This window comes from Lysobacter gummosus, assembly GCF_001442805.1.
GTDB classification, from domain to species: domain Bacteria; phylum Pseudomonadota; class Gammaproteobacteria; order Xanthomonadales; family Xanthomonadaceae; genus Lysobacter; species Lysobacter gummosus.
Genome location: NZ_CP011131.1, coordinates 1,148,052 through 1,205,722, shown reverse-complemented (window position 1 = coordinate 1,205,722; position 57,671 = coordinate 1,148,052). Strand labels below are relative to the sequence as shown.

46 protein-coding genes, 1 tRNA gene, 1 pseudogene and 1 riboswitch (1 of these 49 only partly in view) are annotated in these 57,671 nt (G+C 65.8%); of the genes and pseudogenes, 23 read left to right on the top strand and 25 right to left on the bottom strand.

The window, feature by feature from the left end; all coding sequences use genetic code 11:
- Positions 1 to 120 carry the 3' end of a YegP family protein gene (locus LG3211_RS04870; RefSeq protein ID WP_248844382.1) on the top strand. The gene continues 225 nt to the left of window position 1, outside the view, so only the last 120 of its 345 coding nucleotides appear in the window; its start codon lies beyond the left edge, outside the window; it ends in the stop codon at positions 118 to 120.
- Positions 121 to 279: 159 nt separating this feature from the next.
- A complete protein-coding gene (gene dusB / locus LG3211_RS04865) occupies positions 280 to 1,278 on the top strand; it encodes a tRNA dihydrouridine synthase DusB (protein ID WP_057941836.1) in 999 nt (332 codons plus the stop codon).
- A 30-nt stretch (positions 1,279 to 1,308) separates the two neighbouring features.
- Here the strand turns inward: dusB and LG3211_RS04860 are convergent, their stop codons facing one another.
- Together LG3211_RS04860 and LG3211_RS04855 are read right to left on the bottom strand one after the other, a co-directional pair.
- Positions 1,309 to 1,797 carry a PEGA domain-containing protein gene (locus LG3211_RS04860; RefSeq protein ID WP_083512317.1) on the bottom strand — a complete coding sequence of 163 codons (489 nt, stop codon included), beginning with the start codon at positions 1,795 to 1,797 and terminating at the stop codon, positions 1,309 to 1,311.
- A gap of 208 nt (positions 1,798 to 2,005) precedes the next feature.
- Positions 2,006 to 3,097 carry a metal-dependent hydrolase gene (locus tag LG3211_RS04855; RefSeq protein WP_057941835.1) on the bottom strand — a complete coding sequence of 364 codons (1,092 nt, stop codon included), beginning with the start codon at positions 3,095 to 3,097 and terminating at the stop codon, positions 2,006 to 2,008.
- A gap of 221 nt (positions 3,098 to 3,318) precedes the next feature.
- On the opposite strand from LG3211_RS04855, the gene LG3211_RS04850 reads away from it, so the two are divergent.
- Positions 3,319 to 4,020 (top strand): aspartate/glutamate racemase family protein, encoded by a 702-nt coding sequence (locus LG3211_RS04850; RefSeq protein WP_057941834.1) that lies wholly within the window; start codon positions 3,319 to 3,321, stop codon positions 4,018 to 4,020.
- A 298-nt stretch (positions 4,021 to 4,318) separates the two neighbouring features.
- Here the strand turns inward: LG3211_RS04850 and LG3211_RS04845 are convergent, their stop codons facing one another.
- Positions 4,319 to 5,146 carry a UDP-2,3-diacylglucosamine diphosphatase gene (locus LG3211_RS04845; protein WP_057941833.1) on the bottom strand — a complete coding sequence of 276 codons (828 nt, stop codon included), beginning with the start codon at positions 5,144 to 5,146 and terminating at the stop codon, positions 4,319 to 4,321.
- 24 nt (positions 5,147 to 5,170) lie between these two features.
- Complete coding sequence (gene olsF, locus LG3211_RS04840) at positions 5,171 to 6,913, bottom strand: bifunctional ornithine lipid synthase OlsF (RefSeq protein WP_187313182.1); 1,743 nt, start codon at positions 6,911 to 6,913, stop codon at positions 5,171 to 5,173.
- A 338-nt stretch (positions 6,914 to 7,251) separates the two neighbouring features.
- Between olsF and metK the strand changes: the two genes are divergently transcribed.
- Positions 7,252 to 8,475: a methionine adenosyltransferase gene (metK, locus tag LG3211_RS04835; RefSeq protein WP_057941832.1), complete on the top strand. Its 1,224-nt coding sequence runs from the start codon at positions 7,252 to 7,254 to the stop codon at positions 8,473 to 8,475.
- 106 nt (positions 8,476 to 8,581) lie between these two features.
- Here the strand turns inward: metK and LG3211_RS04830 are convergent, their stop codons facing one another.
- On the bottom strand, positions 8,582 to 9,550 hold the full coding sequence (locus LG3211_RS04830) for an XVIPCD domain-containing protein (protein ID WP_057941831.1): 969 nt from the start codon (positions 9,548 to 9,550) through the stop codon (positions 8,582 to 8,584).
- Positions 9,551 to 9,709: 159 nt separating this feature from the next.
- The gene (locus tag LG3211_RS04825) at positions 9,710 to 11,392 is read right to left on the bottom strand and encodes a LysM peptidoglycan-binding domain-containing protein (protein ID WP_057941830.1); all 1,683 of its coding nucleotides are present in this window, start codon (positions 11,390 to 11,392) and stop codon (positions 9,710 to 9,712) included.
- Positions 11,393 to 11,699: 307 nt separating this feature from the next.
- Between LG3211_RS04825 and LG3211_RS26735 the strand changes: the two genes are divergently transcribed.
- Positions 11,700 to 12,074: a DUF3955 domain-containing protein gene (locus LG3211_RS26735; protein WP_222837577.1), complete on the top strand. Its 375-nt coding sequence runs from the start codon at positions 11,700 to 11,702 to the stop codon at positions 12,072 to 12,074.
- Positions 12,075 to 12,141: 67 nt separating this feature from the next.
- Here LG3211_RS26735 and LG3211_RS04815 read toward each other — a convergent pair whose 3' ends face one another.
- Positions 12,142 to 14,724, bottom strand: coding sequence for an alpha/beta hydrolase family protein (locus LG3211_RS04815; protein ID WP_057941829.1), 2,583 nt, complete (start codon positions 14,722 to 14,724; stop codon positions 12,142 to 12,144).
- Between the two features lie 320 nt (positions 14,725 to 15,044).
- Positions 15,045 to 15,121, top strand: a riboswitch (S-adenosyl-L-homocysteine riboswitch).
- A 76-nt stretch (positions 15,122 to 15,197) separates the two neighbouring features.
- Between LG3211_RS04815 and ahcY the strand changes: the two genes are divergently transcribed.
- The gene (gene ahcY / locus LG3211_RS04810; RefSeq protein ID WP_057941828.1) at positions 15,198 to 16,643 is read left to right on the top strand and encodes an adenosylhomocysteinase; all 1,446 of its coding nucleotides are present in this window, start codon (positions 15,198 to 15,200) and stop codon (positions 16,641 to 16,643) included.
- A 251-nt stretch (positions 16,644 to 16,894) separates the two neighbouring features.
- Here the strand turns inward: ahcY and LG3211_RS25430 are convergent, their stop codons facing one another.
- The 6 genes and pseudogenes from LG3211_RS25430 to LG3211_RS04800 all read right to left on the bottom strand — a co-directional run bounded on the left by LG3211_RS25430 (position 16,895) and on the right by LG3211_RS04800 (position 24,332).
- Complete coding sequence (locus LG3211_RS25430) at positions 16,895 to 17,125, bottom strand: hypothetical protein (RefSeq protein WP_148648751.1); 231 nt, start codon at positions 17,123 to 17,125, stop codon at positions 16,895 to 16,897.
- Between the two features lie 323 nt (positions 17,126 to 17,448).
- Positions 17,449 to 17,763 (bottom strand): hypothetical protein, encoded by a 315-nt coding sequence (locus LG3211_RS25425; protein WP_148648750.1) that lies wholly within the window; start codon positions 17,761 to 17,763, stop codon positions 17,449 to 17,451.
- A gap of 437 nt (positions 17,764 to 18,200) precedes the next feature.
- Positions 18,201 to 18,536, bottom strand: a complete 336-nt coding sequence (locus LG3211_RS25420) for a hypothetical protein (RefSeq protein WP_148648749.1) — start codon at positions 18,534 to 18,536, stop codon at positions 18,201 to 18,203.
- 9 nt (positions 18,537 to 18,545) lie between these two features.
- The gene (locus LG3211_RS04805) at positions 18,546 to 23,048 is read right to left on the bottom strand and encodes an RHS repeat-associated core domain-containing protein (RefSeq protein WP_148648748.1); all 4,503 of its coding nucleotides are present in this window, start codon (positions 23,046 to 23,048) and stop codon (positions 18,546 to 18,548) included.
- A gap of 271 nt (positions 23,049 to 23,319) precedes the next feature.
- Positions 23,320 to 23,443 (bottom strand): annotated as a pseudogene (locus LG3211_RS25415) (IS5/IS1182 family transposase); the annotation flags it as partial.
- 205 nt (positions 23,444 to 23,648) lie between these two features.
- The gene (locus LG3211_RS04800) at positions 23,649 to 24,332 is read right to left on the bottom strand and encodes a GNAT family N-acetyltransferase (RefSeq protein ID WP_057941826.1); all 684 of its coding nucleotides are present in this window, start codon (positions 24,330 to 24,332) and stop codon (positions 23,649 to 23,651) included.
- A gap of 311 nt (positions 24,333 to 24,643) precedes the next feature.
- On the opposite strand from LG3211_RS04800, the gene metF reads away from it, so the two are divergent.
- The 5 genes from metF (at position 24,644) to LG3211_RS04770 (ending at position 29,973) form a co-directional block, all read left to right on the top strand.
- Positions 24,644 to 25,468, top strand: coding sequence for a methylenetetrahydrofolate reductase [NAD(P)H] (metF, locus tag LG3211_RS04795; RefSeq protein ID WP_057941825.1), 825 nt, complete (start codon positions 24,644 to 24,646; stop codon positions 25,466 to 25,468).
- A gap of 283 nt (positions 25,469 to 25,751) precedes the next feature.
- On the top strand, positions 25,752 to 27,026 hold the full coding sequence (locus LG3211_RS04790) for a M12 family metallo-peptidase (protein ID WP_148648747.1): 1,275 nt from the start codon (positions 25,752 to 25,754) through the stop codon (positions 27,024 to 27,026).
- Positions 27,027 to 27,412: 386 nt separating this feature from the next.
- Entirely contained in the window at positions 27,413 to 28,126 is a 714-nt protein-coding gene (locus LG3211_RS04780; RefSeq protein ID WP_057941822.1) for a hypothetical protein, read from the top strand.
- A gap of 109 nt (positions 28,127 to 28,235) precedes the next feature.
- Positions 28,236 to 29,150 (top strand): branched-chain amino acid transaminase, encoded by a 915-nt coding sequence (locus LG3211_RS04775; RefSeq protein WP_057941821.1) that lies wholly within the window; start codon positions 28,236 to 28,238, stop codon positions 29,148 to 29,150.
- A gap of 214 nt (positions 29,151 to 29,364) precedes the next feature.
- The gene (locus tag LG3211_RS04770) at positions 29,365 to 29,973 is read left to right on the top strand and encodes a hypothetical protein (protein WP_148648746.1); all 609 of its coding nucleotides are present in this window, start codon (positions 29,365 to 29,367) and stop codon (positions 29,971 to 29,973) included.
- Between the two features lie 470 nt (positions 29,974 to 30,443).
- Here LG3211_RS04770 and LG3211_RS04760 read toward each other — a convergent pair whose 3' ends face one another.
- From LG3211_RS04760 to LG3211_RS04740, 5 genes are all read right to left on the bottom strand, one after another.
- Positions 30,444 to 31,787 carry a sensor histidine kinase gene (locus LG3211_RS04760; RefSeq protein WP_057941818.1) on the bottom strand — a complete coding sequence of 448 codons (1,344 nt, stop codon included), beginning with the start codon at positions 31,785 to 31,787 and terminating at the stop codon, positions 30,444 to 30,446.
- Positions 31,788 to 31,791: 4 nt separating this feature from the next.
- Positions 31,792 to 32,475, bottom strand: a complete 684-nt coding sequence (locus LG3211_RS04755; RefSeq protein WP_036106879.1) for a response regulator transcription factor — start codon at positions 32,473 to 32,475, stop codon at positions 31,792 to 31,794.
- 604 nt (positions 32,476 to 33,079) lie between these two features.
- Positions 33,080 to 33,988, bottom strand: a complete 909-nt coding sequence (rimK, locus tag LG3211_RS04750; protein WP_057941817.1) for a 30S ribosomal protein S6--L-glutamate ligase — start codon at positions 33,986 to 33,988, stop codon at positions 33,080 to 33,082.
- Between the two features lie 58 nt (positions 33,989 to 34,046).
- Positions 34,047 to 34,496, bottom strand: coding sequence for an ATP-dependent zinc protease family protein (locus tag LG3211_RS04745; RefSeq protein WP_057941816.1), 450 nt, complete (start codon positions 34,494 to 34,496; stop codon positions 34,047 to 34,049).
- A 370-nt stretch (positions 34,497 to 34,866) separates the two neighbouring features.
- Positions 34,867 to 35,448, bottom strand: coding sequence for a hypothetical protein (locus LG3211_RS04740; RefSeq protein ID WP_057941815.1), 582 nt, complete (start codon positions 35,446 to 35,448; stop codon positions 34,867 to 34,869).
- Between the two features lie 488 nt (positions 35,449 to 35,936).
- On the opposite strand from LG3211_RS04740, the gene LG3211_RS04735 reads away from it, so the two are divergent.
- On the top strand, positions 35,937 to 37,595 hold the full coding sequence (locus LG3211_RS04735; protein WP_148648745.1) for an Eco57I restriction-modification methylase domain-containing protein: 1,659 nt from the start codon (positions 35,937 to 35,939) through the stop codon (positions 37,593 to 37,595).
- Positions 37,596 to 37,627: 32 nt separating this feature from the next.
- Entirely contained in the window at positions 37,628 to 38,512 is an 885-nt protein-coding gene (locus LG3211_RS04730; RefSeq protein ID WP_187313134.1) for a XamI family restriction endonuclease, read from the top strand.
- A gap of 199 nt (positions 38,513 to 38,711) precedes the next feature.
- On the opposite strand, the gene LG3211_RS04725 is transcribed toward LG3211_RS04730, so the two are convergent.
- A tRNA-Gly gene (locus tag LG3211_RS04725) sits at positions 38,712 to 38,785 on the bottom strand.
- A gap of 246 nt (positions 38,786 to 39,031) precedes the next feature.
- Between LG3211_RS04725 and LG3211_RS04720 the strand changes: the two genes are divergently transcribed.
- Entirely contained in the window at positions 39,032 to 41,227 is a 2,196-nt protein-coding gene (locus tag LG3211_RS04720) for a prolyl oligopeptidase family serine peptidase (protein WP_057941813.1), read from the top strand.
- 224 nt (positions 41,228 to 41,451) lie between these two features.
- On the opposite strand, the gene LG3211_RS04715 is transcribed toward LG3211_RS04720, so the two are convergent.
- The gene (locus LG3211_RS04715; protein ID WP_425479936.1) at positions 41,452 to 43,269 is read right to left on the bottom strand and encodes an autotransporter outer membrane beta-barrel domain-containing protein; all 1,818 of its coding nucleotides are present in this window, start codon (positions 43,267 to 43,269) and stop codon (positions 41,452 to 41,454) included.
- 496 nt (positions 43,270 to 43,765) lie between these two features.
- On the opposite strand from LG3211_RS04715, the gene thiS reads away from it, so the two are divergent.
- Entirely contained in the window at positions 43,766 to 43,966 is a 201-nt protein-coding gene (gene thiS / locus LG3211_RS04710) for a sulfur carrier protein ThiS (RefSeq protein ID WP_057945277.1), read from the top strand.
- Here the strand turns inward: thiS and LG3211_RS27400 are convergent.
- From LG3211_RS27400 to LG3211_RS04695, 4 genes are all read right to left on the bottom strand, one after another.
- Positions 43,963 to 44,067 carry a DUF6053 domain-containing protein gene (locus LG3211_RS27400; RefSeq protein WP_222837575.1) on the bottom strand — a complete coding sequence of 35 codons (105 nt, stop codon included), beginning with the start codon at positions 44,065 to 44,067 and terminating at the stop codon, positions 43,963 to 43,965. The genes thiS and LG3211_RS27400 overlap by 4 nt on opposite strands.
- 77 nt (positions 44,068 to 44,144) lie before the next feature.
- Positions 44,145 to 45,662, bottom strand: coding sequence for a CehA/McbA family metallohydrolase (locus tag LG3211_RS04705; RefSeq protein WP_237049832.1), 1,518 nt, complete (start codon positions 45,660 to 45,662; stop codon positions 44,145 to 44,147).
- 362 nt (positions 45,663 to 46,024) lie between these two features.
- A complete protein-coding gene (locus LG3211_RS04700) occupies positions 46,025 to 47,242 on the bottom strand; it encodes a phosphatidylinositol-specific phospholipase C1-like protein (RefSeq protein WP_083512314.1) in 1,218 nt (405 codons plus the stop codon).
- Between the two features lie 35 nt (positions 47,243 to 47,277).
- A complete protein-coding gene (locus LG3211_RS04695; RefSeq protein WP_083512313.1) occupies positions 47,278 to 49,911 on the bottom strand; it encodes a TonB-dependent receptor in 2,634 nt (877 codons plus the stop codon).
- 308 nt (positions 49,912 to 50,219) lie between these two features.
- Between LG3211_RS04695 and LG3211_RS04690 the strand changes: the two genes are divergently transcribed.
- The 3 genes from LG3211_RS04690 (at position 50,220) to LG3211_RS04680 (ending at position 53,739) form a co-directional block, all read left to right on the top strand.
- On the top strand, positions 50,220 to 51,014 hold the full coding sequence (locus LG3211_RS04690) for a thiazole synthase (protein WP_057941811.1): 795 nt from the start codon (positions 50,220 to 50,222) through the stop codon (positions 51,012 to 51,014).
- A 1-nt stretch (position 51,015) separates the two neighbouring features.
- The gene (gene trmB, locus LG3211_RS04685; protein WP_057941810.1) at positions 51,016 to 51,756 is read left to right on the top strand and encodes a tRNA (guanosine(46)-N7)-methyltransferase TrmB; all 741 of its coding nucleotides are present in this window, start codon (positions 51,016 to 51,018) and stop codon (positions 51,754 to 51,756) included.
- Between the two features lie 135 nt (positions 51,757 to 51,891).
- Positions 51,892 to 53,739, top strand: a complete 1,848-nt coding sequence (locus LG3211_RS04680; protein ID WP_057941809.1) for an SLC13 family permease — start codon at positions 51,892 to 51,894, stop codon at positions 53,737 to 53,739.
- Between the two features lie 136 nt (positions 53,740 to 53,875).
- On the opposite strand, the gene LG3211_RS04675 is transcribed toward LG3211_RS04680, so the two are convergent.
- A complete protein-coding gene (locus LG3211_RS04675; protein WP_057941808.1) occupies positions 53,876 to 54,193 on the bottom strand; it encodes a Rieske (2Fe-2S) protein in 318 nt (105 codons plus the stop codon).
- A 119-nt stretch (positions 54,194 to 54,312) separates the two neighbouring features.
- Between LG3211_RS04675 and LG3211_RS04670 the strand changes: the two genes are divergently transcribed.
- From LG3211_RS04670 to LG3211_RS04655, 5 genes are all read left to right on the top strand, one after another.
- A complete protein-coding gene (locus LG3211_RS04670) occupies positions 54,313 to 54,645 on the top strand; it encodes a hypothetical protein (protein ID WP_057941807.1) in 333 nt (110 codons plus the stop codon).
- 4 nt (positions 54,646 to 54,649) lie between these two features.
- Positions 54,650 to 55,366 (top strand): fumarylacetoacetate hydrolase family protein, encoded by a 717-nt coding sequence (locus LG3211_RS04665; protein WP_057941806.1) that lies wholly within the window; start codon positions 54,650 to 54,652, stop codon positions 55,364 to 55,366.
- Positions 55,367 to 55,452: 86 nt separating this feature from the next.
- On the top strand, positions 55,453 to 55,860 hold the full coding sequence (gene mscL / locus LG3211_RS04660; RefSeq protein WP_057941805.1) for a large-conductance mechanosensitive channel protein MscL: 408 nt from the start codon (positions 55,453 to 55,455) through the stop codon (positions 55,858 to 55,860).
- A 109-nt stretch (positions 55,861 to 55,969) separates the two neighbouring features.
- Positions 55,970 to 56,098, top strand: coding sequence for a DUF6053 domain-containing protein (locus LG3211_RS27395; protein WP_222837574.1), 129 nt, complete (start codon positions 55,970 to 55,972; stop codon positions 56,096 to 56,098).
- 130 nt (positions 56,099 to 56,228) lie between these two features.
- Positions 56,229 to 57,659 (top strand): M28 family peptidase, encoded by a 1,431-nt coding sequence (locus LG3211_RS04655; protein ID WP_057941804.1) that lies wholly within the window; start codon positions 56,229 to 56,231, stop codon positions 57,657 to 57,659.
- Positions 57,660 to 57,671: the final 12 nt, after the last annotated feature.

The following is a 57,671-nucleotide window of genomic DNA, read 5'->3' as shown; positions in this document are numbered from 1 at the left end:
AACCACCAGGTCATCGGCACCAGCGAGATGTACAACAGCGAAGCGGCCCGCGACGGCGGCATCGCGTCGGTGAAGCTGAACGGTCCGAGCGCTACCGTCGAAGACAAGAGCGGCGGCTGAGTTTGCCGGCGCGGCCGCGGACGGGTTCCGCGGTCGCGCCGTCCGATACCTCGGGGCTCAGCGTTCCGATCGACATCTGAATACCCGAGCGGATACGGCCCGGGCCCGGCTTGCTGTCGCCCGAAAACCGCCCGCCGCGGCGTGGCTTACAATGCCGCCATGCGCATCGGCCCTTATTCCCTCGCCCCGCGCGTGATCCTCGCGCCCATGGCCGGGGTCACCGACAAGCCGTTCCGGGTGCTGTGCAAGCGCCTGGGCGCCGGGCTGTGCGTATCGGAGATGACCACCAGCGATCCGCGCTTCTGGAGCACGGCCAAGTCGCGCCACCGCATGGACCACGACGGCGAGCCGGACCCGGTCAGCGTGCAGATCGCCGGCACGGTGCCGCAGATCATGGCCGACGCGGCGCGCTACAACGTCGATCACGGCGCGCAGATCATCGACATCAACATGGGCTGCCCGGCGAAGAAAGTCTGCAATGCCTGGGCCGGTTCGGCGCTGATGCGCGACGAAGGCCTGGTCGCGCGCATCCTGGAAGCGGTGGTCAAGGCGGTCGAGGTTCCGGTCACCTTGAAGATCCGCACCGGCTGGGATCACGACCAGCGCAACGCGCCCCTCATCGCCCGCATCGCCCAGGACGCCGGCATCCAGGCGCTGGCGGTGCACGGCCGCACCCGCGACCAGCAATACACCGGCACCGCCGAGTACGACACCATCGCCGCGATCAAGGCGCAACTGTCGATTCCGGTGATCGCCAACGGCGACGTGGACGGCCCGCGCAAGGCCGCCTTCGTGCTCGCCCAGACCGGTTGCGATGCGGTCATGGTCGGGCGCGCGGCGCAGGGCCGGCCGTGGATTTTCCGCGAGATCGCGCATTTCCTGGCCCACGGCGAAGAGCTGCCGCCGCCATCGCTGAGCGAGGTGCGCGACATCCTGCTGGGCCACCTGCAGCATCTGCACGCGTTCTACGGCGAACTGTCGGGCGTGCGCATCGCGCGCAAGCACCTGGGCTGGTACGCGAAGGATCGCCCCGAGAACGCGGCGTTCCGCGCGGTGGTCAATCGCGCCGATTCGGCGGAATTGCAACTGCGATTGACGCGCGATTACTTCGACGCGCTGGTCGCCGGGGTGACGCCGGAGCTGTCGGCCGCGGCCTGAGTTGCGAGCGGCGGCCTTGGGCGCCCTCGCTTATTTCTTGTGCTTGCTCTTCTCTTTGGCGTACTCGTCCGGCGTCTGCCCGTGCTCGGGCACAGCCGGAAACTGCGGCACCCTGCAGCCGGGCGCCTCTTCGAGCAACAACACGGCGACCACGTTGGGATTCAGATCCTTGGCCGCGCCGGTGGCCGCGTCAACGCCAGCACCGACCAATCCGCCGATCAGCAGATTGCCGGCCAGCCCGGCCGCGCCGCCGCTGCCCACTTTGCTGCGCACCTGCGCCGTCGCCTGCCGGTAACCGGGCTTGCACAGCTCCACCGCCACAGGATGCTTGCGCTTGAGTTTGAGCGTGCACGGCGTCGAGCAGCGCTCGCCGTTGGACAGCGACACGGTCGCCCCACCCGGCAGGCTGTCGATGGTCAGGGCCTGGGTGGAGCCGCGCGCGAAGGTCGCGCAACCGCCGCCGGCCAGCGCCGCGACCAGGATCGCGGCCAGCGCGAGCCGGTGCAGAAGGTGATGCATGGTGTACCTCGGAAGTCTCTGACGTGCGTTGCCGCGACGCCCCGCCGCTGCGCAGGCATCAGGCCATAGCCTGTTTGCGCGCGCAATGCCGCAGCGTTCGGATTATGCAATTTTGAATCCCCGCCGATAGCACGAGCCGCTAGGCGGATGCATGCAGGCCGTGCCCGATCCGAACGGCCGAACGAGGCGCTGAACAACGCGGCTCAGCTCACTTCAACGCATCGCTGTGAGCCGGCGCGCGCATCGCGGTCGCATGCTGCAGCCGATGCGCGTCCATGGCGGTATCGGCGGCGATCGCCGGCTCGCTCCAGATCCGCGTCCACATCGCCGGCAGCTTGTCCGCCGCTTCCCAGGGCCACTGCAGTTGCTCCGGCTCGATCTCGCGCCAGGATTCGCCGTCGCGCTCGGCCACAGCGAAGCGGAAGCTGTAGTCGGGTTCCGCGCCCATGCGCAGATCGCTGAGCAGCAGGCGCCCGCCCTGTTCTTCGGCTTTCATGAAGCCGTGGTTGAACCACTGCAACCGGTGCACGGCGGGATATCCGCTGACCTGGCTGTAGGCCGGCGCGTCGGAGGCATAGACGCGGAACTGCATCGGCCCGCGATCGGCGACCAGAGAACGCTCGCCCTCGACGAAGCCGCCCGGCGTCATCGCCACCACCCGCCACAACAAGGTGTTGAACGGCATCGGCGTGGAGAAACGCGGCGCGTTCTCCAGGCCCAGCCTGGCCAGCGCCTGTTCGGCGTCGTGCTCTACCCGGTGCTTGGCCCACAGCGAGCCGCCCATGTACAGCGAGCTCAAGGCCAGCCCGAGCACCAGCGCCGGCTGCGCCGAGCGGCGCTCGCGCGCGAACCAGGCCCAGATGCAGGCGATCAGCAACCACACCGTGTACAGCGGATCGATGATGAAGATGCTCGACCACATCACCGGCTTGAGCGGCAACGGCCACAGCAACTGGGTGCCGTAGACGGTGAACGCGTCGAGCACCGGATGCGTCAGCAGCGCCGCCTGCATCGCCCAGAACCAGCGCGTCGGCGATTGCGCGACACGCCCGCCGCGCGCGCGGCACCAGCCCCAGATCGCCCAGGCCACGAACGGCAGCACCAGCAGCGAATGGCTGAGGCTGCGATGCCAGGTCATGCGCGCGACCGGATCGTCGGTCAGCAGGTTGACGGGGATGACGTCGAGATCGGGCAAGGTGCCCAGCGCCGCCCCCGCGAGCAGGGCCGCGCGGCGATGTCCGGCAGGGGCGATGGCGGCGCTCAGCGCGGCGCCGAGCACGATCTGGGTCAGTGAATCCATCCGCGAATGCTACCGGGGCGGCTCGAAACGGGCGTTTGTTTTTCGTTTTTCGCGGCGATTCCCTTGATTTCCTTCGTGTCGGAACGGCGCAAGCCGCGACAGCGACATCGCAGCGGCCGCGTAAACGAGCCCCCGCGGTCGCGACTTGTGCCGCCTCCCACGAAGGATTTCGGCAAAATGGCCGTGCACGCGAATCCACGTTCCCACTTTCAGGAGCCCCCATGTCCGATCCCGCTTCCATCGGCATCGTCGCCTGTTCGGCCGAAGGCGCCGCCTTGTGTTATCGGACCATCTGCAGCGAAGGCGCGCGTCTGCTCGGGCCGCATGCGCATCCGCAGATCGCGCTGCATACGCATTCGCTGGCCGACTACGTGGTGTGCCTGGATCGCGGCGATATCGACGGCGTCGGCGAGTTGATGCTGTCTTCGGCGCGCAAGCTCGCCGCGGCCGGCGCGCAGTTCCTGATCTGTCCGGACAACACCATTCATCAGGCCATGGACTACGTGCTGCCGCGCTCGCCGCTGCCGTGGCTGCATATCGCCGAAGTGGTAGCGCAGGCGGCGGTGGAGCGCGGGTTTCGCCGCATCGGCCTCACCGGCACGCAATGGCTGGTCGACAGCGCGGTGTATCCGGACAAGCTCGGCGCGCGCGGCCTGGAATTCGTGCGGCCGCCGGCGGAGCAGCGCGAGCGGATCGGGCGGCTGATCATGGACGAACTGGTGTACGGCGAGTTCAAGCCGGAGACGGTGGCGTACTTCCAGCAGGCGATCGACGGCCTGAAGGCGCAGGGCTGCGATGCGGTGGTGCTTGGGTGCACCGAGATTCCGTTGATCATCGACGATGCGAATTCGTCGCTGCCTACGCTGGATTCGACGCGGTTGCTGGCCAGGGCGGCGTTGCGGCGGGCGATTGGGGGCGGTTGAGTGGGGTGCGGGGTGCGGGGTGGTTGCAGGCCACTGATCGGTGCGGTTCGATGCGATCTGGTGTGGCGTGGTGCGAAGCGGTTCGGTGCCTCGCCTGAGTTTCACGTCGTCCAGAAAACCGCGGCCCTCCCCAGGCCGTCATTCCCGCGAAGGCGGGAATCCAGTGACTTCAAACGCTCTCGCACGAAAGGCACTGGATTCCCGCCTTCGCGGGAATGACGGCCTGGAGAGATGGCGCTGAAGACTTGAAGACGTCCAGGTCCCGCTTAGCTCAGCCGCAACGCCTTAGCCAACCCACTCAAGCCGCATGCGGCAACTCCGCCGCCGCCATCCGCAACGGCCGCGCCGGCAGCATCGCCAAGGTCTCGCCGGTATGCGCCAGAAGGCGCAAGGTGCCATCGGGATCTTCCGCCAGCGCCGTCAGGCTTTCGACCCAGTCGCCATCGTTGGCGTACACGCACCCGTCGCGTTCGAACAGCGCCGCGCGGTGGATATGGCCGCAGACGATGCCGTCCAGGCCGCGCTGCTTCGCATCGCTCAAGCCGGCCTGGACGAAACGCGAGATGTAGCGCTCGGCCGCGCCGCTCTGGCGTTTCAGGAAATCGGCCAGCGACCAGTAGCGCAAGCCGAAACGGCGGCGCACCCGGTTGGTCAGCTGGTTGCTGGTGAGGATGCGGTCGTACAGCCAGTCGCCGAACTTCTCCTGCATGCCGCCGAACTGGGTCACGGTGTCGTAGTCGTCGCCGTGGGTGACCAGCAGGCGGCGGCCGTCGGCGGTGAGGTGGATCGCGCGCCGGCGCACCTGCATGCGCGGCAGCACCAGGCCGCAGAAGCGGCGCACCGAGCGGTCGTGGTTGCCCGGCACGTAGATCAACTCGGTACCGGCGCGGACCAGCGCGTGCAGCGCCTCGACCACCCGGTACTGCGCCGCGCCCCAGGCCGCGCGCCGCTGCGCCATCCACCACAGATCGACGATGTCGCCGACCAAATACAAGCGATCGCAACGCAGATTCTGCAGAAAATCAGCAAACTCCGCAGCGTGGCAATGCTTGGACCCCAAATGCACATCCGAAACGAATACTGCTCGACGACGTACCGTTAACTGAGTGATCGAGGCAGGACTCATGACACGTTCTCGTTGGCGGCGGGGTCAGGTGTCTACGGCGGCGTCCGATTGCGCGTTGGCTTCGGCGCGCTGCGAGGCGGCGCTGAGATAGCGCTCGCGCTTCTTCGGGCGCAGCAACTGCAGGTCCACTTCGATCAGGCCATCGACCGCGTCGCTGAACGCCGGATCCACGCCGAAGGCGAGGAAGCGCGCACCGCCGGGTTCGCACAGGTCGGTGTACTGCTTGTAGAGCATCGGCACGCTGGTGCCGAGCGCATCGAGATTGTTCTTGAGCACGCGGAACGCGGTGGCGGCGTCGAGTTCGTCGAACTTCGGCGGCGCGGCGCGATACACGAACGGCTGCTTGGAGAACGCTTCCGAATCCAGGTTGCCGTAGTAGCGCGCGTAGTAGGCGACGATCTGCTCGCGCGCGTCCGGCGGCAGCGCGGCGCTGATCGACACCGGCCCGAACAGATAACGCACGCCCTGATTGCGCAGCAGATAGGCGCCGATGCCCTGCCACAGATAATCGATGCTGCGGCTGTTCCAGTATTCCGGCGCGACGAAGCTGCGGCCCAGTTCCATGCCCTGGGCCAGGCGCGGCACCGCGTCGTCGGCGTAGCGGAACAAGGACGCGGTGTAGAGCCCGGCCAGGCCGCGCTCGGCCAGCACGCGGTTGCCGCGGGCGATGCGGTAGGCGCCGGCGATCTTCTGCTCGGCCTCGTCCCACAGCACGATGTGCTCGTACCAGCTGTCGTAGATGTCCACGTCCAGGCGCTGGCCGGTGCCCTCGCCGACCGCGCGGAAAGTCAGCTCGCGCAGGCGGCCGATCTCGCGCAGCAGCGGCGCGCCCGGGCGCAGGGTGCCGACCCGGATCTGCTTGCCGTCGGTGGTCTGGCCCAACGATTCCATGGCCTCCACGCCGGCGCGGACCTGGACCGGATCGACCGGGTCGATCAGCGGCTCGGGCCCGACCGGCGCGGCGCGCTCGCGCGGCGTGCCGATCGCATGCAGCTCCGAGCGCACCTCGCGCAGCAACTGGTTGGGGTTGCCGTCGGCCGGCAGATGCAGCGGGCGGCCGATGCGCAGGGCGATGCGGCGCGCGCGGCGGGCGAACATCTCGCGCGCCAGCAAGGCCGTGCCGACCGGCTTGAACAGGGCCGAGGCGCCGTAGAACAGCGCCGAATTGCGCGCCTCGATCCGCACCGGCAGCACCGGCGCATCGGTGCGGCGGGCGAAGCGCAGGAAGCCGCGCTGCCAGCGCCCGTCGGTGACCCCGCGCAGGCCCAGGCGGGCGACTTCGCCGGCCGGGAACACGATCACGCATTGTTCTTCGTTGAGCGCCGCCTCGATGGCGTGCAGGCTCTCGGCGCTGGGCCGGCCGCCGAGGATGCGCACCGGCAGCAGCAGGCCCTGCAGCCCGTCCAGCGCCAGCAGCAGATCGTTGGCGACGATCTTGACGTCGCGGCGCACCTGCCCGACCGCGTCGAGCAGGGCCAGCGCATCGACCGCGCCGGAGGGATGATTGGCCACGATCAGCAGCCGGCCGCTGCGCGGAATGCGCTGCAGCTCGGCCGGCTCCACCAGGTAACGCGCCTGGACGAAGTCCAGCGAGGCGCTGACGAAGGCGAAATCCTTGAGGTGGGTGGTCTCGGCCAGGAATTGGTCGATGTGGTCGAATTTCGACCAACGCCCGATGGTCCGGATCAAGGGTCGGGTCAGCACGGCCCGGCGACCACGGAACCATTGGGGGAAGCGTTCTTCCAGTCGGCGTTCGAAGTGCAGCATCGGTGTCGTCGCATCAAGGGCGGCGGTATGCCGCGCAGCCTGAGCGGGCGCGGCGACAGCCACATGGCGGTTTCGGGTCAGTCCCATGACAGCCCTGACCCGGCCTGAACAACGCAGCCTGGAAGGACAAAAACGCCAATCGACGCGCCTTCCTGGCATGCCCGGACAGCTTCCCATGCGCCACCGCATCCAGCCTCCCCCCAAAGGCCCAATCCGGTCAGGCGTTCAGGGACCGCTTAACGCCCGGACAACCCCGAGGCACGGCACAATGCGCGCTCCCGGCCGAGCCTGTATCATAGGCGGCCATCTTTTTATCCGAATCGAAGGATATTCGACCGATGTCCAGCTACCTGTTCACTTCCGAGTCCGTATCCGAAGGCCATCCGGACAAGATCGCCGACCAGATTTCCGACGCCGTCCTCGACGCCATCCTGGCCCAGGACAAGCGCGCGCGCGTGGCCTGCGAAACCTTGGTCAAGACCGGCGCGGCCATCGTCGCCGGCGAAGTGACCACCAGCGCGTGGGTCGATATCGAAGGCCTGGCCCGCAAGGTCATCAACGAGATCGGCTACAACAATTCCAACGTCGGCTTCGACGGCCACACCTGCGCGATCATCAACATGCTCGGCAAGCAGTCGCCGGACATCGCCGCCGGCGTGGATCGCAAGAAGCCGGAAGAACAAGGCGCGGGCGACCAGGGCCTGATGTTCGGCTACGCCTGCAACGAAGCGCCGGAATACATGCCGGCGCCGATCTACTACTCGCACCGCCTGGTCGAGCAGCAGGCCAAGATCCGCAAGCAGAAGAACTCCAAGCTGCCCTGGCTGCGTCCGGACGCGAAGTCGCAGGTCACCCTGCGCTACGACGCCGAGCACAAGGTCGCCGGCCTCGACGCGGTGGTTCTGTCCACCCAGCACGATCCGGGCATCAAGCAGAAGGATCTGGTCGAGGGCGTGTACGAGCACATCCTCAAGCCGGTGCTGCCCAAGGCGTGGCTGGACAAGCTGCCCAAGAACAAGGTGCACATCAACCCGACCGGCATCTTCGTGATCGGCGGCCCGGTCGGCGACTGCGGCCTGACCGGCCGCAAGATCATCGTCGACAGCTACGGCGGCATGGCCCGTCACGGCGGCGGCGCGTTCTCGGGCAAGGATCCGTCCAAGGTCGATCGTTCGGCCGCTTACGCCGCGCGCTACGTGGCCAAGAACATCGTCGCCGCGGGCCTGGCCGACAAGTGCGAAGTGCAGGTCTCCTACGCCATCGGCGTGGCCGAGCCGACCTCGATCTCGGTCACCACCTTCGGCACCGGCAAGATCAGCGACGACAAGATCGAGAAGCTGATCCGCAAGCACTTCGACCTGCGCCCGTACGGCATCGTGAAGATGCTCGACCTGATCCACCCGGTGTACCAGCTGACCGCCGCCTACGGCCACTTCGGCCGCAAGCCGAAGGAAGTCAGCTACGTCGACGCCGCCGGCAAGAAGCACACGGCGACCGCGTTCTCGTGGGAAAAGACCGACAAGGCCGACGAGCTGCGCAAGGATGCCGGGCTGAAGAAGTAAGCCGCCCGGCTCTGCCCGATCGACGAAAACGGAGCGCTTCGGCGCTCCGTTTTCTTTTGCGGGGCGCGCGATGCGATATCGCGCCCGCCCGACAGCGTTCGTCCGCCTACATCGTCTTGCTCGAGGTCGCCACCTCCACGGTCGGTGTGAGCGTCGGCGTCTGCGCGGCCTGCTGCACCCGCTCGTTATGCAGCCGGAGGGCTTCGCCGCTCAGCGCGGCCATCGATTTGTCCAAGGTAGCGTTCAGATCGACGCTGACCTGGCGCATCAGCTCGGGCCGCTCGGCGCTGCCGTTGACGGCGAAGGCCCGGGTGTAGGCGCCTTCGCCCGAAAACGCCAGGCGATCCACCGAACCGATTCCATTGCGCACGCATTCCACCGTCAGCGCCGCGGCCAGGTTGCGGGCGTGTTCGGAATACTTCAGGTCTTCCGCGCTTTCTTCATTGACCCGTTCGGGCGGAATCTTGCTGAGTATCTGCTCGTACAACGCGTGCTGCGGATGCGCGGCCCGCTCGGCGGTAGGCGCGGCGTCCAGATTGGCGCCACGGTAGGCGAGGTCCACCGGCAACGGTTTCTTTTCGCCAGCGGGCATGGGGCTGATCAAACGACCGTCGTGCGACAACTCCACGCCCGGCGTCATCGAGTTCTGATAGCCGTAGCTATAGTCGTCGCCGTTCGCGTACTTCTTCAAGCCGCAGCCGGCCGCGGCGATGGAACAACCTGCGTCCTGGTGAACCTCCACATTCATGCCCTTGCTCTCGAGCCAAGCCTTGAGCTTGCCGGGCAAGAACGCTTCCTTACCGGTCGCGTCGCCGCCCTGCTTGCAGACCAACACCGCCGACTGTCCGCTCAACGTGCCCAGGCCCGAGGCCTCCAGCGCGCTGTCGAGCTTGGGCTTGTACTTCGCCCATTGCTCTTCGCTGTCGCAGTCCGAAGACACGTGCGACAGCGCGACCTTGCCGTTGCCCGCCAGCGCCACCGCGACACAACCGTTCAAACCATCGGTCATCAGGCTGACCCGACCCGCATCGCCCGCCAACCATTCGTCTATGCCGACCTTGACCTTGTTGGTCATCCTGCCCTCGTGTGTTGAAGTGGAATTCGCAACGCGATCGCGCCTGTAATCCGGCGACGATTCGCGAGCCTCAACACCAACACGGAAAAAGGCCGCAGCAGCGGCCTTTTTCCTTCACCGCGCGAGCGGCGGCGAGCCCGGGTGAGCGAAACCGATCGCTCAGGAGGTCTTCACGTCCATATCGATGCGCTCGTAATTGCGCTTCGCGATATTGCCGTCGGCGCCGTCGGAAATCTCGAACAGGCCCTTGGCGAAGCCGTAGTCGTTCTGGTTGAGGTTGCGCGCCATCGACACCGAGAACTGATAGTTGCTGACCGAGTTGCCGTCGTAGTCGTGCGCCATCAGCGAAGGCTGGCTCATGCCGCCGAGCGTGTCGCCGGCCTTGTCGGCCTGGCGGTTCAGGGCGCTCATCTGCGCTTCGGTGAAGGTCAGCTTGACGGTCTGGTTGGCGTGGATCGCGCCGTCCTGACTGGCGCCGCCGCTGGCGGCCCAGTTGAGCATCTTGGCTACGTTGGCGCCGTTGGCGCCGCCGGTGTTGACGGTAAACTCGTAGGTGCGCTCGGACAGGATCTCGGTGCCCTGCGCATCGAAACGCTGGGTGAGGTTGAGCGGCACGTTGTCGCCGTACTTGACCTGACTGGTCAGCGCCACCGAGCCGTCGGGGTAGGTGGTCTGGGTGAAGGTGCCGGTGTTGGGCGAGTTCAGCGCGATGTCGGCCTTGAACTCGGCGCTGCCGAACGGCTTGATCTTGGCTTGCAGGCGGCCCTGCGAGGAGAAGTCGAAGCGTTCGATCGAGGCCACATCGCTCACGCCCGGCGTCTGGTGCGCGACTTCGCCGGTGGCGTTGAAATGCGCATAGGCGGCCTGACCGTCGGGATTGGCCAGATCGAACGTCGCGGTGCGCACGTTCGACTCGCCCAGATTGTCCTGGCGGCCGAGCATCACCGAGCCCTTGTCGAAGCGCAAGCCCGCGCCGTTGAAGGCCTCGAAGGCTTTGTTCGGCCCGCTCATCACCTGCACATGGGTGTCATCGACCTTGGTCACCGAGTAGCTCACGCCCTCGCCGTCCTTGATCTTGGTTTCGAAGCCGATGTGGCGGAAGGAACCGGCCAGTTCGGTCTGCTGATAATCCTGCCCGTCCATGATCACCGTCGCGCCCTTCGGGATCGTGGTCGGATCGAACGGGTTGATCGTCGCGGCTGTAGCCGGGTTCTGGTTTTCGCCGGGCAGGATCACCTTGTAGCGGGCACGGAAACCTTCGCCGCTGCTGGCCTCGCCTTCGATCGCGTTCTTGCCGCCGACGCCGCCCTTGGCGTTGAGCAAGGTGACCTCGGCGCCGGTGACCTGGATCTCGGTGTTGCCGTTCTTGTTCGCGATCGACATGGCCAGTTCGCCCTCGGCTTTCACCTTGAACTGGACCTTGTTGCCGTCTTGCCCGGCGGGCGTGTGTTCGAGCTTGCCGGTGAGCTTGACGCTGCCCGCGCCCGGATTCCAGGTGATGTTGCCGTTGGCGTTGCCGGCGCTGTACTCGCTGGTCGGCGCGCCGTGGGTCGCCTTGTACGGGCTCGACATCGGATCGTGCGTGACGCTCTGCGGCGCGGCCGGAATATTGAGGTCGTCGCCGTGGAAGATCGGATCGGTCTGGCCGATCATCCTGGCTTCGTCGCGCCGCGCCTTGTCGCTGAACAGCTGCGGATTGGCCTCGCGCAGCGCCTGCGGCGTGATGCCGAACTTGTCCGCGATCTCGGCGACGGTTTCGTTGTAACCGACTTTGTACGTGCTCGGCTGCGTCTGCGGCTGATAGACCGGACCGCCGCCGCCATCGATTGCGGGCATGTTCATAGGAAAAGCCTCGGGGGGATGAGTTGCGCGCAGTCTAGGAAGCGCGGCCCATCGTCAAACCTGGGAGCGGCCCTAGGTCGTGGCTGTCATAATTCGAATCTCAGGTGCGACGTCACAGTTGCGAATGTTCGATTCGTTTCGCGAGAGCAACATCGCTGTAAAAAAACAGTCACGAAAGCTGTTTTTTGTTCGCGGCTGAGTCGATAAGGCGTCATCGCCGTTCGATGACGGCCTTGCTCTCCCGCTATGTCGGTGCCGCGGGCCCGTCGTCCCGCCGTTACGAATTGGTCGCGCCGCTGCGACGCGCATGAACCAACGCCGCTTCGCCTCACTCTGGCTTCATCCCCAGCCCACAAGCGCCGCCCAACCTGCGAGGCATCGCGATGCCGATGTCGCCGCATTGCGCACCGACCTCGCCGCGATCCGACGTCCCCACTCGCAGGAACCCGCAATGATCCGTTTATTTTCGCTGTCCACGCTGTCGCTCGCGCTGCTCGCATTGGGCGGCGGCTGTTTGCTCGCGTTCGGTTCGATCGGCTCGACCATCGACGAACAAGGCTTCCTGCACGAGCCCTTCGCTCTGCTGCCGATCGGTTGGCTGCTGATCTTCGCAGGCGCGCTGCTCGCGATCCTCGCCGGCTTGCGCACGCTGCTGCGCGCGCCGCGGCGGCAGGCGCGTTGACGCGGCGCGAGGCTCGCCGATAGCCGTCTCGGCCGCGCAGCGCGAACGCGCTGCGCGGCCATCAGGATTATTTCGCCGCGGGCGATGCGCTCCTGGCCGGGGCCGGCGCTTCCGGCTTGGCGTTCTTCACATACAGATCCAGCCAACGGTTGGTCTCGGCCAGCAACTGCATGATCGATTCGCGCGCGCGATAGGCGTGGGCTTCGTTGGGCAGCATCACCAGCCGGGCCTTGCCGCCCAGGCCCTTGATCGCGGCGAACAGGCGCTCGCTCTGGATCGGGAAGGTGCCGGAGTTGTTGTCCTGCTCGCCGTGAATCAGCAGCAGCGGGTCCTTGATCTGGTTGGCGAAGTTGAACGGCGACATCGCCTCGTAGGTGGTCTGCGCCTGCCAGTAGTTGCGTTCCTCGGACTGGAAGCCGAACGGCGTCAGCGTGCGGTTGTAGGCGCCGCTGCGGGCGATGCCGGCCTTGAACAGGCGCGTGTGCGCGAGCAGGTTGGCGGTCATGAACGCACCGTAGGAATGGCCGCCGATGGCGATGCGGTTACGGTCGGCGACGCCGCGGCGCACCACTTCGTCGATCGCCGCCTGCGCGTCGGCGGTGAGCTGCTGGATGTAGGTGTCGTTGGGCTCGCGATCGCCTTCGCCGACGATCGGCATCGACGGGTTGTCGAGCACGGCATAACCCATCGCCAGATACGGCAGCGGCCCCCAGTAACTCACCGCGTTGAAGCGATAAGGCGAGCCGGTGACCTGGCTGGCCGCGTCGGCGGATTTGAATTCGGCCGGATACGCGTACATCAGCATCGGCAGCGGGCCGTCGCGCTTGGCGTCGTAGTTGGGCGGCAGGTACAGGTTGGCGGTCAGCTCGACGCCGTCGCTGCGCTTGTAGCGGATCTGCTCTTTCTTGATATCGCGCAGCTGCGGGGTCGGATGCGGGAACTGAGTCAGCGCGCGCGGCTTGGCGTCGGCCTGGCTCAGATCGCGCAGGTTGAGGTTGGCCGGTTCGGTCGGCGACTCGCGCATCGTCAGCAGGCGCGTGCCGGCGTCGTCGATCAGCATCAACGGCTTTTCGTAGTACGGCGCCTGCGAGTGGAACAAGCGGGTTTTCTGCTTGTCGGCCAGATTCAGGCGATCGACGAACGGGCGATCGCCCTGGCTCGATGCGCCGTCGCCGGCGTAGTACAGGCTGGCGCCGTCGGCCGATCGCAGCAGGCGCTCGAAGCCGTTCGCGTCACGCTGCATCAGCGGGTCGCCCGGCGCGTTGTAGCGGTCTTCGCTGGAGCCTTCGAACACCAGCTCCGGCTCGCGGTCGCCGTGATCCGGAGCGATCCGCCACTGCTTGGTCTTGCGCGTCTTCCACCAGAACTCGTCGACCAGCGCCAGATCGCCGTCGCTCCAGCGCGCGCGTTCGAAGCGCGAGCTCAGGCGCGCGATGGTCTGCGGCGGATTTTCGAACGGCGCGGCCTGCATCAACACCGCGTCGCGGACGTCGGCCGCGCGCGACGGATCGCCGCCGTCCTGGGCTTCGGCCCAGACCAGGGTCGCCGGCGCGTCGCTGCGCCAGTCGATGTCGCGCACGCCGACCGGCACCGCATCGTTGCCGGTGGGCAAGCCGTCGATCAAGGGCACGCGGGCGATTTCGTGTTCGAACTTGCCGTCGGGGCTCAGCACTTCGATGCGGTGGGCGAACATCGACGCCGGCACCTGGTACGAGAACGGGCGCTCCAGTTTGATCGCCAGCACGTGGCGGCCGTCCGGCGACGGCGCGGCTTCGGTGTACAACGCGGGCAATCCGGCCTTGGCGACCTGACCGGTCAGATCGACGGTGGCCAACTGCGAACGCAGGTAGTACTCGAACACGCGCGCATCGTTTTCGTTGCGCAGCAGATCCTGGTAGGTGCGGATCTGGCGCACGGTCTGGCTGGCCTGGGTTTCCTGCGCGGCCGGGCCGGTCGGAGCGGCGTCGCCGGCGGGCGGCTCGCCCTGCTCCTGCGGTTGCAACTGGATCAGCAGGCGGCGGCTGTCGGGCATCCAGGCGTAGCCGTTGCCGACGACGGTGTTGAGTCCGGACACCAGCTTGCGGGCGTGGCGGGTTTCGCGCTCGACCAGCCACAACTCGTTGGCACCGCTGGCGGCATCGACGCGGTTGAAGGCGATCCAGCGTTGATCGGGCGACCACTGCAGGGTCGCCAGCGATAGCGGCGAGGGCAATCCTTCGATCTCCAGGCGCTTGCCGCTGTCGACATCGAGCAGGCTCAGTCCGGCGCCGAAGCTGAAGCGGCTTTGCGCGTGCACGCGCGGGTGGATGCGCAGGCCGGCGAGCTTGAGTTCGGGCTGCGCGACCACGGCGATGCCCGGCAGCGACGGCGTTTGCACCATCGCCACGGTGTCGCGGCGCGGGCTGAGGAACATCGTCGGCGGACGCGGCGCATCGACGATGGCCTGCAGCGGCTTGGGCGGCAATTGGTAGCCGTCGGCCATCGCCTGCGGCGCGGGCGCGGCGGCAGGCTTGGCGGTGCGCGCGGACGCATCCGGCGTCAGCAGCGCCAGCGCCAGGGCCGGCGCCAGCAGGCTCAGCAGCAGGCCGCTGCGGCGGCGGCTGGGCGGAAGCAGGCCGTCGCGGCCGGAACGTCGCGCGTTGGATTTCATGTCGATGCGATCCTCAAAGAATGAACGTCGGCTGCGGCCCCGCCCGGCGGCCGGCGCGGCCGCCGGGCGCTGCTGGGCGTGCGCAGCGCCCGCCCGAGCTTAGCCCGCGGCCGCGACCGCCGGCGTATGCCATTGGGGCCGCCCGCAGGCCCGGCGGCAGTGGATGCGCCCGTGCCGGCAGACCGTGCAAAGCCATTGCCGGCGCGGGCCTTGGCGCGTGCGAAGGGCGGCCCGGCGCGGGCTTCCCGGGCGGATTCAGCGCGCCGGCGCGGCCCGTGTCGTGCGACCGCCACGGGCGCCGCGATATACTGTCCGCTCAACCCGCCGAGGGGCGCTGCGACCGTGAACGCCACGGCCAGGCTCGGCGAGGTGCAGGTCCCAACGGCGCCCGGTTTGAGTCCATCGGTGTTCCCCGCCGAGGCTCGCCGGACCCGGCATCCCGCCGGCTCCCCAAAGAACTGGAGCTCCTCCCAATGAACGCAGTACCCAAGACCTTCTCGACCGAAGGCGATTACAAGGTCGCCGACATTTCCCTGGCCGATTGGGGCCGCAAGGAAATCGACATCGCCGAGCACGAAATGCCGGGCCTGATGTCGATCCGCAAGAAGTACGCCGTCGCCCAGTCGCTCAAGGGCGTGCGCGTGACCGGCTCGTTGCACATGACCATTCAGACCGCGGTCCTGATCGAGACCCTGCGCGACCTCGGCGCCGACGTGCGCTGGGCCTCGTGCAACATCTTCTCGACCCAGGACCACGCCGCCGCGGCGATCGCCGCCAGCGGCACCCCGGTGTTCGCCTGGAAGGGCGAGTCGCTGGAAGAGTATTGGGACTGCACCCTGGAAGCGCTGACCTTCCCGGGCAACGGCAGCGACAAGCACCTCGGTCCGCAGCTGGTCGTGGACGACGGCGGCGACGTCACCCTGCTGATCCACAAGGGCTATGAGCTCGAAAACGGCGACGGCTGGGTCAACACCCCGTCGGGCAACCACGAAGAACAGGTGATCAAGAACCTGCTCAAGCGCGTGCATGCCGAGCGTCCGGGCTTCTGGCACACCGTCGTGCGCGACTGGAAGGGCGTCTCGGAAGAAACCACCACCGGCGTGCACCGTCTGTATCAGCTGGCCGAAGCCGGCGGCCTGCTGGTCCCGGCAATCAACGTCAACGACTCGGTCACCAAGTCGAAGTTCGACAACCTCTACGGCTGCCGCGAATCGCTGGCCGACGGCCTCAAGCGCGCGATGGACGTGATGCTGGCCGGCAAGGTCGCTGTGGTGTGCGGTTACGGCGACGTCGGCAAGGGCTCGGCCCACTCGCTGCGCGCTTACGGCGCCCGCGTCGTGGTCACCGAGATCGACCCGATCAACGCCCTGCAGGCGGCGATGGAAGGCTTCGAAGTCAACACGGTGGAAAGCACCCTCGGCCGCGGCGACATCTACGTCACCACCACCGGCAACAAGGACGTGCTGACCCTGGCCCACATGCAGGGCATGAAGGATCAGGCCATCGTCTGCAACATCGGCCACTTCGACAACGAGATCCAGGTCGATGCGCTGGTGGCGTCCGGCGCCAAGCACCTCAACATCAAGCCGCAGGTCGACAAGTACACCTTCGCCAACGGCAACTCGATCTTCCTGCTGGCCGAAGGCCGCCTGGTGAACCTGGGCTGCGCCACCGGCCACCCGAGCTTCGTGATGTCGAACTCGTTCTCCAACCAGACGCTCGCGCAGATCGACCTGTGGGCGAACAAGGACAGCTACGAGGCCAAGGTCTACATCCTGCCGAAGAAGCTCGACGAAGAAGTCGCGCGCCTGCACCTGGAAAAGATCGGCGTGAAGCTGACCACCCTGACCGACGACCAGGCCAAGTACCTGGGCGTGTCGGTGGACGGTCCGTACAAGCCGGATCATTACCGCTACTGATCGGTTCCGCCGTCGGGCGGGTTAGTGCGATAACGGACGGGCGCCTTCGGGCGCCCGTTTTTTTGAACGGCTTGTTGAACGACTGCACCGGTGCTGTCGTAGTCACCAATCCAATGGCCAGACTCGTCGTATGGCGTGTAGGTCGCAACCTTGCTCGTGTCGTTGGGAGCGAGCCCAGCCCTCAACGCCTTAATTGTCCGTCCAACTCTCCAGCCCTAAGGGGTCAGTTCATTACCGAGACCATTCGACTACTACTTCGATCGCTGCTTAGATGCCAGTAAAGATTTTGCAACTTCTAAATTAGCTGCAGCGGCTTTCTTTAGCCAGTACATGCCTCTTAATTGTGCGGCTTCATCCGTGATTTCAAACAACCGCGTTGCGTAGTTGTACTGCGACACCGAATCACCATTTTCAGCACCTAGACGATTGATGCAGATAACAAAGTCAGGCCTGGATTTGGCAATTTCGGATGCCAGTTTCAATGGGGCGGCCTTATCGCCTGACAAGGACGCTCGATACAAGTCAGCTGTCCTGCGGTCGGCGAGGAGTTCTCGCCGAATGCCATGACTCGAGTCGTCGTCGCATGATAACGAATCAGCTGCGATGCAAGGAGTAAGGCAGCAAAACACCAGAAATCCAACAAGAAAAATCCGCGTCTTGTACATTTTCTAGTCGCCTTCTCAATACGGTCAGCGGCTGTTTTTGAGGAAATAGCATTGCCCCTAAAAGGCAATAGGAGCGGGATCACATTATGAGAGTCATTAGGCGCGGCGCGCCGATTTTGTAATGAGCACATCTTATCTTTCTACTCGTAGCCACGAAACCTTACGACCTTCAAGTCGCTTCTTCTAATCCAGTACTCATAAACTCCGCCGCGTATTCCTTTTTCCCTTGGGGAAAAAACAACGACATAGTTCCCCTTGTTTTCGCTGATTCCAATATTATAGTTATCAGCATTAGAAATGTACTCTTGCCACTCCCAGTCAGTCTTTTTTAGCTTTCCAAGATCGGATATGAATTTCGTGCGCGCCACGCTGGCCGCTTCCAGTGCCCTGGACTTCTCTTGGCCATGCACAGAAAACATTGTGAGTGCGATGACCAGGAAAATAATCAGTGCCATTTGACTTCGAATTATCTTCATAAATTCAAGCCTCGTATACAATTTAATATTGACTCGATGACTGATGCCGGGCCACAACCGCAAGCATCCTGATTGTTCTTTGCAGGCTGAAGCAGCTCGACAATACCAGTATTCGCGCCCGAGTTCTATATTAAGTATTTTTCCGAGAGTATCCGGAGCATCACGCTGAAGCCGCCCCTCTCGTTTTGGATGCGCAAGACGAGATCGCGTATCAGCTCAATAAAACGACCGGCATCGCGCAGTCACTCGTGGATATTCGCGCTGGCGCTTTCAGTCGGCAACCTGCAGGGGTGGAGGCCTCCCGCTGGTTGGGGTGAACGAGTAAAGATCGCTGCAAAAAGAAAGGCCCCGTTGCCGGGGCCATTTCCCATGTTCCTCCGTATGTCGTACACACGGCGTTAGCTAAGCTTCATACGCTAAAAATAGTTGGCAGTTTTTTCCACCCTCATGTTTTCCTTTGACACCCAAACCTCACCGCCGCCGCCGGAAAAATTCTTATTGCGAGGCAGGAAAACAAAGACGAAATATCTTGAATTTTGACTAATGCCTATGTTGTAGCTGTGAATGTTTCGCATGTAATCGCCGTCAGCACCGGGCGTCGTGTGCCTTTCAGAGATATTTTTTGAATATGACGATATAGCAACATCGGCCGCTTTGATTAGGCGATCAGGCGGCTCCCCTGCCGCAAGTCGCAGGGGGACGGATGAAATCAGTACTAATATCATGACCGCTATATTTGTGATGATATTCATTGCTTGTCCTCACTCGAGACCCAAGTATTCCATTATACTTTCAATGATGCTCTTTTTTCTGGGGGCGCTGCAATCACATGCATCTTGGTTCCTCGGCGACGGCTGGGGTAGTGGTTGGGCATCCCCTCTCCCCATGCTGCTGTACTTGAGTATTTTCCCGGTGGGAGTTCCGAGCCACTCGAACTGACCATACGGTATACGTATGTCGCCTGCTGAGAAAGTTTCTCGAATGGGCTTGGCAGGATAGGGTTCACGAGCGTGAGTATGCCATTTTCCAAGTGAAATTAAGCCTGCGGGCGGGTCTCCAGCATTGACATATTCAGTATTCCAGCTAGTCCTGGGGTCATCGTATGTGTAATAACCATTCTTTGTCTTATATATCCAGCTACCATACTCCCAATTATTTCTTAGAGAGTATGGAAGTGATTCCACGATCGCGTTTGCCGCTGCAATGTCTGGAGTGAGATAACAGTCGCCAGGTCTTAATCCAAAGGGATCCGTTGATTCTAGGGGGCTGGAGTATGCATAAGAATAACTACTTATGCCTCCAGATAGTCCAATTGGATCGCTCTGTACGTAACGACCAGTGCCGGGGTCGTAGTCGCGGAAGTAGTTGTGGACGAGTCCGCTACCGGCATCGAATCTCTGCCCCGGCAAGCGCATGTTGAACAAAAACGCAACGCCATCCAGGTCAGGATCCTGGTTGGGGGTATCCTTGCCGAAAGCCTCACCCTTTGCGCTCCACGTCCAGATCGCCATATTGCGGGTAGGATCGATGACAGCGCGCGGCGTGCCTAGGTGATCAGTCTCTATGTACTTCAACGACTGCGCGATGGCCGCACCGGCCAGCAACCCAACGGGCGCATCGTCCATCCAGATGGCTTGCTGGATTGTTGCGCCGGTGCTGTCGTAATCCCCGACCCAGTGTCCGGCTTCGTCATATAGCGCATAGTTCGTAACCGGCCCGGTATCGTTATTAATCGCTGCGACCCGCTCACCCTTTCCGTTATAGCGGTAGCCCATCGTCACCACACCGCTCTGCTTGATCTGTTTCATGCGGTCATTGGCGCTGTAAACGAACTCCTTCGTCGTGCCGCCAATTGAGGTCGTGTTACCTACCGCATCGTAGCCGCGCGTGATGGCGCCCGCTTTAGCAAGCTTATGACTGCCGGGGGCATAGTCGTAAGTGCTGGTGCCGATACCGTTGGTAAAACTCTTGCGATTGCCAGTCTGGTCATAAGCGTAGGTTTCCAAGGCCGTGCCACTGGGGCCATCGCGAGTAACGTTCAGACGGTTCAAAGCGTCGTAGTCGTACTTCGCCAGCGTCGTACTTTGCAGACCGTCCTTCAGCTCGGTCAGATTTCCGACCGCGTTGTAGCCATAGCCCAGGGACAGGCCGCCGCTGGCGTTGTCGAACACGGTCTTCGGGCGATAGTCGAGATCGTAGCTGCGGCTCAGAGTGCGGCCATTGCCATAGGTCCAGCCGGCCACCGGCCCGAAGGGCTGATAGGTGGCGCCGGTCAACAGCGGCGTGCGGACGCCACCTGCCGGCGTGACGTGGACCTGTGCAATACGCCCACTTGCGTCGCGCGTGTAGTCGGCGACCGCGCCGTCCGGATAGGTGACAGCTTGCAGCCGGCCGGCGTTGTTGTAGGCGTAGCGCAACGTAAAGCTTTTGCCGCTGACGATCTGTACCTTGCGCGCCACGCGGCCGAAGCGGTCATAGCAATACTGCAACTCGGTGCCGTCGGTGCGCATGGCACTGAGCCGACCCTTTGCGAAAGTCTCACCCGCGGCGCAGGCGGCACTTGCGGTGTCGTAGTCGTACTCCACATCGGCGGTCCCCGCCGCGGTGTAGAAGATCGCTGTTGGCCGGCCCAGCACATCGTAGGTATACCGATGCGCTGTCGCGTCATTGGCGTCCTTCTTGGTTGCCAGCAGGCCGGCGGCGTCATACGTGAAGTCGGTGATGCCGGTGTCCGGACTTTCGAGGCGGGTTTGATCGCCTAAGCCGTTGTAGCCGTAAGTGGTCGCCAGTCCATTGGGATCGGTAACCTGCGCGACTTGATCGCGTGCGTTGTATTTCACTTTGGTATCTACAGCCAAGCCATTGGCGTCTTGCAGAGTGCGTATCAACCGGTTCAGCGGGTCGTAATCCTGGTCCGTTATCCGTCCAAGCGCGTCGGTGGACGTGTTCGGGTTGCCTCGGCTGTCGTAGGTAAGGCTCGTCGCATTCTGTGATGCGTCCTTGACGGCCTGCAATTCGTTCAACAGGTTGTAGACCCGCGAGAACGTCTTCGTAATTGCGCCGCTTGCGGTCTTGATGTCTTCTTTGACGCGATTGCCGCGGCTGTCGAGGGAATATTGAATCGAGTTACCGGCCTCATTGGTAATCGCGGTCAGGCGGCGTGCGGTGTCGTAGGTGTAGCTGGCGAAGGCACCATCCGGAAGCGTGACTTTCTTCACCAGCCCAGTCGGCCAGTAGTCCAGGCGCGCGATGCGATCGTCGCTTTCGCTCGCGTCGTTGTCGCCGCGCGTCTTGATCGCGGCAAGCCAGCCACGGGTGTTGAACTCGTAGTCGGTGACGACGTCGTTGATGTCTCTCGACGAAATCGCTCGCCCGGCGCCGTCATACCGCAGAACTTCCTGACTGGTTTGACCCAGGGCGTTCTCGACCTTCCACAAATCGCCTTTGCGATGTGCGCAGTTCGACGGCGAACTTGCGCAACCCGCGTCGTCGCTGGGGTAATAGACATAACGGGTTACGTCCGCCACATCCGTGCGCGCGCCGTCTTCGGACAGCAATAACCCGACCAGCGGACAGGAGCCAGCGGTAACGTCAGCCTGCTCACAGTAACGGTAGGCGGCTGTGCGCGGGGCCAGCAGACCGGAGGGATCGATCTGGGTCGCCGTCAGCGTTTGGCCGCGATTGTTATACGTCCACGTGTTTTTGGCGACCAAGGCGTCATTCGCGTCGAGGACGCGGCTTTCCAAAGGCACGCGAAAGCTCGTATGCCAATCGGTCTGAGTGGTGCGGCGGTGGCCGGTGGTGTCGTTGGACGCTTCCACGGTTTGTAGCGGCAAACCGCGAGCATCGAAATCGTAGTCAGTCGTCACGCCGTTATCGTTGATGACGTCGTACCGACCGTTGGTGTCGTAGGCGTACTCCATCGTGCGGGGCGCGCAATCCACGCACTCCGTGATGATCTTGCGCGGCAGAATCTTGTAGTTCACCGCTGTCAGGTAAAGCTTTCGGGTCGCACCCGACGGCAAGCCGATGGCGGTATACGCCATATACGTACGGTTGTTCGACCGCTCGTAATTGGCGCTGTAGCGATCCAGCGAACCGGACAACTCGGTGTCTAGGGCGAGGTCCCAGTTGTAGTGAGTGGACGAGTAACGCGCGCCCGACTCATCTTCGACGCCAGTCAGCGCGCCATCCAGAGTAGTGGCCGAACCGAGATAGCTCGCCTCATCGTATAGGTACTTGACGGTAGAGCCGTCTTGATACTCGACGACGCTTAAACGATTCTGCGGCGTATATGAAAATTTGATCGCACGCCCATCCGGCAGATTCAGTTTGGCGATCAGATTTGCCGCGTTGTACTCGAAGCCGAGCGTACGCCCAAGAAAATCCCTGACTGAGACCAGCAGGCCGGCGGCATTGTATTCCAGTGTTTGACGATACCCGTCCTGATCACGCAACTCGATGAGTCGCCCGTCGGCGTTGAATACTTCGTAGTGACCATCTTCGTCTTGATACTCCCATCCAGCTGGCAGCTGTTTCAGGCGATAGTCCTGGCCGACCGCTGGGACCCAATCCCCTCCGGACTCGGACTGCTCGAACGACGCCATTTTTCCGTCGGGTCTTGACACGAGCACGGTGGTCCCGACGACGCCAAATACGCTCCATCGGCCGATTCGACTGCCATAGTTGAATGTGCGGTTGCCGCCCAGCGTGTAGGAGTGCGGAGGAAATGCTCCGGCGGGCAAGAGGTAGTTGTAGGTCCAGGAAAACTCAAGCGGGAACGGACCCTCGCCCCGATACTCGACTTTAGATTCAAATTTGTTGCCGTTTCCGGCGTTGATTGGATCGCCGAAACATTGCCCAGGGCATTTAGGCTCACCCATATTCTTCTCGGGCTGAGCGAGGTGGTCGTCTCCGAGAAAGGTCGCATAAAGCCATGTTTCAGGACCCGTCCGAAAATTTCCAGCTGAATAAATATTTCCGCCGTCGATACAGTGACTGCGATGGTATTGCAGGGTATCGACAAGGGCGTAACAAGCATCCCGTGCTTCCTCAGGGGTCTTGCAGTAGGCGCGCAAGCGTACGCTGTTAGGATAGTTCGAGTACCCCCAGCTTTTATCGCAGGCCTGGGCAGCCCAGGGCATGGATAGCGATAGCAGCAAGGTCAGACGCAACAGCGCGACTATCCACAAGGCGCTTTTTTTGCGGTCTGCGGTCTCGGGGGGTATAGCCCCGAATGAATTTTTTATTGAACCTAACTTCACGGTGCAACTCCTTTTGGCGCGGCACTACGGCATAGGCTGAAAGCCTGTGCCTTGGGGATGCGGTTTGATGAGACGAGGGGCCGCGCGGAGTGGCGGGCCGAGCTGCTATGGAAGCGGAGTAAGGCGAGCGGCATATGACGTATCCATGTCAGTGTCAGTAGTTAGGCTGGCCAACGGTCCAGCGTGGCGAGCACATCGAGATCATTCTTGAACATAGCGTCGGTGACAAAAGTCTCTTTTGGCGAGACCGGCTGTCGGATACCAAGGGAATATGCACCAGACCCGAATCACGATCCACACCGATATGCGCTTTCAGACCGAAGAACCATTGGTTACCCTTCTTGACCCGATACATCTCCGGGTCGCGCGTCACTCCGGTTGTTGGTCGAGCTGGGCAAATGGTTACGGACGGATTCGCGCCGAATCCGAAGCGATCGGCACCGCCACATTGTCGTCAGTCACGACCTTGCGTACCAGGGCCAAAAAACCGTGTAATTCCAGGTGTTTCAGGCACGCAAATTGAGCTGAAACATCGCCAGTAGCTACATCATGCGACGCGGCTTCGCGGCGATTGCTTCGTGAAACTTCTCAGCACACTGTTTATTCGCCTACCCACCGCAACGACCAAAACGGAATATCCCGCCGCAACCGATACCCATTGCGCTCATACAACTCGATGGCCCGCGGGTTCTCGTGACTCACATGCAAGAACGGAATCCGTCCGCGCGCGTGGTTGTCGTTCGACAGAAAGATCAGCAGACGCCGTGCGTAGCCGCGACCGAGGAAATCGGGGTGGGTGCAGATAGCGCTGAGTTCGGTGTAGTCGTGCGTGCCCATGCGCTCGCCGGCCATCGCGGCGAGGCGGTCGCCTTGGTAGATGCCGAAATAACGTCCGAGGTCCATGGTGTGCGGGCGGAAGTAGTGCGGGTAGACCAGCGCGGTCAGCGCCAGTACGTCGTCGCGCTGGTCGGGGCCGAGTTCGACGATGTCCGCAGCGTCGGCGGCGGCGATGGGGTCGGGGCTGATCATCTGCGCCAGGTCGGTCATGTGGCGCAGTTCCCAGCCGGGTCCGACGCTGGGCGCGCGGCCCAGCAGCAGCGCGGTGTCGCCGGGTGGGACCAGGGCGGCGAGCGATGGGTCCATCGCTTCCCCGTGGCGGGCGACGCCGAGAAACGGCGCGATCGATGCGGGGTAGCGCGCGGCGTCGCCTTGGCCGAGAGCCAGCTCGCGATGACGGGTGCTCAGCGATTGCCAGATGGGGTTGTCGAGGATGTGGTCGGACATGGCGCGCGGTTCGAGCCGGAGATGCGGAATCTATAGCGCAGTGGCGCGGCGAACGCAGCCGGCACGGCCGTATGGGTAGGCATGTCCGCCCAGGCGGCGGTTCGATCTCATCAGGCCGCTTCGGGCCCGCAAGGCCGCGCTTGCATACCCCTGTACTCGCCACGCGATGCCACGAAGTGCCCCCTCCGCCCCTTCCCAGCTCAGCCCCGCCCCGTTTCCGCGGCAACCAACCCCGCCAAAACAAATTTGATTCATCGCGATAAAGAGATATTATCCCCATACTTCTCGCCCACGCCGCCGCGGCCCCGCCCATGCTGCCCATCAGCTTCGAGTTCTACCCGCCCAAGACCGACGATCAGCGCAGCCAGCTCGACAAGACCGCGGCCAAGCTCAAGCCGTATACGCCGCACTACGTCTCGTGCACCTTCGGCGCCGGCGGTTCGACCCTGAGCTATACGCCCGAAACCATTCGCCGGCTGCGCCAGAAGCACAAGCTCGACGCCGCGCCGCATCTGTCCTGCGTCGGCGGCACCCGCGTGGAGATCCGCGAACTGCTGGCGCTGTATCGCGACATCGGCTGCAAGCGCCTGGTCACGCTGCGCGGCGACCTGCCCTCGGGCATGGCCAGCGCCGGCGACCTGCGCTACGCCAACGAACTGGTCGAATTCATCCGCGCCGAAACCGGCGACCATTTCCATATCGAAGTCGCCGCGTATCCGGAAACCCATCCGCAAGCGCGCGACGCGCATTCGGATCTGGAGAACTTCAAGCGCAAGGTCCGTGCCGGCGCCAACGGCGCGATCACGCAGTACTTCTACAACCCCGACGCTTACTTCCGTTTCGTCGACGACGTGCGCGCGTCCGGCATCGATATTCCGATCGTGCCGGGCATCATGCCGATCGCCAACTTCAGTCAGTTGCGGCGTTTCTCCGACATGTGCGGCGCGGAGATTCCGCGCTGGATCGCCCAGCGCATGCATGCCTACGGCGACGACGCCGACAGCATCCGCGAGTTCGGCGCCGACGTGGTCGCGCAGTTGTGCAGCCGCTTGATCGAAGGCGGTGCGCCGGGCCTGCATTTCTACACGCTCAATCTGGCCAAGCCGACCTTGACGGTGCTCTCGCGCATCGCCTGAAGCGACCGCCTTGGACGCCGCGAAACAGCCGTTCATGTACATTTAAACGGATGCGGTTCGTCACAAAAAATAATGTCCAGGTCTAATACCTGCGACGAACTGCTAAGGCAGTTCTCACCTTGAGCTTGTCCTAGGACAAGTTCGGTCTTGAGCGCCGAGACGGCGCGGTAGCTCACTGCCCGCAGGATGCATCGCCACGACGAGCGATGCCCTCGCGACCGCCGACGCGAACCCAGGCCACGGGTTCGCGGCGCGCAGCGGTCCTCTATGGAGAGTGAGCATCATGATGCCCGCACGCAATAAATTGCTGCCGTTGAATCTCGCCATCGCTCTGTCGCTGGGCTTCGCCGGCGCCGCTTCGGCCGCCTCGCCCGCCCCGCTGTTCTCCTCGCCCGCCAACGCCGTGCTGCGCAGCGCCAACACCGATACCGCTTACAAGGCCGTCAAGGCCGAGCGCGCCGCGGTCAAGGTCGATCTGGTCCGCGCCGATACCGCGCAGATCAACGTGAACCAGGAGGAGCTGCTGCTCAACCTCGCTCCCGGCGTCAACCTCAAGGCGCACAAGCTGCAGGCGCAAAGCAAGCCCGACGGCATCGTGATCTGGCAAGGCCTGGTCGGCGATCCGAACGCCCAGCTCAAGCGCATCAATCAGTTCACCGGCGCGGAGTTGATCGACGATCCGGAAGAGTCCGCCATCATCGTGCGCCAGGGCGACCAGATGTCCGGCACCGTGCGCAGCGGCGGCAAGCTGTACCGCATCGATCCGCTCAGGAACGGCGGCCACACCGTCAGCCTGATCGACGAAGCGCTGATGCCGCCGGATCACCCGTCCGCGGCCTACAGCGCCAAGCCGATCGTTCCGTTCCTCAACGATCCCAAGTTCAACGAAGCCGCGGCCCTGGACAAGGCGCCGGCGACGGTGCGGGTGATGATCGTTTACACCCAGGCCGCCGCCAACGCGGTCGGCAACACCCTGACCAAGGCCAATCTGGCGATCACCGAGAGCAACCAGAGCTTCGCCAACAGCGCGGTCAACGTGCGCTTCGAGCTGGCCGGGCAATACACCAACAGCTACGTCACCGCCGGTTTCAACACCGACCTGACCCGCTTCCGCGGCACCAGCGACGGCTATCTCGACGGCTATCACTCCACCCGCAACAGCATCGCCGCCGACGTCAACGTCCTGATCATCACCGATCCGGCGTACTGCGGCCTGGGCTATCTGAACTCGAACGCGGCCAGCGCCTTCAGCGTGGTCGGCGCCAGCTGCATGACCGGTTACTACAGCTTCGCGCATGAGATCGGGCATAACTTCGGCGCGCACCACGATCCCAGCAACGGCACCAACACGGTCTATGCCTACGGCCATGGCTATTGGGGTCCGAACAACGCCTGGCGCACGATCATGGCTTACAACTGCCCGGTCAATTGTCCGCGCCGGAACTATTGGTCGAACCCGAACATCACCTACAACGGCGCGCCGATGGGCACCGCGGCCAAGAACAACAACGCCCGGGTGTTGAACGAACGCGCGACCACGGTGGCGGCGTTCCGCTGATGATGGTTGCGATCGCGCTTGATGTGGCGGCGTAGCCGCATCTGGTTCGATGTTCTTTGTAAACAAGCTCGCCGTCGCAGTGTTTGCGGCGGCGAGTTCGTTTTTGGGTTTCCTGATGTCCGATACGAAAGCATCGGGGCTAAAGCTGCCTCCGACAAATGCCGTCCTCCCACAAGAAACTTCGCGAGCGGGAAGTTTTTTGTGGGAGGGAGCTTCAGCCCCGATGCTCTTCATTCAAATCACCAGAAACTTTCGCTTCAAGCCTTACCGCGAAGCCATCGAGGCCTTCCCATAACCGACCTCGCACCTGCCACGCCGCCCCGCCCCACCCGCAAATCCACGCCTGCGCACTGTCCACGACCGCTCCCCGGCGCTAGTCTTCGCCGATGCCTTCGTTCGCCCGACTCTGCCTGTCCCTGCTGCCGCCGCTCGCCTTGACCGCGATGGCGCTGCATCCCGGCGCCGCTCAGGCGCAGATCCGCCGTTGCACGGACACGCGCGGCAATTCGGTCTACACCGATCGCGACTGCGCCACGGTCGGCGGCGTCGATCGCCTGCCGCGCGGCGCCGCGCAAGCGCAACCACCGGCCTACACCGGCGGCTGCGCGCGCAATCTGCGCGATCTGGTCGGCCAGATCACCCACGCCATCGACGCGCACGACGGCAACAAGCTGGCCTCGGTGTATCACTGGGCCGGCATGTCCGACGCGCAGGCCTACTCGGTGATCGAGCGCCTGGACGCGATCGCGCAACGGCCGCTGCTCGACATCGCGCCGGTGATGCCGTCCGCACCCGTGGCCGCGCCCGCGGCCGGCGAATGGACCACCCTGCCGCCGGCGGCGCCGAACGCCGCGCTCACGCCGCTGCCGCCGGCCACCTCCGCGCCGCCGCCGGCCACCGGCCTGGGCCGCCCGGCCGGGATGGACGCCGAGGCCGCGCCGCCCGAGGCCGCCGTCCAGAGCGAAGCCGCGGCGCCGGTCGCGCAACGTCGCGCACCGGTGGCGCTGCGCCTGGAGCAAACCCTGGGCAACGGCATCACGCCGTCGCGCACGGTGTTCGGATTGACCCGCCATTTCGGCTGTTGGTGGATCAAAGGCTGAACGGGCGCGCCGCCCTCGTGCGGCAAAGCACATACCCCGGCGTCGGTTGGGCCGGAGTACCGGCGCAGGGCACAATAGCGGTTTCCCCACCCGACCACGGAAGCCGACGATGCAATACCCCGAATGGATCTGGCATAACGGCGCGATCAAGCGCTGGGCCGAAGCGACCACCCACGTCATGTCGCACGCGCTGCACTACGGCTCTTCCGTATTCGAAGGCATTCGCACCTACGACACGCCGAACGGTCCGATCATCTTCCGCTTGAACGACCACAACACCCGTCTGTTCGCGTCGGCCAAGATCTACGACATGGGCATTCCGTATTCGCTGGCGCAGCTCAACGACGCCTGCCACGAAGTCATCAAGGCCAACGGTCACACCACCGATTATCTGCGTCCGGTCGCCTATCGCGGCCTGGGCGGTTTCGGCCTGTCGGCCGACACGCCGACCGACGTCGCCGTCGCGACCTGGAAAATGGGCCAGTACCTCGGCGCCAGCGTGCTCGAAGAAGGCATCGACGCCTGCGTGTCGAGCTGGCAGCGGTTCGCGCCCAACACCATTCCGGCCGGCGCCAAGGCCGGCGGCAATTACCTTTCGGGCCAGTTGGTCGCGCGCGAAGCGCGGCGCCTGGGCTTCGGCGAAGGCATCGCGCTGGCGTCCACCGGCCTGCTGTCGGAAGGCGCGGGCGAGAACCTGTTCCTGGTCTTCAACGGCGCGCTGCACACCACGCCGGTGAGCGCGGCTCTGCTCAACGGCCTGACCCGCAACACCATCATCACCCTGGCGCGCGATGTCGGCATCGAAGTGATCGAGCGCGATCTGCCGCGCGAATACCTGTACCTGTGCGATGAGCTGTTCATGTGCGGCACCGCCGCGGAGATCACCCCGATCCGCTCGGTCGATGGCCGCCAGGTCGGCACCGGCCGTCGCGGCCCGGTGACCGAACGCATCCAGGAACTGTTCTTCGGCCTGTTCAACGGCAAGACCGCGGACAAGTACGGCTGGCTGGAAGCGGTGAAGTAATCGCCTCATCGCTCGGCGGCGGCGAGCGCATCGCCGCCGCCAAGCGCTATCGACGATCCCACGACCCGCGGCCCAGCCGCGGGTCGTTCGTTTTTGCGCGATGGCTATCGCCACGCGCTTACGCGCCGGCCATCGCAACATCCGATGCACGCATTTGACAGCGCCGCCACGGCGCGCGTATAGCTCGCCGAGCGCATTCGCCCGAGAGGCCGGCATGTCCGTCCGCCCTGCAGTTCCCTGTCTCGCCGCCATCGCCGCGCTCGGCCTGAGCGCCTGCGCGCATACCTCCGCCGACACATCGCCCGCTGTGAGGCATGCGCCAACGTCGTCCGCGGCCGCCGCGCCCAGGCTCAGCGCCGAACAGATGCTCACCCACCTGCTCGAACTCATCCGCACCAGCGCGCGGCTGGAAGATTTCACGGTCGAGCGCCTGAGCCGGACGATGGGCGTGCCGGTACAGCGCGCGCGCGATGAATCGCAGCGTTACGGCTACGGCGAGGCGCTCGACGCGCAGTGGAACCAGAATTTCGAAGTCGATCCGCAACGCACGGTCGGCGCGCGTTTCAACTTCAGTTTCGATCCCATCGCGCCCGAGGCGAATCCGCCGCTCGCCGAGCTGTGCCGGCTCGACTACCCGCGCTTCACCGCCGCGCTGGAGGAGATGGGCTTCAAGCGCACGCCGTATCGCGGCGAGCATGGCCGCTTCATCAACGACAACTTCGACCGCCCGGGCATGCGCGTGGCGGTGTATTCGCAGGGCGAGGTGTCGGCGTCCGGGCAGAGTACGGGCCGGGTTTGCGTGAAGCGGGTGCAGGTTTTCTGAGAGGCGGTTTGAGCGCTCTGCTTCGGATGCCGGTGCCGGGCGCTGTGTGCCGGGCATCCGCGTTTTTTGCTCGTTATTCCCACGAACGCGGGCTCCGCTTTACTTCGGCGGAGCCGAACATCCAGAGACTTCAAACGTTCTCGCACGAAAGGCACTGGATTCCCGCGTTCGCGGGAATGACGGTCTGGAAGGAACGCGGGCTCCGCTTTACTTCGGTGGAGCCGAACATCCAGAGACTTCAAACGTTCTCGCACGAAAGGCACTGGATTCCCGCGTTCGCGGGAATGACGTTCTGGAAGGATGCGCTGAAGGCTCTGGATGTTCGGCTCCGCCCACGTAAAGCAGAACCCGCGTCCGCGGGAATGACTGCCCTATTTCAGAGGCTCTAAGCGAGCGAGGGTGCAGAAGTCATCGCACCCGTCGCGAGGCCTGCCGCCTAGACCGTCAGGCCCATCCGCCGAGCCAGCCAATCAGTTCAACCGATCCGCCGCCCCGAACGTCAACGTAGCCACCACGCCCTTGACCTCACCCGGCTTCACGCGCACATCCCACCCGTACAACTCGCACAACCGACGCACGATCGACAGACCGATGCCGCCGCCCTGCGAATGGCCGGCGTGGGTGCCGCGGTAGCCGCGCTCGAACAGCTTGGCCGCGTCCTCGGCGCTCAGGCCAGGGCCGGAGTCGATCACTTCCACCGAGTGATCGTGCAAGCGCACCACCACCTCGCCCTCGGTCGTGTACTTGACCGCGTTGCCGATCAGATTGCCCAGTGCGACCGCGACCGCGGCTTCCGGCGCGTCCACCACCAGGCCGCGCGCGCCTTCCACGCTCAGCGCCAGCGCCTTGCCGCCGAGCTGGGCGCGATGCGCCTCCAGCAGTTGCTCCGACAACTTGGCGATGTCGGTCGCGCCGTGCCCGCGCTCGCTGCGCGAGAGCAGCAACAGCGCGCTGATCAGGTCGGTGCACTGTTGCTCGGCGCGCTGGATACGCAACAACCGGTTGCGAGTCTTGTCCTCCAGGTCCGGTCGCGACAGCAGCAATTCGACCGCGCCCTTGATAACCGCCAACGGCGTGCGCAGCTCATGGCTGACGTCGGCGTTGAACTCGCGGTCGCGCTGGACCACGTTGGTCAGGCGCTCGGCGTAGTCGTCCAGCGCCTCGGCGAGCTGGCCGACCTCGTCGTCGGGGAAGTGCGCGGCCAGCGCCTCGGATTGCGCGCTGCGGCCGGAACGCTTGATCCGCAGCGCCAGTTCCGACACCGGGCTCATCACCCGCGACGCCGCCCACCAGCCGACCAGCAGCGAGAACAGGGTGAACACCAGCACCGACAGATACAGCGCACGGTTGAATTGCATTTCGCTGCGCGCCGACGGGGTCATGTCGTAGGCGAGAAAGAACCACGCCCGCGGCGTCTTACGCACCGCCAGCCGGTAGGCGAACGGCTTGCCGTCGTCGCCCACGCCGTTCATGCCGACGATGCCGTCCTTGAGCTCGTACCACTCCGGTCGGTTGATCCGCACCGATTCGAACTTGTCCGGCGTGTAGACGAACGCGCGCACCTGGTCGAAGCCGAACTGCGGATTGCCGGGATCGAGTTCGAACTGCTGCGCCGCCTTGTTGATGTTGCGATTCATCGCGTCCTCGACCAACTGGTTCTCGACCCGCGAGCGGGTCCAGTTGGTGGCGAAGGCGAACATCGCGGTCAGGCCGAAGCCCAACAGCACGAACGACAAAATGATGCGGCTGCGCAACCGCCGCCGGAAGCGCTTCTTCTTTTTCAACCGCGATGCGGCCGGGTCCCCTGATGCCACGCGATCAACCGTTGCTTTCAGGCGCTGCGATGCGATAGCCGATGCCGTGACGGGTCTGGATCAGCGGCGTATCGAAGGGCTTGTCCACCACCGCGCGCAGGCCGTGGATGTGCACGCGCAGGCTGTCGGAGTCGGGCAGTTCCTCGCCCCACACGCGGGTTTCCAGTTCCTGGCGCGTGACCACCGCCGGCGAGGCTTCCATCAGCGCCTGCAGGATTTTCAATGCGGTCGGGTTGAGCTGCAGCAGCTTGCCCTGGCGCCGTACCTCCAGCGTGTCCAGGTTGTATTCCAGATCGGCGGCGTTGAGCACGCGCGTCTGCACGCCGCGGCCGCGGCGCGACAGCGCGTTGAGCCGCACTTCGACTTCCTGCAACGCGAACGGCTTGATCAGGTAGTCGTCGGCGCCGGAATCGAAACCGGCGAGCTTGTTGTCCAGACTGTCGCGCGCGGTCAGCATCAGCACCGGCGTTTGCTTGCGCGCTTCGTTGCGCAGCTTGCGGCAGACTTCCAGGCCGTCCAGACCGGGCAGGTTCAGGTCCAGCACGATGGCGTCGAAGTCGTGCACGACCGCCAGATGCAGGCCGGTGATGCCGTCGGCGGCGAAATCCACCGTGTGGCCTCGGTCCTCGAGAAAATCGCCGAGGTTGGCGGCGATGTCCTGGTTGTCTTCGATCACGAGTATGCGCATGTGGCTCGTCCCAGTAAGTTGGCGTTCGACCGCGATCGAGCGCCCGGGTTCCATTGGTGCCGTTGCGCGAGTGCGCAGCGGCGGCAAGCAGAGGATTCTGCCAGAGCGTTTGTAAAATGAACGGGAAGTGGAAGCGTGGGACAGGGATCGGCCAAAGCGCGCCGCGGCGAATGGGCCGGAAGTCACGGCCCTCGCGCGCCGGTGGGGCGCGCCTCAGCTGCGGTCGGCGCCGGCGGCCTCGCCCGGGCCTGAAAAGCGGGCAAAACAAAGGCCCAGACGCGGGGCCACCGCGCCTGGGCCAAAAGGGTATTGCCCCGATTACCGTAACCTGCGTACGACCAGATCCCTATCCGTAACGTTCTGACGAGGAGCGTGACTTGGAAGATCGGCAGAGCTTCGGTACGGGTAACGCTACGCGGATTTCGATTAAACCGTCGTTAAAAACGATGTTAAATAAAAGTTAATCGCAACTTGAAATTGCGATCGGGCCGGCCCAGCCCTTCCGCGCCGGGAACCTGCCGTTCGGCGGGTCGCCGGCAGATGACCTGCCCGGCTTGCCATTTGCCGGAAATCGGGCAAGCCCGACCCCGGGCCGAGGCCCCGTTCAGCGTCTCGCGGCCGTGCGACGCGCCGGTTTGGTCTTCAAACGGCTGGCCACGTACTGGATGATTTCCCCGGCCACATCCACCCCGCTGGCCTCCTCGATGCCCTCCAGGCCCGGCGAGGCGTTCACTTCCAGGACCAGGGGACCGCGGGCCGAGCGGATCAGGTCCACGCCGGCCACGCCCAGGCCCAGGACCTGGGCGGCGCGGATCGCGACCTCCTGCTCGGCGGCGCTGGCGCGTACGCCCTTGGCGGTGCCGCCGCGGTGCAGGTTGGAGCGGAAGTCGCCCTTGGGCGCCTGCCGCTTCATCGCCGCGACCACGTTGCCGCCGACCACGAAGCAGCGCAGGTCCGCGCCCTTGGCCTCGGCGACGAACTCCTGCACGAGGAAATTCGCGTACAGCCCGCGCAGCGCCTCGATCACGCCCTTGGACGCGGACAGCTTCTCGGTGAGCATCACCCCGGCGCCCTGGGTGCCTTCGTTGAGCTTGATCACGTGCGGCGGCGGACCGAGCATCGACAGCAGGTCGGCGGTGTCGTCGGGGTTGTCGCCGAACACCGTCGCCGGCAGGCCGATGCGTTCGGCCGCCAGCAATTGGTGGCTGCGCAGCTTGTCGCGCGCGCGCAGGATCGCGTCGGAGGTGTTCGGCGTGTAGGTCTCCATCAGCTCGAACTGGCGCAGAACGGCCGAGCCGTAACGCGTCACCGAGGCGCCGATGCGCGGAATCACCGCGTGATAGCCGGCGATTTCGCGGCCCTTGTAGTGCATCTGGAAACCGTCGGAGGCGATGCGCATGTAGCAGCGCAGCGGATCGAGCACGCGCACGCTGTGGCCGTGTTCGCGGGCGGCCTCCACCAGCCGGCGCGTCGAGTAGAGCTTGGTGTTGCGCGACAGGATCGCGAGCTTCATAGGAGAGGTCGGCTGGAAGTGGGGAAGGTGGCGTCGCGCGATCGCGGTCGCGCGCCGGTCAGCTGCGGGGTACCCGGCGTCGCGCGCGTCCATGCAGGAACGAGCGTGCCGGATCGATCGTGAACACCTGCGCCACCGCGGTGCGGCCCAGCAACATCGGGAAACGCATGCCGCGACGATCCGACAGGTTTATTTCAATTTCGCGTTCGGCGCCGGCCAGACTCAGCACGGTGCGGATGAACACGCGGCGGGTGCGATGGCCGCCGGAGTCGGTGACCTCGCGTTCGTCGAACACCGGAGCGGCCGCTTCGACCTCGCCCGCGCCGACCGCGCCGGGACTGAGGCGGAACCCGACCCAGGGCTCGCCGGCTTCGACATAGCGCCAATGCGCGTCCACATGCAGCGCCGAACTGCGCGCGCCGGTGTCGATCTTGGCGCGGATGCCGGCGATGCCCAGCGACGGCAACACCGCCAGCTCGCGCCAACCGAGGACGATCTTGGATGACATCGCACCTCCGGTGTGGCGATTGCGGTTGGCGTGGCTTCGACGCGGTTTGGACCGCGCCGCGCGGGCGTGGTTCATTCCAGGCCGTCGCCGTGGCGACAAAAAACGGCGGCCTCGCGGCCGCCGTACGTATCGGATCGCAGCGGGCGCTGATCGACCCGGCCCGAGGCTGCGAAGCGATGCGCGACGGTTCGCTGCGGAACCGGGCGCGCAGTCTAACCCGCGGGCGGCGCGAGCGTCGATGCGTCCGCCGACGCTGTGCGTATCCGGTGCGGAACAATGATTTTTTTACACGCCCAAGCGCGGACATGCCGCGCATGAAGGGTTCAGAATCGAAACACGGTCTGCGCTGGCGAGGCCCGCGGGCACGCGCTCAGTTACGGCAATTGCGCCGTTCTTCTTCCAGTTCCTGCGCCACCGCGTCGGCGCCGAGCACGGCCAGGTCGCGGATGTTCTTGCGCGTTTCCTGGCAGTCGTCCGGACCTCCGCCGCCGAACAGGCGGCCGATCTGTTTCACCGTGGATGCGATCGAACGCGGCGCCTGCATCTTGAAGCGTTGCGCGCCCTGCCCCGGCAATGCCGGCGCGCGGCTGGCGAAGGCCCTGCCCGCCGGCGCGTCCCAGGGCGTTCGCGGCGACGCGGCGAGCGCGGATGGATCGATGCGGATCGCGGTCAGGCCGGTGGGTTCGGGTTCGGCGGCGATGGGCGCGACGGGTATGTCGATGCTTGCCGACGCCGACGCCGTGGCGGGCGCGGCGTCGCGCTGTCGTGCGGGAATGCGCGGCGCACGGGCCGGCGTGACGCGCGGCGGTTGTACGCGCGGCATCGGCGCGATCTGTGCTGCGCGCGGCGGCAACAACACCAACAGCGGATCTTCGCCGGCATCGGCCATGCGCGGCAGCGGCGCGAGCAGGCTTTCGCCGAACCAGAACAGGCCGGCATGCAGCGCCAGCACGAAAAGTGCCGCGGCGCCGCGTTCGGCGCGATCGCGCGCAGGAACGGTGGATCGTTGTACGGCGCTCGGTTCCGGACGCGCGGTCGCGCTCCGGGAACGGATTCCTTGCCTCATCCCGCGTGTCCTTACTGAGTATCAGCGCGGCGAGTGTGCGCATAAACCGGGGGGTCTTACGGCATCGGCCGGGTTCGCGGTTGGCTCGTGTTCAAGCGCAAATGCGCGCGATGGCAGCGGACTAACGAAGGCATAACGGAACGGCCCGATCCATCCTCGTTGCAGTGGCATCTGGCAACGCGTATCGAGCCGACCCGAGCCGCCGCAAAAGCGAAGCACCGCTCATCGCCACGCATCGGCTCGGACCCACCGCGACCGCCGAAGCGATGCCGCACGGCAAGCGCGCCGGTATCACTCCGTGAGACGCCCATGGTAAAAATACGAGATCGGCCCGGGCAGCATCTTCGCTGCCGGGCCATCGCACGGGAATGGCCATGACAGGTCTGAAAAAGAAACCTGCCGATGTCCGCCGTGCCCCAGCCGCGCGCAGGGGGCATCCGCAGGAGCCTCGGCTGATCCAGAACGAACGCGAACTCATCGCCCTGTGCCTGGCGTTGGCCGGGCGCGGTGCGTCGTTGTCGGCCGCCGAGCGCGCCGCCGCCAAGGGCATCGCGCCGATGGCCGACCGCAGCATGGTCGAGCGGGCGCGCGGCCTGATCGGGCAAGGCTCCGACCCGCTGGGCGGAGTCTTCCTGCGCCTGCGCTCGTCCGAAGTCCGCCGTCGCCTGGGCGCGGTCTACACCCCGGCGCCCATCGTCGAGTCGATGCTGAGCTGGTGCGCCGAGCAAGGCGCGCCCGACCGCGTGATCGATCCGGGCGCGGGCTCGGGCCGCTACCTGATGGCCGCCGCGCTGCGTTTTCCGCAGGCCCGGCTGATCGGCGTCGAACTCGACCCGGTCGCAGCGCTGATGCTGCGGGCCAACCTCACCGTGCACGGATGCATCGAGCGCGCGACCATCGTGGTCGAGGACTTCCGCCAGGCCGCGCTGGAGCGGATCGATGGGCGCACGCTGTTCATCGGCAATCCGCCCTACGTTCGCCATCATGAAATCGGCGAGGCGTGGAAAACCTGGTTTGCCGAATCGGCGCACGCCTACGGGCTGCGCGCGAGCAAACTGGCGGGACTGCATATCCATTTCTTCCTGCGCGCGTTGCAGCTCGCGCAGCCGAACGACATCGGCGCGTTCATCACCTCCGCCGAATGGCTGGACGTGAACTACGGCGCCACGCTGCGCCGGTTGCTGGCCGATCAACTCGGCGGCGTCGCCGTCCACGTTCTGGACGCGCGCGCCATGCCGTTCGAGAACACCGCGACCACCGGCGCCATCACCTGCTTCAAGATCGGCCAGCCGTCGCAAGGCTTGCGCGTGCGCGCGGTCGAGTCGATGGAGACGCTCAACGGCTTGAGCAAAGGCGACGTCGTGCCGTGGGACAGCGTGCGCAACGCGGCGCGCTGGTCGCCGTTGTTCAAGCCGGCGCGGGTCGTACCGGAGGGCTATGTCGAGCTGGGCGAGCTGTGCCGCGTGCATCGCGGCCAGGTGACCGGCAGCAACGATGTCTGGATCGCGGGCGAGCACGCCCGCCGCCTGCCCAGCAGTGTGCTGATCCCGACCATCACCCGCGCCCGCGATCTGCTCTGCGCCGGCGCGCAACTGGATAACGCGCAGCCGCTGCGTTGCGTGGTGGATCTGCCGGCCGACCTGGACGTACTCGACGCCGAGGCCAGAAAAGCGGTCAAGCGCTTCCTGACCTGGGCGCGGCAGCAAGGCGCGGACCAGTCCTACATCGCCCGCCATCGCAAGGCCTGGTGGTCGGTCGGCCTGAAACAGCCCGCACCGATCCTGTCCACCTACATGGCGCGGCGCGCGCCGGCATTCGTGCGAAACCTGTGCGATGCGCGCCACATCAATATCGCCCACGGGCTTTACCCGCGACAGGACATGCCGGCGGCGAAACTCGACGCGCTCGCGAGCTGGCTGCGCCACAACGTCATCACCGAGGACGGCCGCACCTATGCCGGCGGCCTGACCAAATTCGAGCCGAAAGAACTCGAGCGCGTGCTGGTTCCGAACCTGGACGCCCTGGGCGCATGACGGCGACGCCCCGGACCTGGACGGCGTCCGAAATGGCGCAAGACGCGCACGCCGCGGTCTCGGCCTTCCGATGGGCGCGGCTGGGCGAGCCGCTGGCGCTGTGGAAAGCGACGTTTCGCGCAAGCCGGCGCGAAGTGCGCGCGGTCTTCCGCGAACTCGACCTGCGCGCGCCCCAGCGCATCCACTCCCGGCAAATCGCGCAGCTTTACCGCATGCAGCTCGGCGACGCCCTGCGCTACCTCGCCGCGCCGCCGATTTCCGCCGACGACCTGAAGGTGCTCGCCGACTCCACGCTGAGCGGCGCCGCGCTGCGTAAACCCTCGCAAGCGCGCAGCGTTCTGCGGACGATCCAGCAAACGCTCGATCCTTTCCGGTTTCAATGGGTGATTACCGCCCGACGCCCCAGTCCGGCCGAATGGAAAGCCGCGATCGTCGCCACCGCGTCCTTGCTGACGTACCAGCGCGTCGCGACCATCCGCCGCAACGCCGACAAGGACGATCAGGAACGCGCGGTGAAAGCCTACCTTCGCGACGTGCTCGGACTGCGCGAAGAAGCGCCGCGAAAGATCGACACCATGCGCGACACGCCCCCGCCCGGATCGTTCTGCGGCGAATCGGAAGTAGACGGCCGCAAAGCCGACATCGTGGTGTCCCTGCACGACGGCCGCCTGCTGCTGATCGAGTGCAAGGTGTCCAACAGCGCCTTGAACAGCGTCAAACGCCTGAACAACGATGCCGCCGCCAAGGCCGCGCACTGGATCAAAGCTTTCGGCGTATCGCAGGTAGTGCCTGCGGCCATGCTGTCGGGCGTGTTCAAGACGCGGCATCTTGCCCATGCGCAGGATCAGCAGAGTCTTGCGCTGTTCTGGGCGCATCGGCTTGAAGACTTGGGTGCGTTCGTCAACGCGACCAAGTAGGCCTTGGGATCATTAGCTGCGCTGCGGCTGCGCCTGCGAGAAGGCGGCGGTGAAGCCGACTGCCCATGCCCTGCCGGCACCCGAACTTCCCGAACAATGAATAGATGCGATCCACGCTCGGATCGACGCACCTCAGGACGCGCCTGCGGCCGGGAAAAGCAAAAGGGACAAGGCATTCGGCCTTGTCCCTGTCGGAAGTTGGAGCGGGTGATGGGAATCGAACCCACGCTAGCAGCTTGGGAAGCTGCAGTTCTACCATTGAACTACACCCGCGTGACCGAAAGTCTATGCGCCCGGGTACCGGCTTGGCAACGCGGCGTGCGCCGGGGCGTCGAGGCGGCAACGCCGGCCAGTCCGTGACCACGGCGCAGCCATCGATCCCCGCGCCGCCGCCCCGCCGAAACCTTGCCCGCGCGCACAGGCCCGCCCGCGATCGCCGACATCGCTGCTTTGGGCACATTCGAGCCGCCGGGCCGTCTGCGATGATCGCTGCGATCTTCGTCACGGCCCGCATTCGCCATGAACCTTCGCTCCCTGCCCTGCCTGCTCGCGGCCGCGTTCATCCTGCCGGCGGCCGGTGCCGCCGAAGCGCCGCCGGTGGCGCGCACGGTGGACACCGTCGATCACGCGTTCGGGCTGACCCTGCCCGATCCGTACCGGTGGATGGAGGGCGACAACAATGCCGAATTCCAGACCTGGCTGCGCCTGCAGGGCGAGGCCACGCGCGCGCGCCTGGACGCGCTGCCGGCGACGGCGGGTTGGCGCGAGCGACTGCGCGGCGTCAGCGCCGGCACGGTGGTGCATCGCTTGCAGCGCGCAGTCGGCGAGCGGGTGTTTTTCCTGCGTCAGAAGCAAGGCTCCGAAGGTGTGTTGATGGTGCGCGAGAAGGACGGCAGCGAGCGCGTATTGTTCGATCCGAACGCGAGCAAGGACGGCGCCTCGATCACTGAGTACAGCGTCAGCGCCGACAGCAAGCGCATCGCCGTCAACATCGATCGCGGCGGCAGCGAAATCACCCAGATCCGCGTGTTCGGCGTGGACGACGGCAAGCCGCTGGCCGACGCCATCGACTCGGTCTGGGGCGAGTTCCGCGCCCAGTGGCTGGCGGACGCTTCCGGATTCGCCTACACGCAGATGGCGCCGGAGTCCGAGCGCGTCGGCAAGGACCCGATCCAGAACATGCGTGTGCGCTTCCATCGCCTGGGCACGCCCGCCGCCAGCGATCCACTGCTGCAGAAGGCCGGCGACCAGCAACCGGCGCCGATGCAGCCGCAGAATTTCCCCGTGGTGCAACTCGATGCCGACTCGGACTGGGCGCTGCTGTCGATCGGCGGCGCGCGCGCGGAAATGCGCGCCTGCGTGGCGCCGCGCAAGCTCGCCGTCGCCGCGGCCCCGCCGTGGCGTTGCGTGGTCGATTTCGACGACAAGGTGCAGGAAGTAGTGCTGCACCGCTCCACGCTGTACTTGCTGTCGTCGAAGGACGCGTCCAACGGGCGCTTGCTGGCGCTCGACCTCGACCGCCCCGATGCGCGCGCGGCGGATGCGCGCGTGGTGCTGCCCGAATCGGCCGACGCGGTGATCAACAGCGTCGGCACCGACAATCTGGTCGGCGCGCGCGACGGCATGTACCTGCGGCGCATGAAGCTGGGCGTGGACGACATCGTGCGCATCGCCTACGCCGACAAGAAAAGCTCTCAGGCCGCGCCGCAAGCGCTGGACATGCCGTTCTCCGGTTCCTCGCCGTGGATGGCCGCCAATCCGCGCACCGACGGCTTGTTGTTCGTGCTGCAGGGCTGGACCCGGCCGCGCATGGCCTACCGGCATCGGCCGGGCGAGGCCAAGCCGCTTGATCTCAAGCTTGGCGCGACCACACCGGGCAATTACGACGACATCGACACCGTCCTGACCGAAGCGATCAGCGCCGACGGTACGCGCGTTCCGCTGAGCATCGTCTATCGCAAGGACACCGTGCGCGACGGTCGCAATTTGGCGATGCTGGCTGGTTACGGCGCTTACGGCTTCAGCATGCAGCCGACTTTCGATCCGTTGCGGCTGGAATGGGTCAAGGCGGGCCACGTGTATGCGATCGCCCACGTCCGCGGCGGCGGCGAGAAAGGCGCGGCCTGGCATGCCGGCGGCAAAGGTCCGCTCAAATACCGCGGCGTGGAGGACTTCATCGCCGCCGCGCAGCAATTGACGAAGATGGGCTTCACCGCGCCGCAACGCACCGCGGTATGGAGCGCCAGCGCCGGCGGCATGCTGGTCGGCGGCGCCATCACCCGCAAGCCGGAGCAGTTCGGCGCGGCGGTCATCAACGCCGGCCTGATCGACACCGTGCGTCTGCTGGAAGGCAAAAACGGCGCCAATCAGGTCGCCGAACTGGGCGATCCACGCACCGCCGAGGGGCTCAAGCAACTGGCGGCGATGGACGCGTATCAGCAGATCCGCGACGGCAAGCGCTATCCGCCGACGATGTTGACCGTCGGCCTCAACGATCAGCGCGTGGTGCCGTGGCACAGCGGCAAGTTCGGCGCGCGCCTGGCCGCGGCCGGCGACGGCAAGGTGCCGGTCTGGTTCCGCACCGATGCCGGCAGCGGCCACTTCGCCACTTCGATGGATGAGGGCGCGTTGCTGTGGTCGGATGTGTATGCGTTTTTCGAGTATCAGCTGCAGCAGCCGATGCAGGATGGCGCGGGCAAAGCCGGGGCGGATTGAAATACTTCTGTGGGAGGGCCTTCAGGCCCGATGCTTTTCGTTCCGATCGCCGCGACCTGAAAGAAAAACATCGGGCGTGAAGGCCATCGCACAAAAGCCGGCAGCACCGGGCCCGAGGTGAAGGTACCCCCACAAAAAAAGACGCGGCGATCGCTCGCCGCGTCTTTCGTTTCATCCCAGCGCTAACCCTCGCGGCCACGGCGAAACGCCGCGGCCGCGACGGCTCAGAAGCCGCTGCCGATCTGCGCGAACACCGTGGTGTTGTTGCCCGCGCCCTGGCCGACGGTGACGCTGGCGCCCAGGTTGGCGTCCAGGCCGAACAGCTTGGTGCGCGTGCCCAGCAGCAAGGTGCCGTAGTCCTGGTCGAACTCGCGGCCCTTGACCGCGTAGTAGCCCAGGCCCGGCACGGTCTGCAGGCGCGCGTAGGCGTTCTTCGGCGCGTCTTCGAACTCGCGGTCGAAGGTCAGGCGCGCGTACGGACGGAAGCCTTCGCTGTGGGTGTAGTTGACCTGCCAGCCGACGCTGCCGATCAGCGAATCGAAGCTCTGGTCCGGATAAGCCAGCGAGGTCGACAGGGTGGGTTCGCTTTCGGCGAAGCCGTCCACATCGATGCGCTGCGACAGGATGCCGATCACCGGGCCGTGACGCAGGGTTTCGCCGAATTCCCAACCGGCGTTCAACGCGGCGGTGACGTTCTTGCCGTCGGCCGAGCCGTGATGCACGCGGGTCACCGCGCCCAGGTTGGCGTTGCGGTCGATGTCGAAGTCCAGCTTGGTGTAGCTCAACTGGCCGTTGACCCAGGCGTGCTGGCCGTACCAGCCGATGAAGCCGCCGATGCTGGTGTCCTTCTGTTCGAACTCGCCGTTGCGCAGACCGAAGTCCTGCTTCTGCTGGCCGTAGCCGAGGAAGGCGCCGAACACCAGATTGCCGCGGGTCCAGTCCACGCCGCCGGTCAGCGCCGGGCCGGCGCCGTCGTACAGGTCGCCGTGGCCGTAGCGCTGGAAGTCGCCGCGCACGCTGCCCCACCAGCGCATGCCCTCGCCGTCGGAACGCTCGCCGACGTGGTTGGCGACCTGATCGGCGCGGGCGCGGCCGACGGTCGAAGCCGAGTTCGGCAGCAGGGCGATGAAGCGCGGGCCTTCCAATACCGACAGGGCGTAGTCGGCGAGGATGCGGTGCGACTTGCTGGAAGGATGCACGCCGTCGGCGAAGGCATAGGTATCGGCGCCGCCCGGCACGGTGTTGGCCGGGCTGCAGGTCAGCGACGAGGCGGTGATCTGCGGGTTGCAGGCCGTGCCGGTGACGTTGCCGATGCCGTAGGGATTCGGGTTGGCGGTGATTTCGCGCAGCAGGTTGAACGTATCCAGCGGGATCACGCGCAGGCCGGCCGAGGCGATGCCGCCGTACAGCGCGGTGTTGTAGGTCGATGCCAGTTGCGTGCCGGCCGCCTGCTGAGCCGCGCCGCCGGCGCGGAACTGCGGGGTCACGCCCAGGTCGGGCACCGTCGGGACCAGGATGTATTCCGCGCCGGCGTTGCGCAGCGCGCCGATCACGCCGATCTGCGCGGTGACCGCGTTGGTGATGGTGGACTGCGCCGGCGCGCCGGCGGCGACCGCGAACAGATCGTTGGCGCCGCCCCACACGGTGTACAGCGCGTTGGGATCGGCGCGGCCGCCGTTGGCGGCGAGGTAGTTGGCGGTCTGCGTGGCCAGCGACGGAATCGTGCCCAGCGCGCCGCTGGTGTTGGTGCCGGTGCGGGCGCCGCCGACGGCGTAGTTGGTGCCGCCCTGGTTGTCGCTGGTGGCGTTGGTGCCGTAGTAGTCGGCCAGCCATTCCGACCAGACCAGGCCCGGATTGGTGGTGAAGCGGCCGATCAGCGCGCCGTTCGGGCCGACCGCCTGGATCAGCGCCGGGCGGAAGTGGCCCGAATCGGTGAGGCTGTCGCCGATGAAGACGGTCTGCGAATAGGGATCGCCGGCGGCGAAGGCCGGAGCGGCGGCCAGCACGAGAGCGGCGGCCAGCGCGGTACGAACGGGTTTCATCATGAACTTCCCTGATTGACTAACGGTGGCGGCGGGCCGGCGGCTCCGAAACCGGAGCCAGCGACCGCCGAAAAGAGCGCCTTCCACCGACATACGCCGGCGGATGGCCGAATCGAAACACGCGCCCGGCGAGCAAGGCAAGGCGCAGCGCGGCAAAGCGGTGGCGTCGCGAGAGCCTCGCACCGGCTTTCGCGCCGGTCCCGGGGGCGGCCGCGGCGGACCGCGACCGCGCGATTATCGCTGTCCCGGGACAGTGCTGCCGGGGCCAGACGTCACAGGTCTCGGGGTATGGGCGGCCGTGTTCGGGGTCGGTTCGCGAGCGCGGCTGGTGCTGGTGCGGTGCGGTGTTCGTATCGAGCTTGGCGGCTGTGTCGCCGCGCGTGGCCTTCGGCGGCGGCGCGCGGCACCGCTGGCGCGAGCGGTGGCGGCACCGGGCCGGCGTCAGCGGCCAAGCCCGATGCTGGCCGCGCGGCGGCCCGCGCGCGACAATGGCCGCATGAATATTCTGCTCAATGGCGAACCGCGCTCGCTCGCGGCGCCGACCACTTTGATCGAACTGCTGCACGCTGAAGGCCTGCGCGAACGCCGCGTCGCGGTCGAGATCAACGGCGAGATCGTGCCGCGCGGCCGCCACGCGGACACGGCGCTGGCCGAAGGCGACAAGGTGGAGATCGTGCACGCGCTGGGCGGCGGCTAAGGCTTTCGCCGCCGGGCCGCCGAAGCACGAAGTCTTTTGCAGGAGGGAGCTTTAGTCCCGATGCTTTTGGGACAACTCGCCGCGAACTGAGCGAAGAGCATCGGGGCTAAAGCTCCCTCCCACAAAAGCTGAAGCGCCCTCTCACGAGAGTGTTGCTCCTGACCAAGGAAGCAAAACCTCAGCGCCAGTTGAAGTAAACCGGATTGCCGACCAGCGCCAGACGCCCCTGCGCATCGCGCACATCCACCCGCAACCAATGCCGCGCGCCGTCGCTGCGCCAGCGGAAATCGAAGCTCTGCTCGGCCGAACCGATCGCCGGCTGGGCGATCAGCGGCGCCATCGCGCCATCGACGATCACCTCCACCTTCCCGCCGGCCGCGCCGCGCACCTGCAACCACAGCCGCGCCTGCTCGCCGGACTTCAGCGCCAGATCGCCGCCCATCGCCACCTCGCGCGCGCCATGCGCGGCACTGAGGCTCAAGGCGCGATCCTTGGTCCCGCGCACATCGACGAACACCTCGCCCGCGCGCAGCCCGTCGAGGATCGCCGCCATCGACAGCTCGCGCGCCCGCACCACCGTGGTCGGGCGGCCGATGCGGCTGGCGCCGAACGGTTCTTCGGCCTGGGTCGGCGCATCGTGATTGTCGCTGCCGCCCACGCCGGTCAGGCGATGGCCGGCGTTTAGTTCGCGCTGCCAGAACGCGATGCCCGAGCCCGGCGTGTCGGCGTCGCCGCCGTTGACCGCTTCGACCATCTGCACGCGCGACAGATCCGCGGCCGGCGTCGGCGTCCAGCCGCAGCCCATGCAGCGCTCGTCGGAAGGACGGATCGGATGGTTGATCGACACCGGCACGCCGCGCTGTTGCAGCGTGCGCAGCAGCGAATTCCAATCCGGCACCGCGGCGCTGCCGACGCGGAAATCCACCGGCGCGTAAGTGCCGAACACGTTAGCGTGGCCCTGGAAGGTGGTGATCTCGATTCCGGGAATCAGCAGCAGGCGATCGAAGTACGGCTGCAGCTCACGCAAGTCGGCCAGATGCGAGACGGTGTTGTGCTCGGTGACGGCGATGAAGTCCAGGCCCGCGGCGCTGGCCGCCTGCGCGGTCAGGAACAGCGGACACGGCACTTTCGCTCCGGCCTGCGAAGCGCAGCTGCCGTCGCTGTGGCCGGTATGCATGTGCAGATCGCCGCGATACCAGCCCGGGCCGGCGCGCAACGGCGGCGGCGCGAGCACGGCGGGAATCGCATCGGGTTGGTCGGCGCGGGTGAAGCGGATGCGCGCGCGATAGCTCGCCTGGGTGTCGGCGCGGATGTTCGGAATACCCAGCAACACCTTCCACTCGCCCGCCGGCACCGCGCCGGCCAAGTACGAGGGCGTGACATCGGCGGCGCTGACAGTGAACACGCGCTTATTGCCGCCGCTCCAGCCGCGAAACCCGTCGCGGCCGAGGAACGGCCCGGGCCCGATCAGGCCGAGGTCGATGGTGGTTTTATCGGCGCGGTCGTAGTCGAACTCTACGGTGATGCGGGCGATGCCTTCGGGCACCTGGAACGGGAGCTCGCGGTAGGTTTTGTTATCGCGGCCGGTGATGTGGCCTTCCAGGGTCAGGTCGGGCGCGGAGGTGCTTGCCGCGTTGGCCGGCGTTGCGGTGGGCGTGCTGGCGGTGTTGCCGTTTGCATGCGTTATGAGGGGCAATGCGAGCGCCGCCAGCGTGGCGCCGATGCAAGTCAGGCGAAGGGCGAGGACTTTGGCGCGCGCGGCGATCCGTTCTTGCTGGTGCTTCGCCTCGTGCCTCGGCCGCTGCTTCGGCCTTTGCCACTGCTTTTGCTCGTCATTCCCGCGAAGGCGGGAATCCAGCGACTTCAGGCGTTCTCGCACGAAAGGCACTGGATTCCCGCCTTCGCGGGAATGACGGGCAAAAACACGGGGATGACGGGCAAAAGCAAAGGCGTCGGACTTCATGTGCTTACCTCGGTAAAACCCTGGATCCCCGCCTTCGCGGGGATGACGGCCTGCGGGTGTCGGTGTCGGTAAAGCCATGGATAGCAAAACACCGCTCAATCGTGCTTCTCCGCCGCCTCGATCGGCCGCTGCCCGCACCGCTCCATCGCCCGCAGCGGATTGCACCGCACCACTTCGCTGCGCGGGAACGTCACCCGATAGCGGCTGAAGCGCAGGTCCGGCTTGAGATAATCGGTGGAGATGTACTGCGCGCCGCTGGCGAACGCCGCTTCGCGCCGGCGCGAATCGTTGTGTCGCGCCTCGACCGTGTCGGCGTCGGCGCGGGTGCGCACCAGGAATCCGGCCTTGACCGCGCGGGCGATGCGCTCGCCCTGCGCGATCGGATCGTTGAGGGTCAGATACGCCGCATCGGCCGCGTTCTCGTCGCCATTGACGAACATCGCCCGGCCTTCCAGCGAACGCCGCGCGCCGCGGTATAAGCCGACCTTGCGCGCGTCTTCGTCGAGCGCGAACACCATCTTGCCGCGCGACTGGCCGATGCTCGGCCAACCGCCGGCGATCACCGCCTCGCGCAAGGTCTTCGCCTGCCCGCGCACCGTGTCCGGCACGATCAATTCGTCGGCCGCGAACACCGAGCGGATCTCGGCGTCGAGCGCGTCGAAGGCTTTGCCGTCGAATGCGAGCGGCGCGATCGCGCCCGGGCCGCTCTTGCCGTCCTTGGCGTTGATCAGGATCAGGATCGGCGCATGCTCGCGATGGTTCTGCGACCACGCGCGGATCTGCCGCAGGCACTGGACGAAGGCCATGCACTGGCTGCGAAAGTCGATATCGGCCAGATGCATGACCTTGAACCCCGGCTGCGCCATCTGCGCCGCCACCGGCGCCGGCCACGGTCCCGCCTCGCCGTAGCCGCGGCGCAAGGCGCCGGGCGGATGCGCGTAACGGCCACCCTTCGGGTCGTAGTACACGTCCAGCTCCAGCACCCGCGCGCCGAGTTCGAGTTGCTGATGCAGCGGCTCGTGCGCGTAGTCGAGCGAATCCGCGCCGGCGGCGTCGCGGGCGCGGTGCGCGGCCAGTTCCTCGGCCGGGATCGCCAGCTTGTAACTGTTATGCGTGCCGATCGCCTGCAAGTCGTTGAGATGCAGATTGCGATCCATCCACGCCGCCGCGCAATCCGGACCGGCCTGGGCGGCGTCGGGCGCATCGAGCTTGCATGGCGCATCGGCCGCCTGCGCACCGGCCGCGCCGGCGGCGATCAAGCCGCAAGCCAACACGGCCGCAGACAACACACTCGGCAAACCCGCACGTTTCATACCCGGACTCCGCAGCAAAGCAGGCAACGATACGCTCAGAACCGGTACATCAGCGCGGCGCGGAAGGCGCGTCCGAGCAAGGGCCGGGCGATGAAGGTGTTGTTGCCGGCGTCGGCGCTCTGCAGTTCGCCAGCGCGCGGATTGCCTTCGGTCAGGCCGCGCGAATTGGTCAGGTTGTCGGCGTACAGGAACAAGGTCAGCCCCGGCACGAACTCGTAGCGCGCGCTGGCGTTGATGACGTGATACGAGGGCAGCTTGACCGAGTTGGCGGTGTCCACGAAGCGCTCGCCCTGGTATTCGTAGGCCACCTGCAGGCGCAGGCGGTCGTCGAGCAGATTCAGGCCCGGCACCACGCGGAAGCTGTTCTTCGGCACCCGGATCAACTGGTTATCGACGAAATCGCGCAGCACCGGCGCGCCGTTGACCAGTTCGGTATAGCGCAGGCCCTTGTACTTGGGGTCCTGCACCGTCGCGGTGAGTTGCAGGTCGAACCAGCGCGTCGGCGTCCAATAACCTTCCAGCTCCAGGCCTGTGGTCTTGGTGTCGGCGAAGCCCTGCTGCACGGTCGAAGCGCCGTTGCCGAGATTGAACACGTAGTTGCTGAAGCCGACGTTGTCGTACTTGGTGTAGAACAGCGTCGCGAACAGGTCGAAGCTTTCGTTGCTGAACTTGTAGCCGACCTCGCCCAGGTCCATGGTCTGGGTGATCGGGCGCGCGTTCGGATCGTTCAAGCAGGCCTGCAGCTTGGCGACGTCGCAGTTGGAGAACTTGGTGATGTAGCTCGACAGGCTCGGCAGGCGGAACGCCGGCGTCCAGCGCGCGAACACGCCCTGATGCGGATCGAACTGCCAGTTGGCGCCGACGGTCCAGCCGATCTTGTCGAACTTCTCGTCGTAATCGACGAACACGCCCGAGCCGGTGAGGATCGCCGAGGTCGCCGGCGTGCCCAGGTTCACCTGCTTGCGGATCTCGGTCCAACCTTGCGTGTGCACCTGCTCCCAGCGCGCGCCGGCGTCGATGCGCAGCTTGTCGGTCACCTGCCACTCGTCGGAGACGTACACCGCCTGGGTGGTGGAGCGGCCGCTGGCGTTTTCCCACTCGTAGCCGTAGCGATACACGCCGTTGTCGGTCAGCGTTTTCAACGGCTGCCCTGCGGCATTCACCGCGACCAGATTCAACAGGCGCGCGTTGTCGCGCACGTCGGTCAGCACGTTGGAAGAATAACGATCGAAGTCCTGATCGAAGCGGGCGAAGTAATAGCCGACGGTGACATCGTGGCTCTGCCCGCCGAAATCGAATCGGCGCATCAGGCGCGTGTCGCTGATCAGCTCGTTGACCGGCATGGTGACCCCGCGCAGGCCGCCGATGGTCATCAGGCCGTTGCCGTTCTGGTTCGGTCCGAACACCTGATCGGGCGCATCGACATAACGCAATTGCCCACCGACCGCGCCGGGCACGGAGGCGATCAGCTTCTTGACCGCGGCATCGGCGAAGAACTTGTCGCCGCTTTGCAAAGTCAGCGGGAACACGCCGTTACGCTGAGTTTCGGTCTTGCTGTAGCGCAATGCCTGCGCGAGTTTGAAACCGCCGCCGAATTCGTAATCGAACTTGACGCTGTACTGGTCGCGCTTCACTTGCGTGCCCAGCGCGTTGTCGAAGTCGTACAGGCTGCCGTCGCCCTGGATCATCGGCACGCGCCGGGTTTCCGGGCCGGCCAGGGTGCCGTGGTTGTCGTCGAAGCCGGGCACGCCGCGGATCTTGCCGTCGGCATAGGTGCGCATCGGCACGCCCAGGTACAGGGCGACGCGATCGTCCACGCGCTTGTAGTCGAAGCTCAGATTGCCGTGCTCGAACGCGCGCGACAGATTGATCCGGTACTGGCCGCCGTCGTTGGCCGGATAGCCCGGATCGCGGATGCCGTCGTCGCTGCGATAGAAGCCGCCCAGGCCCAGTTTCCAGCCGCCGCCGATCGGCGTGCCGAAGAACAGGTCGTAGCGGGCCAGGCCGTAATCGCCCCAGGTGATCTTGGCCGCGCCCTCGGCGGTGTCGCCGACCACGCGCGGGATGAAGTTGATCGCGCCGGCCGGGGCGTTGGAATAGAACACCGAGGCCGGGCCGCCGCGCACCACTTCGATGCGTTCGATGGTTTCGTCCAGGCGGAAGGCCTGGTCGCCGTTGAGGTAACCCAGCGCCGGATCGTGCTGCACCGGGATGCCGTCTTCGAGCAGGGTCACCGAACCGAACCCGTCCACCGGGATGCCGCGCGCGCGGATGTTGCCGCTGGCCTCGCCGCCGGTGGCCTCCACCCAGAAGCCGGGCACCGACTTCAGGGCCTCGGTGACCGAAGTCGGCGCCTGCATGCGCAGACGGTCTTCGTCGATGGCGGTGATCGAGTAGCTGGTCTCGGCCTTGCTGCGCTGGCGGGTGCCGGAGCGGCCGGTGACGACGACTTTGTCCAGGTCAACCGCCCTGCCCGCTGTCGCGGCTTCAGACGCCATCGCGGACGCTGCGGTGGGGTCGCCAGCGGCGACGGGAGCGGCGGAAGCGTTCTGCCCGGTCTGGGCGGCGGCGGGCGTGGCGTCCTGGGCGTGGGCCTGGGCGGCGGCGAGCAGGCTGGCGGCCAAGGCGATACGGATCGCCCGGCTGAGCTGGCGGTAGGAAGAAGGCATGGCGTCGGCATTCGGAAGGAAAGGGGGCGCTGCCGTCGGTTCCGTCCGAAGCCGTGCATGGCGCCCGGCAGCCGATTCGAATGCTGAACGTTGCCGCTTAAAGATTCGTGACAGTGGCCGAAGAATCGCAATCGGGCCTGATCGGGACCGGCTTGCTTCCGCGGTCGAGTTGGGGTTCGGGCGGGACGATCGTGAATCCTCCGGCCGGCGGCCCGACCGCCCGCCGGATCGCCGCCCGCGCCCCGAATCGCCGCAAACGGCACCCGCGCGCCCCGACATGTTCAGTACCGATCGGCCATAATTGCGCGATGACTGATACCGCCTTTTCCGACCCGCTGGTCATCGCCGGCACGACCTATCGCTCCCGCCTGTTGACCGGCACCGGCAAGTTCAAGGACTTGACCGAAACCCGCCTGGCCACCGAGGCCGCCGGGGCGCAAATCGTCACCGTGGCGATCCGCCGCACCAATATCGGCCAGAACCCGGGCGAGCCCAACCTGCTCGACGTGCTGCCGCCGGACCGCTACACCATCCTGCCCAACACCGCCGGCTGCTACACCGCCGACGACGCGGTGCGCACCTGCCGGCTGGCGCGCGAACTGCTCGACGGCCACAAGCTGGTCAAGCTGGAAGTGCTGGGCGACCAGCGCACCTTGTTCCCCGACGTGGTCCAGACCCTGGCCGCGGCCGAAATCCTGGTCAAGGACGGCTTCGACGTGATGGTCTACACCTCCGACGACCCGATCCTGGCCAAGCGCCTGGAAGAAATCGGCTGCGTCGCGGTGATGCCGCTGGCCGCGCCGATCGGCTCGGGCCTGGGCGTGCAGAACAGGTACAACCTGCTGGAAATCATCGAAAACGCCAGGGTGCCGATCCTGGTCGATGCCGGCGTCGGCACCGCCTCGGATGCGGCGATCGCGATGGAACTGGGCTGCGACGGCGTGCTGATGAACACCGCCATCGCCGGCGCGCGCGACCCGATCCTGATGGCGCACGCGATGAAGCTGGCGATCGAAGCCGGCCGCGCCGCGTTCAAGGCCGGGCGCATTCCGCGCAAGCGCTACGCCAGTGCGTCTTCGCCCGTGGACGGGTTGATCGGCTGATATGACCGATCCGTTTACCAGCGATGGCGCCAAGACTCCGCCCAAGCCGTTCACGGTCGAGGAAGGCCGCCGCCAGGTGCGCAGCTTCGTGCTGCGCCAGGGCCGCTTCACCCCGGCCCAGCAGCGCGCGTTCGACGAACTGTGGCCGCGCTTCGGCATCGACTATCAAGGCAGCGTCCGCGATTACGACGCGATCTTCGGCCGCAGCGCCAAACGCGTGCTGGAAATCGGTTTCGGCAACGGCGAAGCGCTGCGCTTCGCCGCCCAGCACGACAAAGACCGCGACCTGATCGGCATCGAAGTCCACGCCCCCGGCGTCGGCCGCCTGCTCAACGCGCTGGCCGAGGACGGCAGCGACCACGTGCGGCTGTACCACCACGACGCGGTGGAAGTGCTCAACAACGAAGTCGCCGACGGCTCGCTGGACGAGGTCCGGATCTATTTCCCCGACCCGTGGCACAAGAAGCGCCATAACAAGCGCCGCCTGGTCCAGCCCGCGTTCGCCGATCTGCTGGTGCGCAAGCTCGCGCAAAATGGTCGCTTGCACCTTGCCACCGATTGGCAGGACTATGCCGAGCAGATGTGGGACGTCCTGGACGCAACCGGGGGGCTCGCCAACCGCGCCGGTCCGCGCGGCAGCGTGCCGCGTCCAGATTGGCGCCCGCAGACCCATTTCGAGACCCGCGGCCAGAAGCTCGGCCACGGCGTGTGGGATTTGTTGTACGACAAGAGCCGGGATTAGGGATTCGAGATTCGGGATTCGGATGCGAGCCATCGGACATTCGCCAAGCATTGTCGACGCCAACTCCGGTAGTGACGTGTCGCTGCGCTCGCGCTCTTCCCAATCCCCAATCCCGCATCCCCAATCCCGGCCCTGATGGACACCGCCCTCGCGCTAACCACCGACATGAAGCTCGTTCTCGGGCTGGTGGTGTTCACGATGGCGATGTTCCTGTTCGAGCGCATCCGCGCCGACGTCGTCGCCCTGGTGGTGCTGGTGCTGCTGGGCCTGTCGGGCCTGGTCGAACCCGACGAACTGTTCAACGGCTTCTCCGGTAACGCGGTCATCAGCATCATCGCCACGATGATCCTCGGCGCCGGCCTGGACCGCACCGGCGCGCTCAACCGCCTGGCCGCCTGGCTGCTGCGGCGCGCGCACGGCATCGAGCAGCGATTGCTGCTGCTGACCACCGCGGTGGCCGGGCTGAATTCCTCCTTCATGCAGAACCCGTCGGTGATGGCGCTGTACATGCCGGTCGCCGCGCGCCTGTCCTCGCGCACCGGCTTGTCGCTGCCGCGCCTGCTGCTGCCGATCGCCGCGGCCATCGTCATGGGCGGCGCGCTGACCATGGTCGGCAACTCGCCGTTGATCCTGCTCAACGACTTGCTGCTCAACGCCAACAGCAACCTGCCCTCGGGCGCGGCGACCATCGAGCCGTTGAAGATGTTCGCGCCGCTGCCGATCGGCGTGGCCCTGCTCGCCGCGTCGCTGGCGTATTTCCATTTCTTCGGCGACAAACTGCTTAAGGACGACTCCGACAAGGGCGCCACGCCGGCGCGCACGCAGAGTTATTTCGCCAAGGCCTACGGCATCGACGGCGACGTTTACGAACTCACCGTCACCGCCGACAGCCCCTTGGTCGGCATGTCGCTGGGCGAGGCGGAAACGCTGCGCGGCGCGCCGCTGCTGCTGGCGCTCAAGAGCGACAACGACTCGCGCCTGGCGCCGCCGGCCGACACCCGCATATGGGTCGGCAGCGTGCTCGGCGCGATGGGGCCGAAGCAGCAGGTGTCGGATTTCGCCCAGAACCATTTCCTGCGTTTGTCTTCGCGGCTGCGCAACTTCGCCGACCTGTTCAATCCCAGCCGCGCCGGTATTTCCGAAGCGGTGGTGCCGGCGACCTCGGCCTACATCGGCAAGACCGCCGGCGACCTGCACCTGCGCAAGCAATCGGGCCTGAGCCTGCTGGCGATCAACCGCGACAAGAGCGTGCTGCGCGAGAACGTGCGCAGCGTTCCGATGCGCGCCGGCGACATGCTGGTGTTCCACAGCATCTGGACCGACCTGGCCAGCGCCGCGGCGAGCAAGGATCTGGTCGTGGTCACCGATTATCCCAAGGGCGAGCAGCGCCCGCACAAGCTCAAGATCGCGCTGACCATCTTCGCCGTGGCGATGCTGCTGGCGCTGTCCTCGCGCCTGCCGGTGTCGATCGCGCTGATGACCGGCGTCGCCGGCATGCTGATCGCCGGGGTGATCAACATCGACGAAGCCTATTCGGCGATCAACTGGAAGACCGTGTTCCTGATGGCCTGCCTGATCCCGCTGGGCTGGGCGATGGATTCCAGCGGCGCGGCGGCGTGGATCGCCGGCCACACCATCGAGCGGCTGCCGCGCGGGACGCCGGTGTGGCTGCTGGAAATATTCGTCGGGCTGCTGACCACCGCGTTTTCCCTCGTGATCAGCCACGTCGGCGCGACCATCGTGGTGGTGCCGCTGGCGGTCAATCTGGCGCTGGCGGCCGGCGGCAATCCGACCGCGTTCGCGCTGATCGTGGCCTTGTCGGCGTCGAACAATTTCATGACCGCCTCGAACCCGGTGATCTCGATGATCACAGGGCCCGCGGGCTACAGCGGCAAGGAGCTGTGGAGAATCGGCGGGCCGTTGTCGTTGATCTATACGGTGGTGACGGTGTTGATGGTCAACATCCTGTTCTGGGGCAAGTAATGTCGCAGAAGCAACACCCAAGACGCTTCCCGCAGAAATAACGGATCTTCCCGCGCTTTCTTCAATGCATCCGGTTCGCGCGATCGCCACTCGCACCGCTTCTGCAACACGCGACCACCCTTCCCGCCGGATCGCCTCAACCCAGCCAAACCGCCCCATCGCGCACACTCACCGCGATCGCGCGCAGCGATTCGCCGCGGCACGGCCCGGCGACGCATTCGCCGCCGCTCAGCTCGAAACTGGCGCCGTGCGCCGCGCACACCAGCAGCCCGTCCTTGCTCTTGAGAAACTGGCCCGGGGCCCAATCTAATCGGCGTCCGGCGTGCGGGCAGATGTTGAGCCAGGCGCGCACGGCGTCGCCGTCGCGGTAAAGCAACAGCGATTCGGCGTCGCCGTCGATGGTCGCTTCGACCTCGGCGAAGGCGCCGTCGGCCAGGCGTTGCAGCTCGATCAAGGCATGACCGCCCGCCTCGCCGCCGCCGGGATGATTTAACGAAGTTCTCACACCCTCGCTCATGCCTGGAACGATACTCATGTGTCCGGCTCAGGCCCTATTGTCTCACGACACCTGAAATGTTTGCTCAGACCTTCCGATTTGCCGATCACCGACCGCAATGGAATGCGTTCCAGTCGCGCGTGCGCAACGCTTTCGAGCCGCGCAAGCCGCGCCACCGCCTCCTGCGTTTCGTGCTCGGCCTGGTCGGGCTGGGACTGCTGGTGTTGCTGGTGTTCTTCAGCGTCTTCATCGGCGCGGCGATGATCGCCGTGGGCCTGGCCTACAAGCTGTGGCAGCGCCGCGGCAAGCCGATGGCCGCGCGCGCCAAGCATCGTCCGGAAGTGGTCGAAGGCGAGTTCCGCGTCGTCGATGCGACGACGATCGAACACCGCTCGACCTCGGCGCGCTGACCGTATGGGCGACGTGATCGAGGCCGCGCCGGCCACCCGCATTCCCGTTCGCGGCCAGAATCTGCCCGCGGACGCCACCTTTCCAGTACATCGCGTCTATTGCGTCGGCCGCAACTTCGCCGAGCACGCGCGCGAGATGGGCGCGGCCGTGCCTACTTCGAACGCCGACCGCGGGCGGCCGGTGTTCTTCCTCAAGCCCACCGATGCGATAGAGCTGGGCGAAGCGATTCCCTATCCACCGGGGACGACCGAACTGCATCATGAGGTCGAACTTGTAGTCGCCATCGGCCGCGATGCGCCGGCCGGCGAGTTGCCGGTCGAGGCCGCTTCCGCGCTGATCTACGGCTACGCCGTCGGCCTGGACCTGACCCGCCGCGACCTGCAGGCGCAGGCCAAGGCCAAGGGCCTGCCCTGGGACACCGGCAAGTCGTTCGATCACGCCGCGCCGATCAGCGCGATCGTGCCGGCGGCCGACGTGGGTCCGCTGGGTTCGCGCTCGCTCAGCCTCGAGGTCAACGGCGAAGTGCGCCAGCGCGGCTCGCTCGACGATCTCGTCTGGAACGTGCCGGAAATCCTGCACGAACTCTCGCGCCTGTACGCGCTGCGCGCCGGCGACTTGGTCTACATGGGCACGCCCTCCGGGGTCGGTCCCCTGCAGCCCGGCGACCGCTACCGCGCCGTGCTCGAAGGCGTGGCCGAACTGCACGGACACATCACCTAGGCCTCGGTATAGTCCGGCCCCGGCGCTTTGCAACTGCGTCCAAGCCCGGTCCGATACCGGTCGTCGATAACCAGGGAGAGCATGCGATGGGCATGATCAGCGAGTTCAAAGAGTTCATTGCGCGCGGCAACGTGGTCGATCTGGCCGTGGGCGTGGTCATCGGCGCGGCGTTCGGCAAGATCGTCACCGCGCTGGTCGATGGCATCGTCATGCCGGTGATCGGCTATTTGTCCGGCGGGGTCAGCGTCAGCGACTGGAAGTACGTGCTCAAGCCTTCGCAGCTGGACGCGGCGGGCAAGGAAGTCGCGGCCGAAGTCGCGGTGAAGTACGGCATGTTCCTGCAGACCGCGATCGATTTCGTCCTCATCGCCTTCGTGATCTTCATCGTCCTCAAGGGCTACAACAAGCTGCGCAAGCCGGCCGATGCCGCGCCCGCGGCGACGCCGGAAGACGTGCTGCTGCTGCGCGAGATTCGCGATTCGCTGAAGAAGTAAGCCCGGCGCTTGCCGGTATCCCGGAACGGCCGCCTCGCGCGGCCGTTCTGCTTTTTGTGGGCGACCTTTTGTGGGAGAGGGCTTTTTTGTGGGAGAGGCTTCAGCCCCGATGCTTTTCTTTCAGTTCGCGGCGATCCGACCGGAAAGCATCGGGGCTGAAGCCTCTCCCACAAAAGATTCCGAAACGACAGAAGCGGCAAAGCCGCGTTCGCGCCTGCCGCCTCAAGCCCCGCGATAGACAGCGACAAAAAACACTCAAGGCCGACGTGACTTTTCTCAGGTAGCGGCCCGCGCGCGGGTTGCTAAGCTCGCCGCTTCGCCTTCGCCGCCGACCTCCCGCGCGGCGGGCCCGCTTGAGGAGATGGGGAATGCGCGCACGGTTATGGGCAGCGATGGCTGCCGTGTTGTTCACCGGTTCGATCACGGCCACGGCGGCCGCGGCCGCCACGCGCGAAACCCGCATACCCGACGCTTCGATCCAGGCCGCGGCCGAGTTGCGCGAACGCGCGCTCGCAAGCGACCTGGGCTACAAGATCGTCGAGTCGCTGACCACCGAAGTCGGCCCGCGCCTGGCCGGCAGCGAAGCCGACGCGCGCGCGGTGGCCTGGGCGGAAGCGAAATTCCGCAGCCTGGGCTTCGACAAAGTCTGGCTGGAACCGGTGACCTTCCCGAAATGGGAACGCCGCAGCGAACACGCCGCGGTGATCGGCGCGCACGCGCAGCCGCTGACGCTGACCGCGCTGGGCGGCAGCCCGGGCGGCACGGTCGAGGGCGAGGTCGCGCGCTTCAAAGATCTGGCCGCGCTGGAAGCCGCGCCGGCCGGTTCGCTGGCCGGCAAGATCGCCTTCATCGATTTCGCCATGCCGCGCGCCAAAGACGGCGCCGGTTACGGCCCGGGCGGACGCATCCGCAGCCGCGGCCCGTCGGCGGCGATCCGCGCCGGCGCCGCCGGTTACCTGATGCGTTCGGCCGGCACCGACTCGCACCGCATGCCGCACACCGGCATCACCCGCTTCGACGACGGCCTCAAGCCGATCCCGTCCGCCGCCTTGTCCGCGCCCGACGCCGAGCAGCTCTCGCGCCTGGTCGCGCTGGGCGCGCCGATCCGCGTGCGCGTGGCGCTGGATTGCGGTTGGGACGGCCAGGCGACTTCGCACAACGTCATCGGCGAGATCCGCGGCAAGAGCAAGCCGGACGAAGTGGTGGTGATCGGCGGCCATCTGGATTCGTGGGACCTGGGCACCGGCGCCATCGACGACGGCGCCGGCGTCGGCTTGACGATGGCCGCGGCCAAGTTGATCGGCCAAAGCAAACTGCGTCCGGCGCGGACCATCCGCGTCGTCGCCTTCGCCAACGAAGAACAGGGCTTGTACGGCGGCAAGGCCTACGCGGCCAAGCACCTGCCGGACGTCAAGAAGCATCAGATCGGCGCCGAAAGCGACTTCGGCGCGGGCCGCATCTACGCGTACTCGAGTTCGGCGCCGGACTACGCCAAGGCCGCCGATGCGCAGATCGCGCAGGCGCTGGCGCCGCTGGGCATCGAGCACACGCCGGGCAAGGGCGGCCCGGGCCCGGACATCGGCCCGTCCGTGGCCGGCGGCCTGGCCTGGGCGCGGCTGGCGCAGGACGGTACGGACTACTTCGACTACCACCACACGCCCGACGACACGCTCGACAAGATCGATCCCAAGGCGCTGGCGCAGAACGTCGCCGCGTATGCGGTGTTCGCCTACCTGGCCGCGTCGGCCGACGGCGATTTCGGCAGCGAAGCCAAGAAGGTCACGCCGCCGGACGAATGATCGCGGCGTAAC

Coding starts and splice junctions, on each gene's coding strand:
- metK (WP_057941832.1), top strand. CDS start 7,252: ATGTCCAGCTACCTGTTCACTTCCGAGTCCGTATCCGAAGGCCATCCG.
- LG3211_RS04670 (WP_057941807.1), top strand. CDS start 54,313: ATGTTTGCTCAGACCTTCCGATTTGCCGATCACCGACCGCAATGGAAT.
- dusB (WP_057941836.1), top strand. CDS start 280: ATGCGCATCGGCCCTTATTCCCTCGCCCCGCGCGTGATCCTCGCGCCC.
- rimK (WP_057941817.1), bottom strand. CDS start 33,988: ATGAAGCTCGCGATCCTGTCGCGCAACACCAAGCTCTACTCGACGCGC.
- LG3211_RS04780 (WP_057941822.1), top strand. CDS start 27,413: ATGCCTTCGTTCGCCCGACTCTGCCTGTCCCTGCTGCCGCCGCTCGCC.
- thiS (WP_057945277.1), top strand. CDS start 43,766: ATGAATATTCTGCTCAATGGCGAACCGCGCTCGCTCGCGGCGCCGACC.
- ahcY (WP_057941828.1), top strand. CDS start 15,198: ATGAACGCAGTACCCAAGACCTTCTCGACCGAAGGCGATTACAAGGTC.
- LG3211_RS04700 (WP_083512314.1), bottom strand. CDS start 47,242: ATGAAACGTGCGGGTTTGCCGAGTGTGTTGTCTGCGGCCGTGTTGGCT.
- LG3211_RS04770 (WP_148648746.1), top strand. CDS start 29,365: ATGTCCGTCCGCCCTGCAGTTCCCTGTCTCGCCGCCATCGCCGCGCTC.
- olsF (WP_187313182.1), bottom strand. CDS start 6,913: ATGCTGCACTTCGAACGCCGACTGGAAGAACGCTTCCCCCAATGGTTC.
- LG3211_RS04850 (WP_057941834.1), top strand. CDS start 3,319: ATGTCCGATCCCGCTTCCATCGGCATCGTCGCCTGTTCGGCCGAAGGC.
- LG3211_RS04855 (WP_057941835.1), bottom strand. CDS start 3,097: ATGGATTCACTGACCCAGATCGTGCTCGGCGCCGCGCTGAGCGCCGCC.
- LG3211_RS25420 (WP_148648749.1), bottom strand. CDS start 18,536: ATGAATATCATCACAAATATAGCGGTCATGATATTAGTACTGATTTCA.
- LG3211_RS04775 (WP_057941821.1), top strand. CDS start 28,236: ATGCAATACCCCGAATGGATCTGGCATAACGGCGCGATCAAGCGCTGG.
- LG3211_RS04800 (WP_057941826.1), bottom strand. CDS start 24,332: ATGTCCGACCACATCCTCGACAACCCCATCTGGCAATCGCTGAGCACC.
- LG3211_RS25425 (WP_148648750.1), bottom strand. CDS start 17,763: ATGGCACTGATTATTTTCCTGGTCATCGCACTCACAATGTTTTCTGTG.
- LG3211_RS04730 (WP_187313134.1), top strand. CDS start 37,628: ATGGCGCAAGACGCGCACGCCGCGGTCTCGGCCTTCCGATGGGCGCGG.
- LG3211_RS27395 (WP_222837574.1), top strand. CDS start 55,970: ATGCTTTTCTTTCAGTTCGCGGCGATCCGACCGGAAAGCATCGGGGCT.
- LG3211_RS04755 (WP_036106879.1), bottom strand. CDS start 32,475: ATGCGCATACTCGTGATCGAAGACAACCAGGACATCGCCGCCAACCTC.
- LG3211_RS04690 (WP_057941811.1), top strand. CDS start 50,220: ATGACTGATACCGCCTTTTCCGACCCGCTGGTCATCGCCGGCACGACC.
- LG3211_RS04790 (WP_148648747.1), top strand. CDS start 25,752: ATGATGCCCGCACGCAATAAATTGCTGCCGTTGAATCTCGCCATCGCT.
- LG3211_RS04860 (WP_083512317.1), bottom strand. CDS start 1,797: ATGCATCACCTTCTGCACCGGCTCGCGCTGGCCGCGATCCTGGTCGCG.
- LG3211_RS04655 (WP_057941804.1), top strand. CDS start 56,229: ATGCGCGCACGGTTATGGGCAGCGATGGCTGCCGTGTTGTTCACCGGT.
- LG3211_RS04695 (WP_083512313.1), bottom strand. CDS start 49,911: ATGCCTTCTTCCTACCGCCAGCTCAGCCGGGCGATCCGTATCGCCTTG.
- mscL (WP_057941805.1), top strand. CDS start 55,453: ATGGGCATGATCAGCGAGTTCAAAGAGTTCATTGCGCGCGGCAACGTG.
- LG3211_RS26735 (WP_222837577.1), top strand. CDS start 11,700: ATGAACCAACGCCGCTTCGCCTCACTCTGGCTTCATCCCCAGCCCACA.
- trmB (WP_057941810.1), top strand. CDS start 51,016: ATGACCGATCCGTTTACCAGCGATGGCGCCAAGACTCCGCCCAAGCCG.
- LG3211_RS04745 (WP_057941816.1), bottom strand. CDS start 34,496: ATGTCATCCAAGATCGTCCTCGGTTGGCGCGAGCTGGCGGTGTTGCCG.
- LG3211_RS04735 (WP_148648745.1), top strand. CDS start 35,937: ATGACAGGTCTGAAAAAGAAACCTGCCGATGTCCGCCGTGCCCCAGCC.
- LG3211_RS04815 (WP_057941829.1), bottom strand. CDS start 14,724: ATGAAATCCAACGCGCGACGTTCCGGCCGCGACGGCCTGCTTCCGCCC.
- LG3211_RS04680 (WP_057941809.1), top strand. CDS start 51,892: ATGGACACCGCCCTCGCGCTAACCACCGACATGAAGCTCGTTCTCGGG.
- LG3211_RS04720 (WP_057941813.1), top strand. CDS start 39,032: ATGAACCTTCGCTCCCTGCCCTGCCTGCTCGCGGCCGCGTTCATCCTG.
- LG3211_RS04715 (WP_425479936.1), bottom strand. CDS start 43,269: ATGAAACCCGTTCGTACCGCGCTGGCCGCCGCTCTCGTGCTGGCCGCC.
- LG3211_RS04825 (WP_057941830.1), bottom strand. CDS start 11,392: ATGAACATGCCCGCAATCGATGGCGGCGGCGGTCCGGTCTATCAGCCG.
- LG3211_RS04845 (WP_057941833.1), bottom strand. CDS start 5,146: ATGAGTCCTGCCTCGATCACTCAGTTAACGGTACGTCGTCGAGCAGTA.
- LG3211_RS04830 (WP_057941831.1), bottom strand. CDS start 9,550: ATGACCAACAAGGTCAAGGTCGGCATAGACGAATGGTTGGCGGGCGAT.
- metF (WP_057941825.1), top strand. CDS start 24,644: ATGCTGCCCATCAGCTTCGAGTTCTACCCGCCCAAGACCGACGATCAG.
- LG3211_RS04665 (WP_057941806.1), top strand. CDS start 54,650: ATGGGCGACGTGATCGAGGCCGCGCCGGCCACCCGCATTCCCGTTCGC.
- LG3211_RS27400 (WP_222837575.1), bottom strand. CDS start 44,067: ATGCTCTTCGCTCAGTTCGCGGCGAGTTGTCCCAAAAGCATCGGGACT.